The sequence below is a fragment of the Ruegeria sp. BI11 genome (assembly GCF_056538005.1).
Genome location: NZ_JBQFSM010000018.1, coordinates 1 through 52,249, shown reverse-complemented (window position 1 = coordinate 52,249; position 52,249 = coordinate 1). Strand labels below are relative to the sequence as shown.

The following is a 52,249-nucleotide window of genomic DNA, read 5'->3' as shown; positions in this document are numbered from 1 at the left end:
AGCCGAAGCCGAAGCCGAAGCCGAAGCCGAAGCCGAAGCCGAAGCCGAAGCCGAAGCCGAAGCCGAAGCCGAAGCCGAAGCCGAAGCCGAATTGGTGGAGGAACCGACCCCCACGGAGCCCGTGGCGCACAAAGAGGAAAAACGAGGCGGCTTTATCCCCGCTCTAATCGGCGGCGCACTTGCTGCGGCAATTGGCTTTGCAGCGGGCAGTGCGGGGATGTTCAACTCAGGCCAGTCTTACGCATTTACAGCGCTGGAATCGAAGCTAAGCGACCAAGCCAGCCAGATCGAAGCGTTGACGAAATCCATATCCGAATCCCAGTCCGGCAGTTCGGATGTAGATAGCAAAATCGCGGCGCTGACCGATCAGGTCACGCCGCTCAGCACTGACCTGGCCGCGTTGAAAACCAGTTTGGACGGGCTGGCGGGCAAGGTTGATCCTCTGGCCGGACGTCTGAGCGATCTTGAAAGCGGTGCCCTGACGCAAGGTGCATCAGCTGAGGTCTCGGCAGCCTTTGAAGCAGAACTAAAAAAACTGCAGGATTCGCTGGCCGCTCAGCGGGCTGAGGTTGAGAAAATGGTCTCGGACGCGCAGGCGCTCGAGGCGCAGGCCGCGGTCAAGGCACAGGCTGCGACCAACGCCGCTGTTCTGTCTCAGGTGCATGGGCAGTTGGAGGCGGGCCAGCCCTATAATGAGCTTGTAGACAAATTGACGGCAGGAGGCGTGACCGTCCCCGATGCCCTGTCAGCACCGTCCACAGAAGGCGTTGCAACCCTTGCTGCTTTGCGCGACTCCTTTGTGCCGGCAGCCCGTACCGCGCTGGCCGATGCGCGCGATGCCGACAAGTCCACCGGGCTGGTCGCCTTTCTGCAGCGTCAGACCGGCGCGCGCTCGGTGACTCCGCAAGAGGGCGACAGCCCGGATGCGATCCTGTCGCGGGCGCAGGCGGCTTTGTCCCAAGGGGATATCGCTACGGCGCTGAGCGAACTCAAAGCCTTGCCTGACACGGCGCAGGCCGCGTTGGCCGATTGGAAACAGGCGGCCCAAACGCGGGTGGCTGCCGTCGACGCCGCAAATGCGCTGCAATCCAGCGTAAACTCGAACTGAAGGACCTGCCATGCTGTGGTCACTGTTAAAGATCCTTGTTTTTGTAGCGATTATCGGTCTGCTGGCCATGGGCGCCATGTTCCTGATGGAAACCAGCGGCGGAGTTCAGATCACCGTCGCGGGCACCGAATTCACGTTGGGGCCGCTGCAATCGGTTATTGCGCTGGGCGTGTTGGTGGTGGCGATCTGGGTGTTCTTTAAACTGGTGACCCTGTTGATTGCGACGCTTCATTTTCTCAATGGCGACGAAACCGCCTTGTCTCGCTATTTCGACCGTAACCGGGAAAAGCGTGGCTATCAGGCGCTGTCGGACGGGTTGATGGCGTTGGCCTCGGGTGAGGGGCGCGTAGCAATGTCCAAGGCCGCGAAGGCCGAGAAACTGCTGAACAAGCCGGAGCTGACCAACCTGTTGGTGGCACAGGCCGCCGAGATGAATGGCGACACGAAAAAGGCGTCCGAGACCTACAAGAAACTGGTCACGAACAACGCCACCCGCTTTGTTGGCGTGCGCGGTATCATGAAACAGAAGCTGGCCGAGGGGGATGATGACACCGCCCGTAAGCTGGCGGAAAAGGCGCTGGCGATTAAACCGCGCCATGCGGAAACGCAGGATATTCTGTTAGGTCTGCAAACCAAATCGCAGGATTGGGCCGGTGCGCGCTCGACCCTGACGGCCAAGCTGAAAGCCGGTCACCTGCCGCGCGATGTGTTCAAGCGCCGTGATGCGGTGCTGGCCTTGTCCGAGGCCAAGGACATTCTGGATGACAGCGCCACGGTCGAACAGCAGGAACACGCGATCGAGGCCAACAGGCTTTCGCCCGATCTGGTACCTGCCGCCGCGATGGCCGCGCGCGCCTATATCGAAAAGGGCAAGCCGCGTGCTGCAACCAAAATCTTGAAAAAGGCGTGGGAGGTGCAGCCGCATCCTGATCTGGCCCATGCCTTTGCCGAGATCGCGCCGGATGAAACCCCAGCGGCACGTATTACCCGTTTTACGGCCCTAACCCGTATCCACCCGGAGGATCTGGAAACCCGCCTGATACTGGCCGAACTGAACATTGTCGCCGAAGATTTCCCCGAAGCCCGCCGTGCGCTGGGCGATGTGGTAGAAAAGCAAGCCGATGCGCGGGCCTATACCCTGATGGCGGCGATTGAACGGGGCGAGGGTGCTTCGGACGCCGTTGTACAAGGATGGCTGGCCAAGGCGCTGAACGCTCCGCGCGGCCCGCAATGGGTCTGTGACAACTGCCACGACATTCAGCCTGAATGGGCCCCGGTTTGCCAGAATTGCGGCAGCTTTGACACGCTCAGCTGGCAGACCCCGCAAACGCCTGAGATCGCCACGGCCACCGGTGTGCACATGCTGCCTCTGATTGTCGGGGCGCTTGAAGACAAGGCTGAACCTGAGCCCGAACCGGAAGAGGAAGAAGTTCAAGAACCTGAGACCCCCGAGGTTATCGAGATGGAAGCCGAGCCCGTCCGTCCTGACGTTGAGCCGGTGCGGCCGGATGTCGAACCCGTGGTGGAAAAACAAGCCTAGCGGCAGTTTCTGCAGACCGGTGGGTGGATCAACTCAGTCGGAGAGGCTCATCGGTCAACTTCGCCTTGCGCTGTAGTGTTCAAGTATGTCCAACGATACTCAGGTGGCGTTGGGCCTTTGTTTCGCCCCCCTTGCTGAACTTGCTCCCAAGCGTGCGCAAGAATGCCAACTGAACGGGACAGGCAAAACAATCCTCGAGCGAGAGGCGCAGCGAAGCCAAGCTCTGCGTAAATAACCGCAGTGGCGCCATCGATGTTCATCGGGACCGGTTTACCCTTGCGGCGTGCCAGGTCGGATTCAATATCCGTCGCGACGCTCTTGAAGCGCCCGTCACAAGCCTCACTCGCAATCGCTTCGTCAACCAATTCCATCAGACGAGGCGCACGTGGATCCGTTGGTGTGTGAAATCGGTGGCCAAATCCAGGTAAAATTTTTCCGTGTATATTGGTCCAATCATCGACCGCCACATCAACAGTCGCAGTGTGGGAGTCGACAAAATGATAGAGCGTTACGGCTTGCTCTCCTGCCCCGCCATGAATGTCGCCCAGCATATTCACTGCGCTGGCCATGGCATTATTCAAAGGCAACCCACAGGTCACCGCCATGCGGGCCGCCGCAATTGAAGGCGCCTGCGGTCCGTGATCCACAGCGGCAACCAATGCAGCTTCAAACAACCTTAGTTGTGCAGCTGAGGGCCGATCGCCACGCACCATAAACCAGATCATTTCTGAAAAGTTGAGATTGCCAATGAGGTCCTGAATCGGCTCTCCGCGCAGATCAATGCGCCCCGGTTCCATGTCGATGATGGCGGTGCGCCACCAGTCAGCGACGTCGCTCATATGACACCCTCCTTCTCCAATTCATCGATCTCAGCTCTTGAGAGGCCGAGTTCCGACCAAATCGCTGCGTTATCCGCACCAAGCGGTGGTGGTGAAGAACGGGGCATTCTGCGCTGTCCATCCGTCACAATCGGGCTTCCAGCCAGTTTCATCTCTTCGCCTTGCACTGACAAAGATCCAATCAAGCCACGACCTGCGAGTTGTTCGTCCGACAGGGCCTCGGGAACGGTCAGTACCTGCCCCGTTGGAACGCCCAAAGCGTTTAACTCGCGGACCCACTCAACGGCTGAACGTTTGCGCAGCGTTGTTTCCAGTTCTTCCCGAAGCGCGTGACGGTTCAGCTTACGGTCTTCACGGGTTGCATAGATGGGATTTTGCAGCAAATCCTGACGTCCAAGATGCTGTGCTAGTGCCCTCCATTGTTCGTCACGGTTCGCGGCAATGTTGATTGGGTTGTCTGCAGTGGCAAATGTTCCGGACGGAGCGGAAGTGGTATTTTCATTGCCATGCGCGCTTGGAGTAACGCCACCGACCAGATAATTCGAAACTACCCAACCCATTGTCGAAATCACCGCTTCGGACATGGCGATATCCAAAAACGCGCCCCGCGGCTTGGCGTTCAGGGATGCGCTGATCGCAAAGGCGGCCGTCAGGCCACCGACAGTATCTGCCAGTGGATATCCCACACGGTACGGTGCCGTGTCCCTTGCACCAGTGATCGACATGACGCCGCTCAGACCCTGAACGATCTGGTCATACGCGGGGTCGTTTCGGCGGGGCCCGTCCTGACCGAACCCGCTGATCGCGCAGTAGATCAGATTTGCATTCTCGGTGCGCAGGACCTCATACCCGAGTCCCAGACGGTCCATGACGCCAGGACGGAAGTTCTCGACAAGAACATCTGCGTTCTGCACCAACCGTTTCAACAGCGCTTTGCCCTTCGCTGATTTCATGTTCAGCGTGACGGATTTCTTGTCGGCGTTTTGAGCGAGAAAGCTGATGCCCATTCCTGCTTTGTTTCGATTTGGGTCAGCGCCCAGAACGCGGGCAAGGTCGCCACCTTCTGGGCGTTCGACCTTGATCACTTCAGCCCCCATAAGCGCAAGCTGGTAGCAGCAATACGGGCCCGCCAGAACATTCGTCAGATCAAGAACCCGTATGCCCGAAAGGGGTTCAGTCGCCATCTGCGATCCCAGCCGCCCGTGCACGTGCGCGACGTGCACGATAGCTGGGCAGCAACACCAGTAGAGCCGCAATCACCAGTAGACCCAGTGTCATGGGACGTTCCCAAATGAATGCGATCCCGTCATAAAGCTGCATCGACCGGGCGAAATTGTCTTCCATCATGCCGCCAAGGATGAACCCAATCAGCAGTGGGGCCAGCGGATAGTCGGCAAATTTCAACGCTGTCGCACAGATGCCGAAACCGACCAGTATCAGTAGTTCAGTCGCATTATTCTGCCCTATATAGGCCCCCATTAGGGTGAAGAACAAAATGAACGGGATCAGATAGTTGCGCGGAACCGCCAGAACCTTGGCGATATATGGGATCAGCGGCAGGTTCAGGATCAGCAATACCAGGTTGCCGATGAACATCGACATGATGACCGCCCAGAAGATCTGAGGTTCATCCAGCATCAAGCGCGGGCCTGGTGTTACGTTCAAAGCAATCAGGGCACCCAGCAAAATGGCCGTTGTTCCCGACCCGGGAATACCAAGGGTCAGCAGGGGAACAAAAGATCCCGTACATGCTGCGTTGTTCGCTGTTTCGGGGGCCGCCAGACCCTTGATTGACCCTTTTCCGAATTCTTCCTGTTCTTCTTTGGGAGCGATATTGCGTTCGACCGCATAGCCAAGGAAGCTCGCGATAGTGGCCCCGGCACCGGGCAAGACGCCGATAAAGAACCCCTGGACGGATTGTCGTCCGACAACAGGCGCGATGGCCTTGGCTTCTTCTTTCGTGATCCGCAGGTCTTTGATTTCACCATCATCACCCTTCAAATCCTTTGGTTTGAGAACCAGGAACAGGGCCTCGGGTAAGGCAAACATGGCCATGGCCAGCGTGATGAACCCAAATCCGGACTGCAGGTCCATGATACCCATCGTGAACCGAGGCAAATTGAACAGAGCGCCTTCGCCCACGGTTGCCATGATGAGTCCAAGAACTGTCATGATGACAGCCTTGGCAACCTGTCCGCTACCCGCAAATGCTGCAATGGCCGAAAGTCCCACGACCATCAACGCAAAATATTCAGCCGAATGGAACAACAGCGCAACCGAGGACAGCGCTGGGGCAAAAACCATAAGCAGGACAGCACCAAGCGTGCCGCCAGCAAAACTGGCAATTGCGGCAACTGTCAGTGCCTTGCCGGCTTTGCCCTGGCGGGCCATTGGATAGCCGTCGAAACTTGAGGCAACTGTACCTGCGACCCCCGGCGCGTTCAGCAGAATGGAAGAGGTCGATCCACCAAAAATAGCGCCATAATAAACCCCGGCCAGCAAGATCAGCGCGGCCGACGGGTCACCCATGGAGATGGCAACAGGGATCATGATAGCGATGATCGACATTGGGCCGAGACCCGGCAGCATTCCAATGAATGTGCCGATCAGGCATCCCGCGATGACCATCAGTAGGTTTTGTATGGAAAATGCCGTTTGCAGGCCGATCAGAAGTCCTTCAAGCATGTCAGCCTCCGAAAATGCCCGGCAGGGGGCGCATGTAGATGCCAAGAACTTCCTGCACCAAGTACCAGACGGAACCTGTCGCTATGAAAGCGACAGGCAGCATGATGTGCCATTTCCGCTCGCCCAGAATAAAGGATCCGAGGATCAGGAAAGCCGAAGTTGAAATCAGGAAACCCACGGGGCGCAGGCATAGGGCGTAGATGACCATTAAGGCCAGCAACATCAGCGCCTGACCCAAATGATATTCACCCAAACGGCGATAATCGATGTCGGCCTCTTTTACCTCGGACTTTTCAAAGCCCAGCAAAATAATTGTCGTCGTTACGATAGCCAAAATTGACAGCACTTTCGGGAAGGTGCTTGGCCAAATGGGGTTTCGCTGCATGAAAGGAGGAAGACTACCATCCATCGTGAACCAAGCGGCGTAGCCATATGTTAATGATACACCCAGAAGGACGAGCGCGATCCAGCGATCCAGCGCCATGTGATCCCCTCCCTGTTTGTTGTTTGGGATGGCAGAGCGTTAAGCCGCTCTGCCAATTGTTTGATTAGAGGAAGCCCAGCTTTTTCATCAGATCGCCGATCTGCTGTTCTTGCTGCTCCAGGAACGACTGGAAGTCTGCGCCAGAGTTGTGGATGTTCACCCACCCATTGCGTGCGCGCACTTCTTCCCACTCTGGGGTGTCATACATCTTGGCGATCGCGTCCTGATAGGCTGCCAGCTTGTCTTCGGGCAGGCCTGGGGCCGCGAAGAAACCGCGCCAGTTGACGAAGGATGTGTCGATGCCCTGTTCCTTCATGGTCATCGCGTCAGGTGCGGCGTCCACACGTTCCTCGGCGGTTACACCGATGATCTTAACCTCACCCGCGTTTGCCAGATCGACGGCTTCCGAGAAACCAGTCGACAGGGCCGCGATTTCACCCGACAACAGGGCCGCCATGGCTTTGCCGCCTGCGTCATACGGGATGTATTTTACGGCCAGCGCGTCCTTACCGGCTGCTTCCATAACCATGGCGGCAACCAGATGATCCATGCCGCCCGGCACCGAGCCACCGCCAATTGCCGTACCCGAAGGATCGGCGTCAAACGCTGCCAACAGATCATCCATCGAGTTGATCGGGCTGTCCTTGCCGACAACAATCGCGGCGTAATCACCTATAGTGCCCGAAACCAGAGTCAGGTCGCGGAAGTTATGTGGGAACACGCCAGTCAGTGAGCGGATTACGATAGGCGTCGAATTAACCATCAATGTGCCGTGGTTACTGTCGGCGTTTTCGATCAGGAAGCCGATGGCTTTACCGCCGCCACCGCCGGACATGTTTTCGTAGGAAGCCGTCCCCACGAGGCCCGCCTTGGTCAGCGCCTCTCCGGTGCCACGGGCTGTGCCGTCCCAGCCGCCGCCGGCTCCGCCGGGGATCAAAAAGTGAATGCTGTCCACAACCTCATCGGCCAAAGCCGGGCCAGTCAGGCCAATTGCGGCCACAGCTGCGATTAGGGCGCGTCGGCCCAGTTTAAATGTCGTCATGATTTCCTCCCGTTTGACAACCGGCCGCAGGGCGGCTCAAGTTGGAAGAAACAAAAACACACCAACCTGACATCAACCTGTCACGCGGTAAAATACTGTTTGGGCCCGATGAAATTCTTGCTTGTCGAAGACAATCTGGACCTCGCGAATGCGGTAAGTTCACGTATGCGGCTGGATGGTCATGTCATTGATCACGCAGCGAATTTAGAGGATGCGACTGCTTATGTCGAAACCGATGAGTATGACCTTATCCTTTTGGATATCATGCTTCCGGATGGGGACGGTCGCGACTTTCTGAAACGGCACCGGGCAAGCCGTTTGGACACGCCGGTGATCGTTTTGACTGCACGAAGCCAGGTATCGGACCGAATCGGTTCGCTTGATCTGGGGGCAGACGACTACGTGACCAAGCCTTTTGATCATGCTGAGCTTGAAGCGCGCTGTCGTGCTGTACTGCGTCGAAAATCTGGCATCGCAAGAACAACTATTGAGATTGGCGGTGCCGTGTTTGATCCGGTGGCCGGTCATTTGACGATAGCTGGGGAAACCGTCTCTTTGCGCAATCGTGAACTGCGCATGATGGAACTGTTCATGAACGCTCCGGGTCATGTGTTTTCGAAGCAGAAACTGGCGGATAGATTGTTTTCCTACGACGACAATGTGTCGGACAACGCCATCGAAGTCTATGTCGGTCGATTGCGCAGGCATCTGGAAAAATCGGATCTAAAAATAACCACGCTGCGCGGTCTGGGATATAGGTTGGATCATGACCGCTAATCCGACTGTCTCGGGGTCGTTGCGGAACAGACTTGTGCTGACATTGATTGGTGGTGCGGCGGTTCTTGCGATCCTTCTGTTCTTTGCGGTTCGAAACTATGCAGCACAGGTGGCACAGCAAGGTCAGGACAACATCCTGGAAGCTTCAGTGACGTCCATACTCGATGCCGCGGCCCTCAGGGATGGGGTGCTGGAAGTGGATATACCCTACGCGGCATTCTCGATGCTGAGTACTCCTTCAGACGACCGGGTGTTTTATGCCATTTTTCAGGACGGTGAGTTTTTATCCGGCTACGAAGATCTTCGTTTGGCGGACGGGTTTGAAGAAAGTGACTGGTTGTTCAAATCTGGTGAAGTTCGTGGTGAGCGAATTCGCCAAGTCAGTGCAAGTCGAACACTTGTTGGGTTGGGAAAACAGACAGAAGTAGATGTCGTACTCGGACAGACACAGGATGCGCTGTCACAAACTCTCGATCAAATCTCACGCAATGCCGCTTTTCTCGGATTGGGTTTCTTTCTTTTAACAGCGGCGCTTTCCTTTTGGATCACGTCGACAACGATCGGACAGCTCAACAAGCTTACGAATTCTGTAACCAGACGGGGGCCCCAGGACTTAAGCCCGTTCAAGAAACCGGTACCACGCGAAATGGCGCCATTGGTCATGTCGCTGAATTCTTTGATGGGGCGTTTGGACCAGTCGCTCAGCCAGTCCGAGGACTTTATCGCTGAAGCAGCCCACCGTGTGCGAACGCCTCTTGCGACCGTCAGGTCATATGCCGAGGCGACGCTTCACCGGGTTGAACGAAAGGAAAACCGCGAGGCGCTGCGTGCCATGGTGCGGGCGATTGATGAAAGTTCGCGTGCAGCAGGCCAGCTTTTGGACCACGCGATGATTACAGCCCGTGCTGATCGTCTTGAGCGTGAAGATGTAGACCTTGTTGAATTGATCCGCGAGCTTGTTCAGCGACTGACGCCCATTGCGGAAATGAAAGAACTGTCACTTTCGTTGACGGGTGATCCCAGTGTTCCCTATTCCGGCGATCCTATCCTAATTCAAAATGCTGTACGCAACATGATCGACAACGCGCTGAAATACGCACCCGCGGATAGCGCCGTCGAAATTGAGGTCAGCGCGAAGCCTGAGGTCAAGGTGAGTGACTCGGGGCCTGGTTTTCCCCCAGATGAGATTGATCGGCTGACAAGGCGGTTTGAGCGCGGTAAAAATGCCGCCGGAACAATTGGGTCGGGTTTGGGTCTTACCATCGCAGAGGATGTGGCAATGGCGCATGGTGGAACATTGGTTCTTGCAAACCGGACAACGGGGGGCGCATGCGTTACCTTACTGCTCTGATCCTTCTCTTGTTGCCCTGTTTGGGCTGGGCTGAGGACTGGGAAGACCAATTGATTTTTAACGAGGGTGCGGCGGGTGTGCATCTTCGTGTTATATCCAGCACAGACACCGTATTGTTCGCACCCGTGATCGAGGGCTTTGTGGCCCAAAATCCCTCTATTAGTGTCGAATATTTGGTCTCGGGGACAGCCGATATCGACAAGCGAGTCCGGGCCACACCAGAGGCTTTTGATGTCGTTGTGTCCAGCGCTATGGACTTGCAATTGAAGCTGGCAAATGACGGCTTTGCCGTGCCATTCGACGAGATCGAAACACCGCCCTGGGCGCAGTGGCATCAAAGCCTGTTTTCTTTCACAACCGAACCGGCGGCAATTGTGATCAACCGAGCAGCGTTTGAAGGTCAGTCTCTTCCTCTGACTCGCCAAGGTTTGATCGAAGCACTACGGGAACGCCCACAAGAGTTTCACGGTAAGGTTGGGACATATGACGTACGCGAGTCAGGTCTTGGCTATCTATTCGCGACACAGGATGCGCGTGCATCGGAAACATATTGGCGTTTGATGGAGGTTATGGGCGGCCTTGATGTTCGGCTGTATTGCTGCTCGGGTGAAATGATAAACGATCTTGCGGACGGAACAATTCTAGTCGCATACAACGTCCTTGGCAGTTATGCAGCAGTCCGGACCGAAGGTAAGGATGCTCTGGAAGTGATTTTTCCGACGGACTTTCAAACGATCATGATGCGAACAGCGCTGGTTTCGCGGGCGACGCAGGAGCCAGATGCAGCCGAGGCGTTTATACGGTATTTGATTGCTGAAAATTCTGCTGCGCAAAGCGCTCAATCTTCGCTTCCGCCACTTACGTTACAGGATGGTTCAACAGATCACGAGACAATTGGATTGAATCCGGCATTGATGACATTTTTGGACGACTTGAAGCGAAAAAAATTTTTATCAGCTTGGGAAAACGCGGTGATTCAGTAGATCGGAGAATATCCTTTGCCCGCCTCTGAAAATGACCACGGCATTTTCGAATGACGCGCCAGTCCCATTTTGAACCGGATTGAATTTTGCTCTTGTAACTGAATCCGGCTTTGGTTGTGCAAAGAGTGCCAAACTGAATAGCCGCGGTGACATATTCGAGAACAGCAGCCAATTGTCCCAGTCAAATCCGTTTGCTAACGTCGCCCTCGCGTCGGGGAGGGCGTGTAAACCCAAATGCTGGATTATTCGCATAACGCCTGGCTTGTAATGGCCTCATTGGCCGTGGCGCTGATGGCGGGTTTTACCGGCCTGTACCTTACGCATGGCGCGTCCAAGCTTGACCCGCAAAGACGCAAGTTCATCGTTGCCTTGGCTGCAATCATCTTGGGTGGTGGCATCTGGTCGATGCATTTCGTAGCCATGCTGGGCCTGCAGTTGCCGATCTTGTTCTACTATGATGCGCTGATCACGCTTATCTCGGCCTTGGTTGCAATCTTGATGGTAGGTCTCGCGTTGCTGCTGTTGCATTTCCGACCGCGCACGACGCAGACGATTGTATCGGCGGGCGTCATCGTCGGCCTGGGTATCGTGGTGATGCATTATGTCGGTATGGCCGGGATGGAACTGTGCCGCCCTGTCTACAATGCGTGGGACGTTGTGATTGCCACGCTGGCCTCGGTGGTCCTGTCGGTCATGGCGATCTGGGTGGCCTATGACAATCGTACACAACGCAATATCCTCTTGGGGACGGTGTGTTTTGGGTTGGCCGTGTTCACGATGCACTTCGTAGCCACCGGCCTGACCGATTTCATAGCCAGTGACAATGCGGGTGGGGCGGGGCCTGCGCTGAGTAACCAGACATTGGCGATGGGAGTTACCGTTTCGGTCTTTCTGATCTGTGGTGCCTTCCTGTTGACCGGCATCACCTTCATCGAGCTGGAACCCGAACCAGAATATACCCCCGCGCCTCAACCTGCCACGATGCGGGCAGGAGTTCCGTTTGAACGCGAAGGCCAGACCTTTTTTGCCGAACCTTCAAAGATCGCCGCCATCCGGGCCGAGGGGCACTATACCGTCCTCTATATGGGCGCCGAAAAGCTGTTCTGCCCGTGGTCGATTACAGAGGCCGAAGGCCGCCTGAAAACCGACGGTTTCATACGCGCCCATCGAAGTTATCTGGTGAACCCTAGCCATGTTTCGGGTTTTGAACGGCACAAGGATAATGGCACCTGTTATTTCGATGACACCGACGCATTGAACAAGGTCCCCGTCAGCCGATCGCGCCTGACGGCTATTCGCGACGCGTTGGGCCTTTGATCGCAACTCGTGCAGCCTATTCGCAACTCGTGAAACAAGCTGCGCGCCCCGTTTCCGCTTACTGGAACGTCTAATCCCATCGTTTTTTCCTAGCTTCAGGTCCCCCAAGGCACAAAGTCCGGACCCCAGGGAGGAAAATATGATACCAGCCGGTTTTGAGTATCACCGGCCAGGCGACATCGCCTCGGCCATCAGCATTCTGCAGGAACACGGAGATGAAGCGCGCGTGCTCGCGGGGGGGCATAGCCTGATCCCTATGATGAAGCTGCGCATGGCTGAAATGGGCCATCTTGTCGACCTGCAGGCCATCGACGAATTAAAGGGCATCGAGATCGGGCCCGAAACTGTTTCGCTGGGCGCGATGGTTACTCAGCACGAATTGATTGCGCATGAAGGGTTGGCCGCCGCCATTCCCCTAATCCGCGAGGCGGCATTGCAGATCGCCGACCCTCAGGTGCGGTATGTTGGCACTGTTGGTGGAAATGTAGCCAATGGCGATCCGGGCAATGACATGCCTGGGTTGATGCAATGCCTGAATGCTACTTTTGAATTGTCCGGCCCCGACGGCCCCCGCAGCGTCGCCGCACGAGAATTTTACGAGGCCGCCTATTTTACAGCCCGTGAGGATGAGGAAATTCTGACGCGCATCTCGATCCCGGTACCCGGTGCGGGGATTGGTCAGGCTTATGAAAAACAAAAGCGCAAGATTGGCGACTACGCCACAGCGGCAGCAGCTGTGATGGTCGGCAATGGCACGGCATCGGTGGCGATGACCAATCTTGCCGACACGCCAGTTTGGTCCGAAGCGGCCAGCGCCGCCTTGGCCGGGGGTGATCTTGACGGCTGTGTGGCGGCGATGCTCGACGCGATTGAGCCTGTCGAAGACAATCGCGGTCCCGTCGAATTCAAAAAACACGTGGCCGCCGTGATGCTGCGCCGCGCCATCGACCGCGCGCAAAGCCGCGCAGGCTGAGGGGAGGAACCAATGTCAAAAATGCACGTCAAACTCACCGTGAACGGCAAACAGGTCGAAGGTCTGGCAGAGCCGCGCACATTGCTAATTCACTTCCTTCGGGAGGATTTGAAAATCACCGGGCCCCATATTGGTTGCGAGACCAGCCATTGCGGGGCTTGCACCGTGGATATCGACGGCAAGTCGGTCAAGTCCTGTACCACCTTTGTGGCGCAGGTGAACGGGGCTGATATCACCACTGTCGAAGGGCTTACCAACGAAGATGGCAGCTTGGGCGTTTTGCAAGAGATGTTCCGTGAACATCACGGACTGCAATGCGGCTTCTGCACGCCGGGTATGATTACCCGCGCGCATCGGCTGCTGCAGGAAAACCCGAACCCGACCGAAGAAGAAATCCGTTTTGGTATGGCCGGCAATCTCTGTCGCTGCACCGGGTATCAGAATATCGTCAAGGCGATTTCTGCCTCTGCAGACATGCTGAATGCTCAGAAGGAGGCTGCGGAATGAACGACCAGACTCTGACCCCCGAAGAACGCGCTGCCAACCTCAAAGGCATGGGCTGCGCCCGTAAGCGTGTCGAGGATGTGCGCTTTACCCAAGGAAAGGGCAACTATGTCGATGACATCAAGCTGGACGGGATGCTGTTCGGCGACTTTGTGCGCTCCCCCTACGCACATGCCCGTGTTGTCAGCGTGAACAAAGAGGCGGCTTTGGCCGTGCCCGGTGTTGTCGCCGTTCTAACCGCTGAGGACCTCTCACCCCTAGGGTTGCACTGGATGCCGACGTTAGCCGGTGACAAGCAGATGGTTCTGGCTGATGGCAAAGTTCTGTTTCAGGGACAGGAGGTTGCTTATGTCGTGGCCGAAGATCGCTATATTGCGGCGGATGCTGTTGAATTGGTTGAGGTTGAGTATGAAGAGCTGCCCGTCATCACTGACCCGTTTGAGTCGCTAAAATCTGACGTTGTCCTACGCGAAGATCTTGAAGGTCAGACTGAAGGTGCCCACGGACCGCGTAAGCACCACAACCACATCTTTACTTGGGAACAGGGCGACAAGGACGCGACCGAAGCGGTTCTGGCTGAGGCCGATGTCGTCGCCGAGGAGATGATCTATTACCACCGTACGCACCCGTGCCCTTTGGAAACCTGCGGATGCGTGGCCAGCATGGACAAGGTGACTGGCAAGCTGACCTTGTACGGCACGTTTCAGGCCCCGCATGCGATTCGGACCGTTGTGTCGCTGATATCAGGTCTCGCCGAGCACAATATCCGCGTCATCAGCCCCGATATTGGCGGTGGATTTGGCAATAAGGTCGGGGCCTATGCGGGCTATGTCTGCTCGGTCGTGGCCTCGATTGTCACCGGCAAGCCGGTGAAATGGGTCGAGGACCGGATGGAAAATCTGATGTCCACCGCCTTTGCTCGCGACTACTGGATGCAGGGCAAGATTGCAGCCACGAAGGACGGTAAGATCACCGGCCTGTGGTGCCATACCACGGCGGATCACGGTGGCTTTGACGCGTGCGCTGATCCCACCAAATTCCCGGCCGGGTTCATGAACATCTGCACCGGGTCTTATGACATCCCCACCGCCTATCTGGCCGTGGATGGTGTCTATACCAATAAGGCTCCGGGAGGAGTGGCCTATCGCTGTTCCTTCCGTGTGACCGAGGCCGCATATTTCATCGAACGGATGATCGAGGTACTGGCGATCAAGCTGAATATGGATGCGGCCGAGCTACGTCGGATCAACTTCATCAAGGCGGATCAGTTCCCGTATCAGTCTGCGCTGGGTTGGGAGTATGATTCAGGCGATTATCACACCGCTTGGGATAAAGCGCTGAAAGCAGTGGACTATGATGGTCTGCGAGCGGAGCAAGCGCAGCGGATCGAGGATTTCAAGGCCGGTAAGACTCGCAAACTGCTGGGCATTGGCCTGACGCATTTCACTGAAATCGTAGGGGCCGGACCCGTGAAGAATTGCGACATCCTCGGGCTGGGCATGTTCGACAGCTGCGAAATTCGCATACACCCGACCGGGTCAGCCATCGCACGGCTGGGAACGATCAGTCAGGGGCAGGGTCATGCCACGACATTTGCCCAGATCATTGCCAGCGAGATTGGCCTGCCTGCAGATGATATCACGTTGGAGGAGGGTGACACTGACACTGCGCCGTATGGGCTTGGCACTTATGGGTCTCGGTCCACGCCAGTGGCGGGTGCTGCAACGGCCATGGCGGCCCGCAAAATCCGCGCCAAGGCACAGATGATCGCGGCTTATCTGCTGGAAGTGCATGATAACGACGTCGAATGGGATGTGGATCGCTTTGCCGTCAAAGGTGCACCGGAACGGTTCAAGACTATGAAGGAAATCGCCTTTGCCGCCTATAACCAAGCGATTCCGGGGCTGGAACCCGGTCTGGAAGCGGTCAGCTACTATGATCCGCCGAATATGACTTATCCGTTTGGGGCCTATATCTGTGTCATGGAGATCGATGTGGATACCGGCGAATGGGACGTAAGGCAGTTCTACGCGCTTGACGATTGCGGTACTCGGATCAACCCTATGATCATCGACGGCCAGGTCCATGGTGGCGTGACCGAAGCGCTGGCCATCGCGATGGGTCAGGAAATCGCTTATGATGAAATGGGCAATGTGAAGACCGGTACGCTGATGGATTTCTTCCTGCCGACCGCGTGGGAGACGCCGAACTACACCACTGATTATACGGTGACGCCGTCTCCGCACCATCCGATTGGTGCGAAAGGTGTGGGTGAAAGCCCGAATGTGGGCGGCGTGCCGGCATTTTCGAACGCGGTACATGATGCGTTCCGGCCCTTCGGGTTGGTGCAAAATCATATGCCGCACGACCATTGGCGGATTTGGAAGATTGCCAATGGGTTGGGGATGCACGGGTAATCGGTTTCGAACCGGCTGACGCCGGTCCGACCGAACGGAGGGGGTGCCACCCCCTCCGAACCTCCCCCGGGATATTTTTAGCCAGATGAAGATTGGATCCTGGTTGTGACTTTGAGTGAGATGCAGAACGGATTGGCCAAGCAGGGCTATGTTGCCGACGACAGGTTGGCAATGGCGCTGCATCTGGCGCAACAGCTGGGGCGGCCCTTGCTGCTGGAAGGGCCTGCCGGTGTTGGCAAGACCGAAGTCGCCAAGGCGATGGCGGCGCATCGGGACACTCGGCTTATCCGGTTGCAGTGCTATGAAGGTCTGGATGCCAGCCATGCTATCTATGAGTGGAATTACCAGCGTCAGTTGCTGGCCATTCGCGCGAGTGAAGCGCAGGGCGGGACTAGCGAAGCGCATTTGTTTACAGATGAGTACCTTCTGAAACGACCGTTGTTAGAGGCGATACTCGCAAACGAACCTCCGGTCTTGCTCATTGACGAGATTGATCGGGCAGACGAGGAATTCGAGGCCTATCTGCTGGAGATTTTGTCGGACTTCCAAATAACGATCCCCGAGTTGGGGACAATCGCTGCGCGTGTGAGACCTATTGTAATTCTGACCGCAAACGGGACGCGGGATCTGTCGGACGCTTTGCGGCGCAGGTGCTTGTACAGTTTCCTAAACTACCCGTCACGCGATACGGAAATGGCGATCTTACGCGCCCGGATGCCGCAGGTAGAAGAAATGTTAGCTCGTCAAATCATCGGTGTGGTGCAAGCATTGCGAAAAGAGGATCTTGTGAAAACCCCCGGCATTGCAGAGATGCTGGATTGGGCGGCTGCGTTGTCGGGTCTGGGGGTCAACGATCTTTCGCAATCGCGTGAAGAGGTGCAGGCAACGCTCGTGTGTCTGTTGAAAACTGCAGCCGATTACGATGTCGCTCCGGCTGAAGTCATGGATCGGCTGATCGGGAAGGTAGCGTGATGCAAGCCACCCGGTTTCCCTCTCGTGCCAGCGGTTTGGCAGACCGGATGTCCGATTTCATCGCACATCTGCGGATGAATGGGCTGCGGGTTGGTCCCGGGGAAACAGGAGATGCGCTCGCTGCATTGTCGACCGTTGATGCCACAGATGCAGAACAAGCTCGGCAGGCCTTGTGTGTCTTGCTGGCGGGAAGTGCTGAGGACTGGCGCCGGTTTGACGAGTTGTTCGATGCCTATTGGTTCAATGCGGGTAAGCAGCGCCGAGGCAGTGCACAGGCCCAGCATGTCCGGGTGCAATCGGCCAAACCTATGATCTGGCAGCAGAAGAAGCGGGACGCTCGCGAAACAGATGGCGATACGGGTCAGGAGACTGCCCCTGATCCGGGCGATGGGGAGGCCATGGGGAGAGACGGGAAGCTGATTGCGACCCGTACGGCCAACCTGTCGCGCCGCGATTTGCGGGAGTTGATGGATGAGCAGAGTCTAGCTCAGGCCGAAAAGGCTGCTTTGGCTTTGGCCCGAGCAATCCGGGATCGTCGGGCGCGCCGCCAAAAACAGGCGCTGCGCGGCCCGGCCTTGGATATGCGACGGATTCAGCGTGCAAGCATCGCCCGCGGAGGTGAACCGCTTGACCTCTATCGCCGTGCCCGCCCGCTGCGCCCGATGCGGATTGTGGCGCTGTGCGATGTCAGTGGCTCGATGACCGTTTATTCGCGCGTCTTTCTGGCTTTCCTGAAAGGGTTGATCAGCAGCGATGCGCAGGCGGATGCCTACCTGTTCCACACACGTCTGATGCGGGTCACAGATGCTTTGCGTGATCACGACAGCCTGCGCGCGGCCGGGCGATTGTCGCTGATGGCCGAGGGGTTCGGTGGCGGAACTGATATCTCGGGCAGTCTCAACACGTTTCTGAATGGGTATGGTTCCCGGGCGCTGAATGGGCGGACTATCGTATTGATCCTGTCCGATGGTTATTGCAGTTCGGACCCACAGGCGCTGGGCGAGGTGTTGGCACGCATCCGGCGCAAGGCGCGGCGGATTGTGTGGTTAAACCCTTTGAAAGGTTGGCGTGACTATCAACCCATCGCCGCAGCGATCCGGGCGGCGGAACCCCATCTGGACGCGCATTTGCCCGCCAATACGCTGGATGCCTTGGCGGCGTTGGAGCCGCAGTTCCGCAAGCTGTAAAGGAGACTAACATGGGAAATTTCGACATTTTCGATACCATTGAACAGCTGCGCCAGACCGGAGACGCATTCTGCGTAGCCACGGTACTGCGAACAGCGGATGCGACCTCGGCCAAGGCAGGCGGTAAAGCAGCGGTCACACGAGACGGACGCATATTGGGCCACCTGGGAGGAGCCTGCGTGCAACGTGCGGTGCGGGCTTCGGCGCAGGCGGCGCTGACCAGCGGCGCACCGCAGATGATACGGGTAAAACCTTCGGACAAGGTGGTGAACATGACCGACCCTGACGGTGTACAGACGTACAAAAGCGGGTGCCCTTCGGGGGGCACGGTCGATTTACTGGTGGAACCCTATCAGCACGCTCCGCGGCTGGTGATTTTTGGCGAGTCACTGATTGCAACCGCACTGGCTGCTCATGGGGCGTTGGCCGGATTTCGCGTTTGCATCAGCGACAACGCCGACGTTGACAGTGAGATTCAGCGTTTCACGCATGAAACAGTTGGGCAATTGGCGATCGAATCGCGGGATTTCGTTGTTGTTGCCTCGCAGGGGCGTGGCGATGCGGATGCCTTGAAGGTCGCGCTGCAAACCGAAGCAGCCCGTGTTTCCATGGTGGCCAGCCGCCGAAAGGCTGATACGTTGACAGCGAAACTCATTGCTCAGGGGCTGGATCCGGCACGGGCGGGGCAGCTCAAATCGCCGGCGGGGTTGGATATTCATGCGATTGATCCGCACGAAATCGCCTTGTCGATCCTGGCCGAGATCGTGCTTTGGCGAAACACCGACAAGACGAAGGAGGAGTCTGATGATGAGAAACGTGCTTAACCGCCTGCGGGCCCTGTGGCCTGCACGCCCCGAACAAACTCCGGAAGAAGAGGCGGAAACTGCGCTGCTGGTGTATCCAAGATGTTGTTGAGCAAGGGAAATATGAATGGAACTAAGTGACGAAATCCGCATCACCGCACCCAGGGATGTTGTGTATCGGGCCCTGAATAACCCTGAAATTCTGCAGGAGTGTATTCCGGGTTGTGAAGAGCTGACCCAGAACTCGCCCGAGGAGCTTGAGGCAAAGGTGGTCCTGAAGATCGGTCCTGTAAAAGCGAAGTTCGCCGGTGAAGTCACGCTGGACAATTCCAATGCGCCTGATGGGTTTTCTCTGACCGGAGAGGGCAAGGGCGGGGCTGCTGGTTTTGCCAAGGGCGGGGCCGAGGTGACGCTGACCGAAGACGGGGATGAAACCGTTTTGACATATACCGCCAAGGTCGACGTCGGCGGCAAGATCGCCCAACTTGGCAGCCGTCTGATTGCTGGTACAGCCAAGAAGCTATCGGGTAAATTCTTCACCCGCTTTGGTGAGATAGTGTCGGAACAGTCCGTATCCTGATCTTAGAAATTGCAGGCCGGGTAAACTGTCCCAACAGTTGAGCTAGGCGAAATTTTGTTGACGACGGTTCCAATCAGCGCAATCACCCTGGCAACCCACAACAGGAGGCCAGGGTGCAAAACCAAGCGCAATTGGAGAAGCTGGAAGCGTGGCTGACAAGTAATCCCGACGATTTGTCGGCTATCCGGCGCCTCGTTACATTGCTTAACGCTTCGGGGACGGCAAACCCGCCCTCGGGCAGCTTTGGAAAGGCTCAAGCTCGGATTGGTCAAAGCCTGAGCCCAGATTGGCATTCCACTTTATTGAACTCTGCTCACAGCGCGGAGACATACGCGCATTGGCTGAGCATTCTGAAATCCGAACGAATCAGGCGAGCTGTTCCTATCGGGCAGGTTTTTTCTGGACGGGTTCTGACGATCAAAGGCCAACACACGAATTGTGATGCCAGATTGAAGTTCTTCAAGGAGACCAGTGTGATACCCGGGCTGTGTTTTGATTGCTACAAAGTACAGATTCTGCCGGAAAACCTTGTGGCAATGTTCCAGACCTATTTCCTGCTGCTCAACCTCGATCTGCCGAATGACAATGCTAGAAAATGCATGATCGAGCTGCGTGACGGCATAAGATACCCCTACAAGGCCTATATCTATTGTGAAACCATAGCCGACGTCAGATCCTGTCTGGCAGCTTTTCAAACCTTACAGGCCCAGTATGGCATCACTTGCATACAGTCAAAGATTTCGCATGGCTGTTCGGAATACGGGTCGGTGTATCCAAAGTTCAAATTTTCAGAACACGAAAATCGGACGTACTTTACTCCTCCGACTGAATGGCAAGAAGTTGAGGAAAAGTACTTTGCGCGCCTAAAGCTTAACCAGCCACAAACACAAAGCTATTCGAAGCCGTTGATCAGCCTGCGCGATGTATTCGGTTTTCGCACGTGGATCAAATACGCTGAACTGATCGGCGACAAAACCTGCCGAATTTTTCACCCTGCAAAGGGTCCCGAACTACCCGCGCCCTTTGTAGCACGTGTAAAGGCGCAGGCCGCGCTCAGACGACGTGAATTGACCGAGCTTGCAGCTCAACCTTGACGCACTGGGACATCTGAAGGAAGCGTCGTGCTGCACACCCCTTCAGTGACCTTATCAATCGCCCGAATCTACCAAAATTCGGGCTGCCTATTCCGGCACTTCTCAGGAGATGTGCGGGCAAAATGATGGTCTGTTCTAGGTCGAACGACACCAATTGATGTACGATCCGCTGTCAGATTCCACCTTGTCAATTGTCGAGGAGGCCGGGAGCCTCAAACTTCTGGAACAATCCAACGATATATCAACGGTCATGATCTGTTGGCCGCAGATTACATCCCAGCAATTTCTGATGATCAAGCGCGTTGAGCGTGAGGTCTGCGCGGTCGGCCTATGATATCAATACGTTACAATCGGCTCGGGAAAAGTTAGGAAAATCCAAAGTTTGGCAGTACTTCCTGCCCGTCCAAACTTACGTGTCTGATCGATCTCAGACGCTATGCTTTCACCGGCGTCGCGACTTCAGGTCAGCTCGTTTTTCTTCCAACACGGTTTGAAACAGTGCTTTGAGTTCAGATTTTTTGACCTGAGGAAGCCTGTCCCTGAAATGTGAAGACAAGTCATCCTTTGGTGCATGCGCTTGACGTGTTTTCATCAGTTTGAAGCGACTAAGAAACGAATTAGTCTTCATTGCCATGTTCCTTTAAATTTAGAGCCTAAAAATTTGCCGCTGCGGACCTGACCCGAACCCTTTGGTCGAGCGCTCTAGGGTCATTCATCCGTGAGTGATGATCCGCAGCGACAGGGCGCATTTAGGAAAGTCGTTTGCGATCGTAAGGGGGAAGAATCTTGGTTATTGCATCATTTATTAACTGGCCAGTCAAAAAATGATTGAAAAGCTTACCTTTACGTAAAGATGCTCATCTTTTGGATCATTTGCCGTGACGTGGCGTCACGAATTGCTTTGCGCTGGCCAAGATCCGGGTCGGACATTCAGACAACTTGGGCTCGATTAAATCTGGACCAAAATTGCTTTGGATAAGTGCTGGCCAATGGGTCAGGGGATCAGGAATACAGAGGACTAAACCAAACAAAGACATAAGTGGCCGGCGTCGGCAAATTGGTCTTCTTTGTCTGTCGGGGATATGGTGCCCAGGAGAGGACTCGAACCTCCACGTCCATACGGACACTAGCACCTGAAGCTAGCGCGTCTACCAATTCCGCCACCTGGGCAGGTGTCGTGGAGCGGCGTTTAAGCCTACTGGCGGAGGGCGTCAACCGGATTCGGAATGTTTTTCGAAAGTTTTTTGACCCACATCCAAAACGCTCTGGAATTTGTCAGGTTTTTCCCGGACGCGCGGCGTTATTGCGCCTTGTTTGCCGGGGCTATGGGCGGTAGATCGGATCAAGACCCATCAGCAGGAGCCCTCGTATGTCCAAACTGGTCACGATTTATGGCGGATCGGGATTTGTCGGTCGGTACATCGCCCGACGCATGGCGAATGAAGGATGGCGTGTGCGGGTTGCGGTGCGCCGCCCGAACGAAGCGATGTTCGTCAAACCTTATGGCGTGGTCGGTCAGGTTGAACCCATTCTGTGCAACATACGCGATGATGCTTCGGTTGCGGCCGTGATGCATGGAGCCGACGCGGTGGTGAATTGCGTGGGCGTGCTAAACGAACTGGGCAAAAACGAATTTGACAGCGTTCAGGCCGAAGGGGCAGAGCGGATCGCACGTATTGCGGCCGAACAGGGCGTAGCGCGGATAGTGCATATCTCGGCCATCGGCGCAGATGCCACGTCGAAAAGCGAGTATTCCCGCACCAAGGCGCATGGCGAGGCCGGTGTGCTGGCACATATGCCAAACGCAGTGATCTTGCGCCCATCGGTTATTTTCGGGACCGAGGACCAGTTCTTTAACCGCTTTGCCGGTATGACTAGGATGGGGCCGTTGCTGCCTCTGGTCGGGGCGGAAACCAAGTTCCAACCGGTCTACGTGGATGATGTCGCAAAGGCCGCCGTGCAGGGTGTTCTGGGGCAAGCCGAGGCTGGCACATATGAACTGGGCGGACCCGAGGTGAAATCCTTCCGGGAACTGATGCAGCAGATGCTTGGGGTGATTCACCGACGCCGGGTGATCGTTGGGGTTCCATTTTGGATTGCCCGGATAATGGCGGGTGTGCTGGATATCGCAAAATTTGTCAGCTTCCAGCTGTTCCCCAACCATATCCTGACGCGCGATCAATTGAAGAACTTGCGTCAGGATAATGTGGTGTCCAATGAAGCCAAGGGATTTGGTGATCTGGGGATCGAACCGGCGACTTTGGAATCCATCTTGCCGGACTACCTGTGGAAATTCCGCCCCTCGGGTCAGTATGATGAGATTCAGAAGTCGGCCGACAATCTGCGCACCTGATCAGCTATAAGCAATCACCAGTAGGATCGCTCCCAGAATCACGCGGTATATGACGTAGGGTGTAAAGCTGACACTGCGCAGCAAGCGCATCATCAGGGACAGGGCCAATAGGGCCGAGATAAAGGCGAAAAAGGCGGCTATGGCGCCATCTTTGGCCAATTGGGCGTCAGCCTCATGGATCACTTGTGCTGACAGTAACACGCCCGAGGCCAGAATTGTCGGGATCGACATCAGCATAGCGATCCGCGCGCCGTCCTCGCGGCTATAACCCAGCTGCCGCGCGCCGGTGATGGTGATGCCCGAGCGAGAGGTGCCGGGGATCAGTGCCAGAACCTGCCACAGCCCCATGATGACCGCATCACGCATGCCCCAATCGCTGGCCTGCTTGGTCTGGGGGCCTTTCTGGTCCATCCAATACAACAGCAGTCCGAAGCCCAACATGGTCCAGCCGATCACGGCTATAGAGCGCAAGGATTGATTAAACCCGGTTGCGAACAGAATGGCACCGACGATGACGGTGGGAATCGTCGCGATTATCAGGCTCATCGCCAGTCGCGCTTGCGGAGTGTCGATCTGTCCGGTCAGCGCGAGCGGCAGGCCGGCGGCGGCCTGTTTCACGTCGGACCAGAAATACAGGATAACGGCACCCAGCGTGCCGACATGCACGGCGACATCGATGGCCAGACCCTGGTCGTCCATGCCGGTCAGGCTGGGCAGCAGGATTAGGTGGCCGGAGGAGGAGATTGGCAAAAATTCGGTAATGCCCTGAATTATCGCCGCGAGAATCAACTGAAAAAGACTCATTTAACCTGCCAAACTGCCGTCACGTATTGTTTGCGAACAATGGGTATAAGTGCAGTGCCGAAAAGGAAAGTGTGCAAATAGGTCCGAATCGGAACTAAAAAGGTCGATATTTTCCAAATGTTTTTCTAGCGCCTTTGAGTTTTTTTAATTTAGGTCAGCATAATTGACTTTTAATCCTGCAACGTATCTCTTAAACAAGCTCGACCAAGCCAATTCATGGAGTCTGACCCGTGGCCAAGCAACCGATGCTGAAATTTGTGCAGATCGACCGTGTCATGCCTGAAAAGCGTGCCGCAGACGTGCGCAAAGAAGACTTTGACGAAATCTATGCTGAGTATGCATCGGCGAAGGCAGAAGAACAGGCCAGCCGTTGCAGCCAATGTGGTGTGCCTTATTGTCAGTCGCATTGTCCGCTGCACAACAACATCCCCGACTGGCTGCGCCTGACCGCGACGGGACGTTTGGAAGAAGCCTATCAAACCAGTCAGGCCACAAACACCTTTCCCGAGATCTGTGGTCGTATCTGCCCGCAGGACCGCCTGTGCGAAGGCAATTGCGTGATCGAGCAGTCGGGCCACGGCACAGTCACCATTGGCACGATAGAAAAATACATCACCGACACTGCCTGGGACAAAGGCTGGGTCAAACCTGCCGTCCCTGGTGTCGAGCGCAGTGAAAGCGTTGGCATCATCGGTGGCGGCCCCGGTGGTTTGGCTGCAGCGGATATGCTGCGCCGTGCAGGTATTCAGGTCACCGTATATGACCGCTATGACCGTGCCGGTGGGCTTCTGATGTACGGTATTCCGGGTTTCAAGCTGGAAAAAGATATCGTGCAGCGCCGCAATGACTTGCTGGCCGATGGTGGTGTCGAGTTCGTGCTGAACTGTGACGTGGACGCCGCCAAATTTGATGAAATCCGCGCCAAGCATGACGCCGTGATTATCGCGACTGGCGTATATAAGTCCCGAGATCTGGCCATGCCGGGCAGCGGGTTGAACGGCATCGAAAAAGCCATCGACTTCCTGACCGCCTCGAACCGCAAGAGCTTTGGTGATGAGGTCGAAGATTTCGACAATGGCCGCCTGAATGCGGACGGCAAGAAGGTTGTCGTGATCGGCGGTGGTGACACTGCGATGGATTGCGTGCGCACCTCGATCCGTCAGGGCGCGACCTCGGTCAAATGTCTGTACCGCCGCGACCGGGCCAACATGCCAGGTTCGCAGCGTGAAACTCAGAACGCCGAGGAAGAAGGCGTGATCTTCGAATGGCTTAGCGCGCCCAAAGGGTTTACCGGCGACGACAACGTGTCCGGTGTGATGGTTCAAAAGATGCGTCTGGGTCAACCCGATGCGTCGGGTCGTCAAGCCCCCGAGGTCATCGAAGGCGCGGATTATGTCGAAGAGGCCGATCTTGTCATCAAGGCATTGGGTTTTGAGCCCGAAGATCTGCCCACCCTGTTCGGTCAACCCGACCTGCCCGTGACCCGCTGGGGCACGGTCAAGGCGGCATTCCAGACCGGTGAAACCGAGATGGATGGCGTCTATGCCATCGGTGACATCGTGCGCGGTGCCTCGCTGGTGGTCTGGGCAATCCGTGACGGCCGCGACTGTGCCGACGCGATCATCGAACGTTTCAACAGCAAGGCTGCCGTTGCAGCCGAGTAACCCACAGCCCAGCGACAGGAGGGTCAGCATGCCCGAATTGCAAGGCCAATGCATGTGCGGCGCGGTCACAGTCACCGCCACTCCGGCGAAGGATGCGCTGGGTGCCTGCCATTGCGACCAGTGCCGCCGTTGGACCAGTTCGATGTTGGTGACCTTTCAGGCCGAAGAAGGCTATGCCGCACTGGGTCCGGTCAAGACTTTCACCTCGTCTGATTGGGCCGAGCGTGCCTTTTGCGCCGAATGCGGGTCGGCTCTGTGGTACCGGGTCACCGCACCGGGCGACATGCACGGACACACAGAAATGGCAGCGGGCCTGTTCGAAGACACAGGCCACGACCTGCAATTGGAATTATTTATCGACAAAAAACCCGACGGGTATGCGTTCGCAGGTGAACGCAAGCAAATGACCAAAGCCGAGGTCGAAGCGATGTTTGCACCCTCGGAAGAAGGAGACAGCCAATGACCAAATTTGATGCCGATTGGGTGCAGGCCGAGGAAGCCAAGCGCAAATGGATGGCGGAAAACGGTCTCTATTCCGAAGAAGAAGAGCATTCGTCCTGTGGTGTGGGTCTTGTTGTATCCGTTGACGGTAAGCCGTCGCGCAAGGTTGTGGACGCTGGCATCGACGCGCTCAAGGCGATCTGGCACCGCGGCGCTGTGGACGCCGATGGCAAGACCGGCGACGGCGCGGGTATCCACGTGCAAATCCCGGTTTCGTTTTTTTACGATCAGATTCGTCGTACTGGCCACGAGCCCAACCTGGATGAGCTGATCGCAGTTGGTCAGGTGTTTCTACCCCGCACCGATTTCGGCGCACAGGAAAGCTGCCGGACCATCGTGGAAACCGAAGTTTTGCGCATGGGATATTACATCTATGGCTGGCGTCACGTGCCGGTGGATGTCACCTGCCTGGGCGAAAAGGCGAACGCGACCCGCCCCGAAATTGAACAGATCCTCATCTCGAATTCCAAGGGCGTAGATGAAGAGACGTTTGAGCGAGAGCTATATGTCATCCGTCGTCGTATCGAAAAAGCTGCGGCTGAGGCTGGTATTTCGGGCTTGTATCTGGCGTCACTGTCGTGCCGTTCTATCATCTACAAAGGCATGATGCTGGCCGAACAGGTAGCGGTTTTCTACCCCGATCTGATGGATGAGCGGTTTGAATCCGCCTTCGCCATCTATCACCAGCGATATTCCACCAACACTTTCCCGCAGTGGTGGCTGGCCCAGCCTTTCCGTATGTTGGCGCATAATGGTGAGATCAACACGTTGCGCGGCAACGTCAACTGGATGAAAAGCCATGAGATTCGCATGGCGTCTTCGACCTTTGGTGACTATGCCGAAGACATCAAACCAATCATCGCCGGTGGATCGTCGGATTCGGCCGCATTAGACTCGGTTTTTGAAGTTCTGGTTCGTGCAGGCCGCTCGGCCCCAATGGCGAAAACCATGCTGGTGCCGGAAAGCTGGTCCAAGCAGGCAGTGGAATTGCCGCAGGCCTGGCGTGACATGTATTCTTATTGCAACTCGGTGATGGAGCCGTGGGACGGCCCCGCTGCATTGGCGATGACCGATGGCCGCTGGGTCTGTGCCGGTTTGGATCGGAACGGTTTGCGCCCAATGCGCTATGTGGTGACTGGCGATGGGCTGGTCATCGCAGGGTCCGAGGCCGGCATGGTGCCTATTGACGAAGCGAGCGTGACCGAGAAGGGCGCGTTGGGGCCCGGTCAGATGCTGGCCGTGGATATGAAAAAAGGCAAACTGTTCCGCGATAAACAGATCAAGGACAAACTGGCGCGCGCCCTGCCTTTTGGTGACTGGGTCGGCAAGATCAACGATCTGGATGCAACGCTGGGCAGTGTGACAGAACAGCCGTTGTTCTCGGGTGAAGAACTGCGCAAGCGCCAGATCGCGGCCGGATATTCGGTCGAAGAACTTGAGCAAATCCTTGCGCCGATGGCCGAGGATGGCAAAGAGGCGCTGGCGTCCATGGGTGATGACACGCCTTCAGCCGTGCTGTCGAAACAGTATCGCCCTCTCAGCCATTTCTTCCGCCAGAACTTTAGCCAGGTGACCAACCCGCCGATCGATAGTTTGCGCGAATATCGCGTGATGTCGCTGAAAACGCGGTTTGGTAACCTCAAGAACGTGCTGGACGAAGACAGCAGCCAGACTGAGATTATCGTTCTGGAAAGCCCCTTTGTCGGCAACGCGCAGTGGGAAATTCTGGCCAAAAACTTTAACGCGCCGATGGCCGAGATCGACTGTAGCTTTGAACCTGGTGCGGGCCAGCTGGATGTTGCACTGACTCGTATTCGGGCCGAGGCTGAAGAGGCTGTGCGTTCGGGTGCCGGACATCTTGTTCTGACCGATCAGTATTCTGGTGCGGACAAAGTGGCGATGCCGATGATCCTGGCCACCAGTGCGGTTCATAGCCACCTAACGCGAAAAGGCCTGCGGACCTTCAGCTCGCTCAACGTACGCTCGGCGGAATGTATTGACCCGCATTACTTTGCTGTGTTGATCGGCTGCGGTGCGACAGTAGTGAACGCCTATCTGGCCGAGGATTCGCTGGCCGACCGTATTGATCGCGGCTTGCTGGACGGTACGCTGACCGAGAATGTGGCTCGCTATCGCGAGGCTATCGACCAGGGCCTGCTGAAAATCATGGCCAAGATGGGCATCTCGGTGATCTCGTCCTATCGCGGTGGCCTGAATTTTGAGGCCGTCGGTCTGAGCCGCGCCATGGTGGCCGAATATTTCCCCGGTATGACCAGCCGTATCTCGGGCATCGGTATTCACGGTATCCGGGTCAAGGCCGAGGAAATCCATGCAAAGGGCTGGGACAGCGGTTTGGACGTGCTGCCTATTGGTGGCTTTTACAAGGCGCGTAAATCGGGTGAGACGCACGCGTGGGAAGCGACCTCGATGCACATGATGCAGATGGCCTGCAACCGTGCCTCGTATGAACTGTGGAAGCAGTATTCGGCCAAGATGCAGTCGAATCCGCCGATCCATTTGCGCGACCTGATGGACTTCAAGCCGCTGGGCAAGCCGATCCCGCTGGAAGAGGTCGAGTCGATCACGTCGATCCGCAAGCGGTTCGTGACGCCGGGCATGTCGCTGGGCGCGCTATCGCCTGAGGCGCACAAGACACTGAACGTGGCGATGAACCGGATTGGTGCCAAGTCAGACTCTGGCGAGGGTGGTGAAGATCCTGCACACTTCGTGCCAGAGCCCAATGGTGACAACCCGTCGGCCAAGATTAAGCAGGTGGCTTCAGGCCGGTTCGGTGTAACCGCTGAATACCTGAACCAGTGTGAAGAGTTGGAAATCAAGGTCGCGCAAGGAGCGAAACCCGGTGAGGGAGGCCAGCTGCCGGGCATGAAGGTCACTGACCTGATCGCGCGTCTGCGGCACTCGACCAAAGGCGTCACGTTGATCTCGCCGCCGCCGCACCACGACATCTACTCGATCGAGGACCTGGCGCAGCTGATCTACGATCTCAAGCAGATCAATCCGCGGTGCAAAGTGACGGTGAAACTGGTGGCGTCGTCCGGTGTTGGCACAATTGCTGCCGGTGTGGCCAAAGCAAAAGCTGATATTATCCTTATTTCGGGTCACAATGGCGGTACGGGTGCATCGCCTGCAACCAGCATCAAATATGCCGGTCTGCCGTGGGAGATGGGCCTGACCGAGGCGCATCAGGTTCTCGCTATGAATAACCTGCGCGACCGCGTGACCTTGCGGACCGATGGTGGCCTGCGCACAGGCCGTGACATTGTCATGGCCGCGATGATGGGGGCCGAGGAATACGGGATCGGTACTGCCGCCCTGATTGCGATGGGCTGTATCATGGTGCGTCAGTGCCAGTCGAACACCTGCCCGGTCGGTGTTTGTACGCAGGACGAGGATCTGCGCGCCAAATTCACCGGCAATGCGGATAAGGTGGTGAACCTGATCACCTTCTACGCGCAGGAAGTGCGTGAGCTTCTGGCCAGTCTCGGTGCGCGCTCAATTGACGAGATCATCGGTCGGGCTGATCTGCTGGCACAGGTCAGCCGTGGGTCTGCGCACCTGGATGATCTGGATTTGAACCCGCTGCTGATCACCGTCGATGGCGCGCATGACATCGTGTACAACCGCGACAAGGATCGCAACGCTGTGCCCGATACGCTGGACGCTGAGATCGTGCGAGATGCGGCACGGTTCCTGAAAGACGGTGAAAAGATGCAGCTGTCTTACGCGATCCAGAACACACATCGGACCGTTGGTACACGGGTTTCCAGCCATATCGTGCAGAACTTCGGTATGCGGAATACGTTCCAATCCGATCACCTGCACGTCAAACTGCAGGGCTCGGCCGGTCAGTCACTGGGGGCTTTTGCAGCGCCTGGTCTGAAACTGGAAGTATCAGGCGATGCCAATGACTATGTCGGCAAAGGTCTGTCGGGCGGTACAATTGTTGTGCGTCCACCGCAGGTCAGCCCTCTGAAAGCGGATGACAACACCATCATCGGCAACACCGTGCTTTACGGTGCTACCGATGGCCTCTTATTCGCCGCTGGTCGCGCGGGTGAGCGTTTCGCGGTCCGGAACTCGGGCGCAACCGTCGTCATCGAAGGATGCGGTTCGAACGGTTGTGAGTATATGACCGGCGGTGTCGCGGTGATCCTAGGCGATATCGGTGCCAACTTCGGTGCGGGTATGACAGGCGGTATGGCTTATCTGTACGACCCCGAAGGCAAGGCCGAAGCGTTGATGAACATGGAAACGCTGGTGATCTGTCCGGTGACCGTCGACCATTGGGAAGATCAGCTGAAATCGCTGATCGAAACCCACCAGGTCGAAACCTTCAGCCGCAAGGCCGCAGACATCCTGCAGCATTGGGATGTTGAGAAAGCCAACTTCCTGCAGGTCTGCCCGAAAGAGATGCTGAACAAACTCAGCCACCCTTTGAGCAACGAAGCAACTGCTGTTCCGGCTGAATAACCGATACGACAGACCAGTTCCAAACCCGCGCGCCCATCAGCCGCGCGGGTTTTTCCTATGGCAGTTTCCCGATATCACCCGTTTCAAACGCGCGCCGTACGTCGTATAGCTGTGACATGGCAAAAGCAGCAGTCCGCAAAAAAAGCGGTAAGAAAAAAAAGGCATCCAAAGCCAAAACGCCACTGATGCAACGGTTTCGCCGATGGGTCAGCCGCGCCTTGTTGGCGGCCGTTGTCTTCGTCGTTGCATTGATCGCTTTGTATTCGGTAGTGAACCCGCCCGTGACCCACACGATCTGGTCGGAATGGCGCAGGCTGGGCAAGGTCGAGCGTGACTGGGTCCCGATCGAAGAGATCTCTCCCATTATGGCCCGTTCGGTTGTTGCGGCTGAAGACGCGAATTTCTGCCAGCATTGGGGCTTTGATGTCGAAGCCATCCGCGATGCGCTGGAGGATGGTGGTTCGCGCGGGGCGTCGACCATAACCCAGCAGGTGGTGAAGAACGTGTTCCTGTGGCAGGGTCGCAGCTGGGTGCGCAAGGCACTGGAAACCTCGATCACGCCAGTTGTCGAGATTTTCTGGAGCAAGCAGCGCATTCTCGAGGTTTATCTGAACGTCGCTGAAACCGGGCAGGGTGTGTTTGGGGTTGAGGCCGCTGCCCAACGCAATTTCAATGTACCCGCTGCCCGGCTGAGCCCGGCTCAGGCGGCCCGGATCGCGGCGATTTTGCCCTCGCCCCGCAATCGGTCGGTTACTGATCCGTCAGTGCGGACACGCAGGCGGGCCGCGTCGATACTGGACGGGGCGGCCACCATCCGCGCAGATGGTCGCGCGGATTGTTTCGAGGATTGAAACTCAACACCCCTCAAGGCTAAAGCTGGGGGGTATACACTGGTTCGATTGGAAGCTCATGGCGCGTTTGTTTCACGTTCCCCTGTCCCCGTATTGTCGCAAGGTCCGTCTGTCTTTAGCGGAAAAGAAGATCGAGGTTGAGCTGGTCGAAGAGAAATACTGGGAGAAAGACCCTGATTTCCTGCGCCGCAACCCCGCCGGAAAAGTGCCGGTGCTGCGTCTGGACGGGCAGATCATGTCGGAAAGTGCTGCCATCTGTGAATATATCGAGGAAACCCGCCCTGAGCCGCCGCTGATGCCCAAGACGCCCGATGCGCGGTACGAGGTGCGGCGTCTGGTGGGGTGGTTCGATGACAAGTTCCACCACGAGGTAACCTCGAAACTGCTGTACGAGCGGGTGAACAAGAAGGTCACCGGTGAGGGCTATCCGGACAGTAAGAACGTGAAGGAAGGCGCGAAGGCGATCAAATATCACCTGGACTATATGGCCTGGTTGCTGGATCACCGCCGCTGGTTGGCGGGGGATCAGATGACCTTGGCTGATTTTGCCGCTGCTGCGCATTTGTCGGCGCTGGATTATATCTCAGATGTGGACTGGAACCGCAGTTCGGCAGTCAAGGACTGGTATGCCAAGATCAAATCTCGCCCGGCGTTCCGGTCTATATTGGCGGACCAGGTGCCGGGGTTCCGACCCCCTGCGCATTACGCCGATCTGGATTTCTGATAAGGTGGTGCAGGGGGCCGTCTGCCCCCTTTTGGGCCTTTGGGCCAATTCACCCCCGAAGGTATTTTTGGCCAGATGAAGAGCGGATCATCTTTGAAAGACAAACTGGTGTCTCAGGCGCTGAGCGAAGGCTTTGTGTCCTGCCGCATTTGCAGACCATGGGATGTACCACAGGTTCCACCACGGCTAGAGGCATTCCTGCAGGCTGGATATCATGGACAGATGGGTTGGATGGCCGAGCGCACCCATTGGCGCGGCGATCCGGCTGCTCTGTGGCCCGAAGCGCAGTCGGTGATCATGCTGGCCGAGAGCTATACGCCCGAGCATGATCCGACCGAAGTGTTGGATCACCCGGACAAGGCGGCGATTTCTGTTTATGCGCAAAACAAGGACTATCACGATCTGGTCAAGAAACGACTGAAGCGACTGGCGCGCTGGTTGATTGCTGAAGCCGGGGGTGAGGTTAAAGTCTTTGTCGATACCGCTCCGGTGCCAGAAAAGGCGTTGGGCTATGCGGCTGGGTTGGGCTGGCAGGGGAAGCATACCAATCTGGTAAGCCGGGATTGGGGAAATTGGGCCTTTATAGGATCTGTTTTTACTACGCTTGATCTGCCCGCAGATATTGCCGAAGTGGATCATTGCGGCTCGTGCCGAGCCTGTTTGGAATCATGTCCGACGGATGCTTTCCCGGCCCCGTATCAGTTGGATGCACGCCGCTGCATTTCCTACCTGACCATCGAGCACAAAGGTCCAGTGGACGAAGAATTGCGGGCAAAGTTCGGCAACCGGATATATGGTTGTGATGATTGTTTGGCGGCCTGCCCGTGGAACAAGTTCGCAGTTGCAGCGAGTGATATTCGTTATGCGGCCCGGGACGAATTGAAAGCGCCGCCCTTAGCGGAACTGGCCGAGTTGGACGACACTGAATTTCGGGCAAAGTTTTCCGGATCCCCCATAAAGCGCATCGGGCGTGATCGGTTCGTGCGCAATGTCCTTTATGCCATTGGTAACTCGGGAATGGCATCGTTACAGCCAGTTGCGCAGGGTTTGGTGGAAGATTCGGACCCAACAGTGGCGGATGCCGCGCGCTGGGCGGTGAAACAACTGGCATAAGTGCCGCAAACAGGCTGGACGTGTCGGTCCAAACCGCTACACCCATCTGCAGCGAATAGGAAGGAGAACCCGATGGCGCTGGCTTTGGGGGTGGATACCGGTGGAACTTACACCGATGCGGTGCTGATCAGGGATGAGCGTGAGGTGATCGCCTCGGCCAAGTCCCTGACCACACGGGCAGATCTGGCGATTGGTGTGGGTAAGGCGATTCAGGCGGTTCTGGATTCGGCGCAGGTGACGCCGGGGCAGATTTCGATGGCGTCCTTGTCGACTACACTGGCCACAAATGCGCTGGTCGAAGGGCAGGGCGGTCGTGTTGCCTTGATCTATATCGGGTTCAAGGATGGTGATCTGGATAAGCACGGATTGCACGATGCGCTGAAGGGTGATCCGGCGCTGGTAATCTCGGGTGGTCACACGCATGCCGGAGGCGAGGCTATGCCGTTGGATGTGGCAGCGTTGGAAGGCTTTTTAGACTGTCATAAAGGCATATCGGGCTTTGCGGTGGCGTCTCAGTTCGCCACGCGCAATCCGGCACATGAACTTGAGGCGGCGCGGATCATCACCGCCGGAACCGGCGCACCGGTGACATGTTCGCATCATTTGTCAGCCAAGCTGAATGGCCCGAAGCGGGCGGTGACGGCAGTGCTGAACGCCCGGCTGATCGGGATGATCGATCGGTTGATCGGACGCGCGCAGGATCAGTTGCTGGAACTGGGCATCAACGCGCCGATGATGGTGGTGCGTGGCGACGGTGCGCTGATGAGCGCCGAACAGGCGCGGGAACGGCCGATTGAGACAATCCTAAGCGGGCCAGCCGCATCAATCGTCGGTGCCAGCTGGTTGACCGGGGTTGAGAATGCTCTGGTGTCGGATATCGGCGGGACGACCACGGATGTGGCGCTGATCCGCGATGGAAAGCCTGCCATTGATCCGGCAGGCGCGCAGGTTGGCGGTTTCCGCACCATGGTCGAGGCTGTTGCGATGCGCACACATGGTCTGGGTGGTGACAGTCAGGTGCATGTGGTGACCGAAGGGTTGGGCGGCGGCGTGTTTCTGGGGCCACGGCGGGTTTTGCCCGTGTCCCTAATCGCCTATGAGGCTCCAGACGTCGTCCACACGGTTCTGGATGCACAGCTGCGGTCCACAACTGTGGGCGAGCATGACACCCGGTTTGCGCGACGGGTCCCGGGCATCCACGCCGAAGGTCTAAGCGCGCGCGAAGAAACATTGATCGAGCGATTGGGCGATCAGGTCATGCCGCTGAGTGACTTGTTGCGCACCCGTATGGAGAACGGTGCCCTGACACGTCTGGTGGATCGCGGGATCGTTCAGGTCTCGGGTGTGACACCGTCAGATGCCAGCCATGTGTTGGGCCGATTGGACGCGTGGGATGCGGAAGCGGCCCGCAAGGCGTTGGAAATTGTGGCGCGCAAACGTGTGGGAACCGGCGATATGTTGGCTGGATCACCGGAACAACTGGCGCAAATGATCGTAAATCAGTTGACAGAACAGACTGCTTTGACCTTGTTAGAGACTGCTTTTGCAGAAGAGGTTGAAGATTTTGGAGTACCGTGTGCCGATCTTGCCCGCCACGTTCTGACGCAAAAAGGGTTGTCCCGTCACCGCGGACTTTTGGCGCTGGATACTGCGTTGAATGTCGATGTGGTGGGGCTTGGCGCCTCGGCCCCCAGCTATTACCCGGCGGTTGGGGAACGGTTGCATGCCCGTATGATCCTGCCGGAACACGCGGGTGTAGCCAATGCCATCGGTGCGGTAGTTGGGCGGCTGACCCTGCGTCGGTCAGGAACGGTGACATCCCCGTCCGAGGGGCGGTTCAGAGTGCATCTTGAAGACGGGCCGCAGGATTTCACCGAATCCGACAAGGCGCTGGACCTACTTGAATCGGTGCTGCGGGACGAAGCCGAGGGCGCTGTGCGTCAGGCCGGGGCCGCGGACATCCGGGTCGTGGTTGACCGGGACATCCGCACCGCCCGTATCGAGGCGCAAGACGTTTTCGTCGAAGCGATGGTCACCGTCGAGGCCAGTGGCCGGCCCCGCGTGGCGTCAGGATAGCCCCTCACGGGGCTACCCGTGCTATTCCGCGGCGTCGCGCTTGGGCAGAACCCATCCAGCGCGCGGGAAGTGGCAGGTATAGCCATTTGGAATACGCTCAAGGTAGTCCTGATGCTCGGGTTCAGCTTCCCAGAAATCGCTTACGGGTTCGACCTCGGTCACCACTTTTCCGGGCCACAGGCCGCTGGCATTCACATCGGCGATTGTGTCCAGAGCCACTTGTTTCTGGTCATCACCTACATAGTAAATGGCCGAGCGATAGCTCATCCCACGGTCATTGCCCTGACGATTCGGCGTGGTCGGATCGTGGATTTGGAAGAAGAACTCCAGCAATTCGCGGTAGGTTATTTTGGCGGGATCAAAAAAGATCTCGATCCCTTCGGCATGGGTTCCGTGATTGCGATACGTGGCATTGGGTACGTCACCGCCGGTATAGCCGACGCGCGTGCGCGACACGCCCGGCAGCTTGCGGATCAGGTCCTGCATGCCCCAGAAACAACCCCCGGCAAGAACGGCACGATGTTCTGTCATTCGATTTCCTCCACGTGGATCAGGTATTCGCCATAGCCTTCGGCCTCCATCTCATCGCGATGTATGAACCGCAGGGCGGCGGAGTTGATACAATAGCGCAGTCCGCCATGTTCCCGCGGGCCATCCGGGAACACATGCCCCAGATGACTATCGCCGTGTTTCGAGCGGACTTCTGTGCGGATCATACCATGGGTGGCATCATGGAATTCTTCCACATGCTCATGGATGATGGGTTTGGTAAAACTGGGCCAGCCACAGCCGGATTCGTACTTGTGGGTCGAGGCGAACAGCGGTTCGCCCGAGACAATGTCCACATAGATACCTGGATCCTTGTTGCTCAGGTACTTGCCGGTGCCCGGACGTTCGGTCCCGCTGCGCTGCGTTACGTGAAACTCTTCGGGCGACAGGGCGGCGATGGCCTCGGGGTCTTTGGTATATCGGGTCATGGCTCCTCCGGTCATTATTCTTGGGGCATAATCTGGGGGCACGGGCACGGAAATCAAAGCCCTATTTCAATAGCCTCGCGCAGTCGTGCGAGTGATCTGCGATGGGATTGGATGCGTATTTATAACAAAGAGAGGTCAAGTTATGCTCAGAATTGTACTCTTGACGGTATTGATCCTGGTCGGCCGCGTGGTGCAGGCGGCACCACTGGTAGGCGAATTCGAGTCAATAGACGGGGGAACCTTGTCAGTTGAAGACTGGAGAGGCCAACCTGTTCTAGTGGTGAATACTGCTTCGAATTGTGGGTTTACTGGGCAATATTCGGCTCTTCAAAAGGTATATGAAACTTATTCAGATCAGGGCCTTGTAATTTTGGCGGTGCCGTCGGACTCGTTCAACCAAGAACTGGATTCGGCTGAGGATGTCCGGGAATTCTGCGAGTTGAACTATGATCTGACCTTGCCAATGACAGATATCACCCCTGTCAACGGCGCAGACGCGCATCCCTTTTATAAAGCTGTCGCAGCGCAGACCGGGTTCGTCCCCAGATGGAACTTCAATAAAATCCTGCTCGATCCCAAAGGGGTGGTCGTCGCGACCTATGGTGCGAACGTGAAACCGGATTCGCCCAAGCTTTTGCGTCAAGTCGAAGCCTTATTGCCCTGAGCAGGTTGCCGCGACAGTTGAACGGCCAAGATGCCCAGTGTGGTAATTCCAACTCCTAATGCATCCAGCGGGCCCAGTTTTTCACCCAAAAGAAGGGCCGCAATGGTGACACCGAAGACAGGGTTGAGGAAATGGAAGGTTGCCGCCCGGGTGGCACCGATCCGGTCCAGCAGCAGTACCCAGATCAGCGTCGCCAGCAGGCCGGGGAACAAGGTGGTATAGGTAAATGCCAGCGCTAGGGGCGCGGTCGGGTGGATAAAGATCGTCTCGAACATCGGAGCGGCGACGAACAGCACAGCAGAGCCCACCAGCATCTGCAGCCCAACTACCATCATGAAATTGCCGCCCGATGTGGCACCGCGGATGGTTAGCGTGGCAAAGGTCAGCGCCAAGGCCCCGATGCAGCACAAAGCCACGCCAAACAAGTCGACGCCGCCGCCGATGCGGGTGCTCATGATCAGGGCGACGCCAGCAAACCCGGCAATCAAGCCCAATACTGCAACCGGGCGCAGCCTTTCACCAAGAAACAGCCACCCGGCCAAAGCCACCAACAGCGGCATGGTCGATGCGATGATGGCCGCAAGCGAAGCCTCGACCGTCTGCATTGCATAGAAGTTCAGACCCAAATAAAGGGCATTTTGGCAAATTCCGAACAGGATCGTCGCGCGCCACTGAGGGCGAGTCAGGTGCCAGTTTTGCCCCATCGCCCGCGCTATGGCGACGCCCAGCAGGCCCGATATCAAGAATCGTAGTGCCAGTGAAAACAAAGGCGACGCGTCGGTGACAATGATCCGCGCCGAGGTAAAGGCCGATGACCAGATGAAGGCAAAAACCAGCCCCATGGTGATGGCGCGCAGATCCATTGGGCATCCCCTTGTCAGAACGCTGGGACTGTTTCTGAATTTCCAACAGGCCGCAAGCGCCTCTTGTCAAAAAGCCACACATGTGGGGCAACGGCACATATTGCGACGTTTTTGTTGATTGACTAGCCAATTAAAGATATTTCCCCGAAATCTGACCAAACAAGGGAGGTTTGTCAGTGCTTCTGGAGTACATTCTGTCTTTTGGCGTCCTACTGGCTTTGGGCCTGGTCGCTTTCTTTGTAGTGAAATGGTGGAACCTGCGCTGCGTCGGCGTGACGCCAGTCCATCTGTTCACCTTCATCGCGATCCTGTTCACATCCGGACTGGATGTTGGCCTGATCATGTTCCCGCTGACTGAGTTCGGCGGCTATGCCGAAGACCCGGCCTATGCCTTTGCCAACCCGCTGGCGATCGAGTTCGGGTTCTGGGGTTTTCTGATCTGGGCCTTCTACTTCCTGACCGCGTTCTATTTCTGCGTGATCGAACCGCGTGTAAAGTTCTTTGAGATCCCGCTGGTCAAGTTGATCAACAACGTGGTCATCATCGGAACCTGCGCCTTTACCGCCAGCTTGTTCCTGATCTACCTGCCCGGCTACCTGCCCGAGGTCGGAGACGGCGAATCCGTAGTCACCACTTTCTATGTCATCGTGTTTGTGGTCATTCTGGCGGCGGCCTATTCGTCGACAGACCTGAAATACGTGCGCATTCTGTCCGTTGGCTCGACCTTCCTGTTCTTGGCGCTGATCCTCGGCATGTGGGTTGCGGCTGGCATGGGCTTTAGTGGCTTCGCGGAAACCGGCAGCAATATCGGTGCTTACTTCGCCAATCTGCACAAGTTCGTCCTGCCGCTGACCGACTATCACGCCTTCTACCTGTTCTGGTGGTTTGCGTGGTCGATCATGATTGGCCAGTTCACCTCGCGCTTTGTGGGTGGGTTGAAGACCTGGCAATTGCTGGCGGCGCTGCTGATCTTTCCGTCGATCCCATTGGCGATCTGGTTCACCGTTCTCTACTACTACCACCTGAACGGTATCAGCACTGCAGGCATCACCAACATCGCGATGGTGATTGTGGGCGTGACCTTTGTGATCAACTCGCTGGACTCGCTGATCCGTCTGTACACCGACAACCTGAACATGACAGTCGAGCGGTTTGGAAAGGCGATCTATGTGGGCGGCAACGTCGCATTGCTGTTCGTCCTGACCCTCCTGTTCCAGAGCCAGTGGCTGCAGATCCAGTGGATCGGCGCCGTGGTTGTCGGCCTCTACCTGGCCTGCGTGGTCTATATTCTTATCACCAAGCGCAAAGAGGTGCTGAGCATCGACTCGATGCCGGAAGACCGCGATCTGGATTTCCACAAAGTTGAGACGGTTCACTGATCCGTTTCGAAACCGCAATCTGAAGACGGGCGCCCATCGTGGCGCCCGTTTTTCGTTTCGACACAGAGTTGGAATTGGTCCCTGTTGAGCTACGTTTTACACGAAGATGATGAGGCCATTCATGCTGGAAGAAAAACGCAAAGACCTGGATTCGGAAAAGCAGAAGAAACTGCTGTTTCGGCTTGTTGACGAACTCAGCCGGTCTTCGCCGGATCTGTACTATCGCTCGACCAGTGAAATTGCCGCGTATCTCGAGGCATACATTCGCAGAGGGGCAAAACTGTCTGCTGATGACAGGGCTTTGATGACCCGCCTCAACCGCCGCGATTTGGAAGTGCTGCTAAGCCTGCACTGAGGCAAAGAAAAAGGGCCCCCAATCGGCGGCCCTCAATCGCTTGTCCGTATAGACTGGGATCAGCCGTTCACGCTGTCTTTCAGAGCCTTCGCGATGGTCATCTTGACCACCTTGTCGGCCTCTTTCTTGAACTGCTCGCCGGTGGCGGGGTTGCGCACCATGCGCTCGGGGCGCTCGCGGCAGTAGATTTTGCCAACGCCGGGCAGGGTTACCGCACCACCAGCAGACACTTCGCGGGTGATCAGGCCGGTCACGGCCTCCAGCGCCGCGTTTGCAGCTTTCTTGTCGGTTCCCATTTCCTCAGCGAGAGCAGCAACCAGCTGAGTCTTTGTCATAGGCTTTGCCATTTCTTGGTCTCCTTAACGTGCCCGATAAATAGGGCCTCACCGCGTAACTGTAACGGGATATTGTGGGCGAACACAACGAATAGTAGCGCCGAAAACCCTAAAAATAGGGGGATTTCGTTGCTTTTTTGCTTCAGAGGAAGGCCGTTTCGTCAAATGAACGCAATTTCCGGCTGTGCAGGCGCTCTAACGGCATGCCGCGCAGGTGTTCCATCGCGCGGATTCCGATCGCCAGATGACGGCTGACCTGAGTGGTATAGAACGCAGAAGCCATGCCGGGAAGCTTTAATTCACCGTGCAGCGGTTTGTCGGACACGCATAACAATGTGCCATAGGGAACCCGGAACCGATAGCCGTTGGCGGCGATGGTCGCGCTTTCCATATCGAGCGCGATCGCGCGGGATTGGCTGAGGCGTTGGACCGGCCCGGATTGATCCCGCAATTCCCAGTTGCGGTTGTCGACCGAGGCAACGGTGCCGGTCCGCATGATCCGCTTGAGCTCGTACCCTTCCAGTTCGGTAACCTCGGCCACGGCGCGCTCCAACGCGACCTGAACCTCGGCCAGGGGCGGGATCGGAACCCAGACGGGCAGGTCATCGTCCAGCACCTTATCTTCGCGCAGATAGGCGTGGGCCAGCACGAAATCTCCCAGTGCCTGCGTGTTCCGCAACCCGGCGCAATGGCCGAGCATCAGCCAGGCGTGCGGACGCAGGACGGCGATATGGTCGGTCGCAGTTTTGGCGTTCGACGGCCCCACTCCGATATTGACCAATGTAATCCCGGACCCATCCGCGCGTTTGAGGTGATAGGTCGGCATCTGAGGCAGCTTCAGCGGTCGTTCCAATGTACCATCCGGTGCCGTGATCTCGACATTTCCGGTTGAGACAAAGCTGGTATAGCCGCTTTCCGGATCGGCCAGTTGCACCCGGGCGTAGTTTTCGAACTCGGACACATAGAACTGGTAGTTGGTGAACAGCACGTGGTTCTGGAAATGGCTGGGATCGGTTGCCGTGTAATGCGCCAACCTCGCCAGCGAGTAATCCACCCGTTGAGCGGTAAACAGGGCAAGCGGGCCGTGATCCCCTTCGTGGTCATGAACGCCGTTGACGATGTCATCATTGGTGGTGGTCAGGTCCGGGACGTCGAACACATCGCGCAGCGTAAATCCAGCCGCCCCTTGATGTGGGACCACTAGGTCAGGATTATTGGCAACGGCAAAATGCACAGGGATTGGCGTGTCCGACGCGCCAATGGACACAGGTTGGCCATGGTTGCGGATCAAAAGTGCGATCTGCTGTGTCAGGTAAGAGCGGAACAAATCAGGCCGCGTCACCGTGGTCGCATGAGTGCCGGGTTCTGAGACATGACCAAAGCTAAGCCGACTGTCAACCTGCGCATAGGTTGCGGTTTTAATGCGAATTTCCGGGTAATAGGCTCTGAATCGTTCGGTTGGTGCGTCTCCGTCTATTGCCTTGGCAAAACTGTCACAGAGGAACTGGGTCGCCTGATCGTAAATCTGTTCCAGACGGGCCACTGCCGCCGCGGGATCGGTGAACTTCTCGGGCGTTGGGACGTCGGGTGTTCTGATTATTGTCATGCAAGGGGTTCCAGAAGGTCGATCTTTTCAAAGGTTCGTACGTCCACCAGCCCTAGATCTGAAATCCGCAACTCGGGTATCACGACCAAAGCCAGCAGCGTGTGCTGCATATACGCGTTGTTCAACTGGCAGCCGCAGGCCTGCATCGCAGCGACCATCTGATCCGCTTTTGCCGCCACTTCGGTTGCCGGACTGTCCGACATCAGGCCCGCAATGGGTAGTTCCACCAACGCCAGTTCCTCACCATCGCGGAAAATGGTGATGCCGCCACCTACCTCGGCCAGGCGGTTCGCGGCCAAAGCCATCTGTTCGCGATCGGTGCCAACAACAATCATATGGTGACTGTCATGAGCTACGGTCGAAGCCATCGCCATTTTGCCCTGATAGCCGAAGCCTGAGACAAAGGCGTTCGTAACCCCTCCGGTGGCGCGGTGGCGTTCGACCAGCGCGATCTGGCAAACCTCGCCTTCGCCTTCAACCAACCCGCCAATGATCGGCAGTTCGGATTTCAGCGCTTTAGTCGGGGCCTGGTTTTCCACAACGCCGATTACATTGGCCTGCACGCGATTGGCGCCAGCGGGCGCTTGGATTTCGAAATCCACACTGGTCAGCGTGTGGCCCAGATGTACAGTGTTGCGCGCAGCCTCTGGCCAGTTCAAATGCGGGCAATTCACGCTAATTTTACCCTCTTCTGCAACAACTTGACCGCGGGCGATAACCATCTCAATGGGCAGATTCGTCAGGTCTGAACTGAGGATAACGTCCGCCCGACGCCCCGGCGTGATCGAACCGATCTCTCGCTCCAGCCCAAAGTGAGTGGCGGTGTTGATCGTTGCCATCTGTAGGGCCACCAGCGGATCGCAGCCACAGGCAATCGCGTGGCGCACGACACGGTTCATGTGCCCTTCATTGACCAGGGTGCCGGAATGGCAGTCATCGGTACAAAGAATGAAATTGCGCGGATCCAATCCTTTTTCGGTGACGGCGGTGATCTGGCTTTCGACATCATACCAGGCCGAGCCCAGCCGCATCATCGACCGCATCCCCTGCCGCACGCGGGAAATGGCGTCGGCCTCGCAGGTGCCTTCGTGATCATCCGCTGGCCCGCCGGCCACATATGCCGCGAAATTAGACCCTAAATCAGGCGAGGCGTAATGCCCGCCAACCGTTTTGCCAGCCCGCTGGGTCGCCGCGATTTCAGCCAGCATCTTGGGATCGCCGTGAATTACACCCGGGAAATTCATCATCTCACCCAGTCCGATAATGCCCGGCCAGCTCATTGCCTCGGCCACGTCCTCGGCCGTGATTTCATACCCGGTGGTCTCAAGCCCCGGTGCCGATGGCGCGCAGGAGGGCATTTGGGTGAAGATGTTCACCGGCTGCATCAGCGCCTCGTCATGCATCATTCGCACGCCGTCCAAACCCAGTACATTCGCGATTTCATGCGGGTCGGTGAACATCGAAGTGGTGCCATGCGGTATCACCGCGCGGGCGAACTCGGCCGGAGTCAGCATGCCCGATTCGATATGCATATGGGCGTCGCAGAGGCCCGGCAGCATGTATCGGCCACGTGCTTCGATGATCTTGGTGTCCGTGCCAACGCAATGCGACGCGTCGGGTCCTACAAATGCGATGCGCCCGGCTGCGATGGCGATGTCATGATCGGGCAGGATTTCGCGGCTGTGCACATTTACCCAGATGCCACCGCGAATGACCAAATCCGCAGCCTCTCGCCCAGCGGCTACGGCAATCAAACGAGGGGCGACATCGGGCCAGCTTGGGAAGGGTGTGTACTCCATGGCTCAACTTTCCCGAATGCTGAGAAAGGTTCAACCCCCACCGAACAGATGTCATGAAACCATCACGCAGTGCGATAGCGCTGCTGGGCCCAACCAGAGGAAGTGTCGCGTAGCGGCAATGACGATGGGCGGGAGCCCCTCAGTCAGTGCTGTTCGTCCGCCTCCATCTCGCGGCGCAGCCAGTCTGCAAAGACCAGCGCCCCCGGGGTTTCTTCAGCCTGCGGTGACAGCAATAGATAATAAGCTTCGGGCATTGGCGCGCGATGGGCAAAGGGTGCAACCAGTCGCCCCTGTTCAATCAGACCTTGAGCTATTGTGTCATGGGTTAGGCACAAGCCTCCACCCGCCATCGCGACCGACAGACTGACCAGATAAGTTGTTGAGTAGGTGATCGGTGGATTTTGCCAGGTTAGAGCCTGCTCTTCTGCCCAATTGGCCCAGTTGGACAGCAAATTCGAACAATCGAAAAGTGGTTGATTTTGCAGCGTGTCCAGAGTCACTTCATATCCCGGCGTGCAAACTGGGTAATAGTGATCGGTCCGCAGCAATTCCGTTCGCACCGTATCTGAGGGGCGCAGGGAATAGCGGATTTCCACGGCGGCCCCTTCGGCCATTTCCCGTGGCTCCCACAATTCGGTAAAAATGTTCAGCTGGATCTCAGGGTGTTCTGACCGAAATCGCGGCAGACGCGGGGCCAGCCAGTTGACGGCAAAAGTGATGTTGCTTTGCACCTGAACCGCGTTTTGCTGCGCGCCTGTGACGGCTTGCGTGCCGCGCACTAGAGTTCGAAACGCCTCGCGCACCACCGGCAGATAGGTAATCCCGGCCTCGGTCAGTTCCAACGCCCGTGGGCGGCGTAGAAACAGAGGCTGACCCAGATAACCCTCCAGCGATTTGATCTGCTGGCTGACCGCGCTTTGGGTCATGTTCAGGTCGCGGGCCGCACCGGTAAAGGACAGATGTCGGGCTGCGGCCTCGAACGTGCGTAACCACCCCAGTGGAGGAAGTTGTTTCTGCATTTGCATAACTCTACCATTAGTTCAGCTTATGGATTAGGTCAGAATTTTTCGTTGGTCAAATTTGTGCATCAAAGGCAGGCTTTTCCGCAGTTCTAGCCACCCTATCGGAGCCTGCTATGACCGTCACAAACCTGCGCCCCAATATCGACCATTGGGCGGACCGCGTGGACCTTGCCGCCACCTTCCGCTGGGCCGAACGTTTGAACATGCACGAAGGTGTCGCCAATCATTTCAGCCTGGCGGTGAATGAAGATGGCACGCAGTTTCTGATGAACCCCAACCAGATGCACTTTGCGCGCATCAAAGCCTCGAATCTGTTGCTGCTGGATGCCAATGACCCGAATGTCATGTCCCAACCCGGTGCGCCCGATCCAACAGCCTGGGGGTTGCATGGGTCGATCCATCGCCATTGCCGGCATGCACGCTGCGTGATGCACGTGCATTCGATTTTTGCCACTGTGCTGGCCTCGCTGGCCGATAGCTCCCTGCCGCCGATTGATCAAAATACGGCCACTTTTTATAACCGCTATGTGGTGGATAACGAATTTGGCGGGCTGGCCTTTGAAAGCGAAGGTGAGCGCTGTGCGTCGATGCTGTCGGATCCGAAGAAGAAGGTCATGATCATGGGCAACCATGGCGTGTTGGTGATCGGAAGCGATCCGGCGGATGCTTTCAACAGGCTGTATTATTTCGAACGCGCAGCCGAGACCTATATTCGCGCGCTGCAAACCGGTCAGCCTTTGCGCGTGCTGTCGGATGAGGTCGCCGAGAAGACGGCGCAAGAATTGGACGATTATCCCGATCAGGCCGAGGCGCATCTGCGTGAAATCAAATCCCTGCTGGATGCCGATGGCTCTGACTACGCCACATAAAGGGTGACGCAATGACTGATATCACTCAGGACCCCGAAGCCGCCCGCTGGAATTACCATCCGGAAGGGCCAGTGGGATTGAACCCGCTGTTCAGCTGGCCACCTCGCCCCGGTGCCGTGTTGAAATGGTATAGCGGCGCCTGGTTGCAGATAACGTCGCTGACGTTGTGCCTGCTCTTGGCGGTCACAGCTTATGTCTTTTTCTTTCCATCGCTGGAAACGATGAAGAGTTTTGCGCCCGGCTGGATGTTTCGCATCTGGTTGCTGAACATGGTGCCTCAGATCCTTGTTGCGGGCAGCCTGCATTGGTGGCTTTACATGCGCAAAGGGCAGGGCATGTACAAGAAATTCGACCGCCGCGACCTGACCCGCAGCAACGGCACGTTCACCTTTCGCAATCAAGTCTGGGACAATATCTGGTGGACCCTTGGCAGCGCGATGAGTGTGGCGACCGTCTATCAGTGGATCATCTACTGGGCGATGGCGAATGGCAATGTGCCCACCGTGACCTGGGCCAGCGCGCCGGTCTGGTGTGTGGTTTGGCTGGCATTCATTCCGATGTGGTCGGGCCTGCATTTCTATTGGGTGCATCGTTTGGAGCATCACCCCAAGCTGTACAAGCACGTGCATGCTGTGCATCACCGCAACGTCAATACAGGGCCGTGGTCAGGGATTTCCAACCATTGGTTCGAAAATTTCCTGTACTTCACCACTTACTTCATCCATCTGATCGTGCCCTCGCACCCGCTGCACCTGTTGTTCCACGCCTATTTCCAGCAGATCAGCCCGGTCCTGTCGCATTCCGGGTTCGAAAAGCTGCGAGCCCGTGAGACTGACGCCGCCCGCGCCGGGGATTTCTTTCACCAGCTGCACCACCGGTATTTCGAGTGCAACTACGGCACGTCTGAGATTCCGTTCGATAAGTGGTTTGGCACCTATCACGACGGTTCGGCCGAGGCGACAACGCGGACGCGGGCCTTCAAGAAGCAAATGTATACTTGAGAGGTCAGGCCCGCTCGAACAACGCGATCAACGCGGTGTCATCCTTGTTGGGGCCCGCAGCGAGATCGCCATAAATGCGCACCTCTGGCAGGGTCAGATTCAGGATCTGGCCCTGCGCCAGTTTGTGCAGGGTTTCGGCAAAGCCTAGTTTCTCATAGTGTTTCGCGTTGATCGACAGGGCAAACTGTGCGCCGGGGCGAGCGATGCGCAGCAGGGCGGGCAGAGCTTCTGGGCCCAGATGGCCATGGGTGAAGGTGCCCGAGGACACGATGCCCGCGTAGCTGTCGCGCGGGACTGGGATACCCTGATTCAAGTCGGCCTCGATCGCGTCGCGGTAGATATCCTTGCGCATGGCTTGATCCAGCATTTCAGCGCTGATGTCGGTGGCGTCGATCGGCCCGACGCCCAGGCCAGCCAGCACTGCACCGCATAGCCCGGTGCCCGCACCCACATCCAAAACCGGGCCTTGCCCGCCCGCTGCCACAAAGGCGCGAGCTGTATGGATGTGCAACTGGTAATCTTCCAACGCGGCAAAAGACTCATCATAATCCCCGGCCCATTCAGCATAAAGCTGTTTATGTTCTTCGGGTGTTTCCAGGGCGTAGGCGGCATGCAGGTTGGGGGTTTTTTCACTCATAATTAAAAGAAAGGCGCATTGAGGGATTCGAATCAAGTATTCCGGCGCAATTGCTTGCATCCGCCGGGATTGAGGATCATCAAAGGCACCATGACAGGATCTCTTTTTTCGTTCGGCCACGGATATTCGGCGCAAGCCTTGTCCCAGCTACTGAACCCACAAGGGTGGCGCATCGTCGGCACCACGCGCGACCCCGCCCAAGCCCCTACCATTCGCGCATCCGGTGCTGATCCGCTTGTTTGGCCAGGACAAGTGCCGAATCTGGATGGCGTGACGCATCTGCTGATCTCAACCGCTCCAAATGTGGATGGCGATCCGGTGCTGGCTGCCCTGCAGGATGAAATCACCGCGAGGGCTGCGCAGTTTAAATGGGTTGGGTACCTGTCAACCACCGCAGTCTATGGCGATCACCAAGGAGCATGGGTGGACGAAACCACGCCGCCTGCCCCCACAGCCGAACGCGGCAGATGGCGGGTGAAGGCCGAACAGCAGTGGATGAGCATCCCTGAGCTGCCGATCCATATCTTCCGGTTGGCGGGCATCTACGGTCCTGGCCGCGGCCCGTTTTCCAAGCTCAAGCGCGCGGGGATGCGGCGCATCATCAAGCCCGGTCAGGTGTTTTCGCGTATTCATGTTGCGGACATCGCGCAGGTTCTGGCCGCCTCGATGGCCGCGCCCAACTCCGGCGCCATTTATAACGTCTGTGACGATGAACCGGTGCCGCCGCAGGATGTGATCGCCTATGCAGCCGAGTTGCAGGGCCTGCCCCTGCCGCCGGCGGTTCCGTTTGACGAGGCCGATCTGACCCCCATGGCTCGCAGTTTTTATAACGAGAACAAGCGGGTCAGAAATGACCGGATTAAGGGCGAACTCGGTGTGAACCTGCTCTATCCCGACTACCGCAAGGGGTTGGAGGCCCTGACGAAAGACGCTTGACGCTCAGCTTGCGGCTTTGATCAGGTCGGCGGCCTTTTCGGCAATCATGATGGTGGGCGCATTGGTATTGCCCGACACCAGCGTCGGCATGACCGAGGCGTCGACCACACGCAGCGCTTTAATCCCGTGCACGCGCAATTCCGGGTCGACCACGGCCATGTCATCCACTCCCATTTTGCAGGTTCCGACCGGGTGATAGATCGTGTCGGCTCGGTTGCGGATGTGATGTTCCCAATCGGCGTCGGTTTGGGCTGTTTCGGTTCCAAACATTTCTTTGTGCCGGTATTTCTCCAGCGCCGGGGCCTGAACGATGTCGCGTGTCATCCGCGCGCCCTTGATCAGTGTTTCCAGATCGCGGTCGTCAGACAGGAAAGCCGGATCAATGGCAGGCGCAGCGAATGGGTCGGCGGAGTGCAGCCCCACTGTGCCCCGGCTTTCGGGGCGCAGTTTGCATACATGGCAGGTAAAGCCATGCCCGTAATGCAGCTTGCGGGCGTGGTCGTCGACCAAGGCGATGGTGAAATGCAGCTGAATATCGGGCCGGTCCAAATCGGGTGAGGTTTTCAGAAAGGCTGCCCCTTCAGCAAACGGTGTGGCCGCCATGGATACACCGGTCTTGCGCCAACGATGCAGATGCCGCAGCAGGTTGACTGATGCGGTCGCCCCGATCCCGAAATTGTCGGTGTCTTTTGTCTTATAGGACAGGATGAAATCCAGATGGTCCTGCAGGTTCCGGCCAACTCCGGGCAGGTTGTGACGCACTGCAATCCCGTGCCGGGCAAGGTCTGCGCCAGCCCCGATCCCCGACACTTGTAGCAGTTGTGGAGATTTGAGCGCTCCGGCGCAGATCAGCACTTCGCGTCGGGCCGTGACCGCGATGTCCGGTCCTTTGCCCTTTTTTTTATAAATTACGCCTGTTACGCGGTTGCCGTCGAATGTCAGTCCTTTTGCCAATGCATGGGTGATGATCTTCAGGTTCGGGCGGTCCATCACTGGAAAGACATAGGCTGCGGCTGCTGAACAGCGCTCGCCATTTCGGGCCGAATCGTGAAACTGGGTTACTTGATACAGGCCGACCCCTTCATTGTCGCCTCGGTTGAAGTCATCGGTGCGGCGGTGCTGCATCTGTTCAGCGGCCCGAATAAAGGCATGCGTGATCGGGCGCGGCTCTTTTTGGTGTGAGACCTGAAGGGGGCCACTGTCACCATGCAGGTCGTCAGCACCATCCTCATTATTCTCGGACCGTTTGAAATAGGGCAGGACGCTGTCCCAATCCCAGCCGGTACAGCCCAGATCGGACCAGCCATCATAATCCTGACGTTGCCCGCGTATATAAAGCATTGCGTTGATCGCACTGGACCCACCCAGCGCCTTACCGCGCGGTTGATACCCTCGACGCCCGTTCAACCCCGGCTGCGGCACGGTCTCTAGCGCCCAATTGTTGATCCTGGGTCGCCCGGGCAGTGCAGCCACCACCGCCGAGGGCATCCGGACGAATATGCTGTCTCCCCGCCCTCCGGCCTCAAGCAGGCAAACGCGCGTGTCAGGGTCCGCGCTAAGACGATTGGCCAGGACTGATCCCGCAGACCCGCCGCCAACGATGACATAGTCGAATTCCATTCCCGAATCTCTCTGTCCTGGATCGGGTATGGCTATCCCCGCATCCTTCCTTGGGTCTGACTGTGGCTGAGCGATAGAAAAAAACAATTGGCGCGACCAGGATGTGACCCGAGGTTATCTCTCAATTCAAATATCGAATGGGCAGGCGGTAGAGAGAAATGAACTAATAATAATTTTCCCCTATCATAATCATCACTAAACAAAACTTTTATGAATTGCTTTGATTTGCTACTCCTGGCGGCGACAAGACGAAAGAGTCGCCAATACCCATTGATCATGAAAACGTATCCTTGAGGGCGCGTTAAAGGTGGATAAAGGTGTCATCTGCAACAGCTCTTGATCGACCAAGTTTGACCCGCGCGAACCTGCCGGAAATTAGCCAGGAATGGAGATCGATATGGACGGAAGTGATAACCCCAAAACGGGCGGATGCCCGGTTATGCATGGCGCCGGAACCCGGTCAAATCGGGATTGGTGGCCCAACCAACTGAAACTGTCGATCCTGCATCAGAACGCGCCGGCTTCGAATCCTTTGGGTGAGCAATTCAACTATGCTGAAGAGTTCAAGAAGCTGGACCTGCAGGCGGTTAAAGAAGACCTCTATGCCTTGATGACGGATTCTCAGGATTGGTGGCCGGCGGACTATGGCCATTACGGCGGCTTTTTTATCCGTATGACATGGCACGCTGCAGGAACCTATCGGACTGCGGACGGGCGCGGCGGCGGCGGCACCGGGAACCAGCGTTTCGCGCCGCTCAATAGCTGGCCGGACAACGGCAACCTGGACAAAGCGCGCCGTCTGCTCTGGCCGATAAAACAGAAATACGGCAACCAAATCTCTTGGGCTGACCTTATCATCTTGGCGGGGAACTGCGCCATTGAGTCGATGGGAGGCAAAACCTTTGGTTTCGCCGGTGGTCGCGAAGATATCTGGGCACCGGAAGAAGACATCTACTGGGGTTCCGAGACCGAATGGCTGGCACCGACTGAGAACCCGCACAGCCGCTATTCTGGTGAACGCGATCTGGAAAACCCGCTGGCGGCTGTTCAGATGGGCCTGATCTATGTAAATCCGGAAGGCCCCGATGGCCAACCCGACGTTCTAGCCTCGGGCCGTGATATCCGTGACACATTTGCCCGGATGGCGATGAATGATGAAGAAACCGTTGCCCTAGTTGCCGGTGGCCACACCTTCGGCAAAGCGCACGGTGCCGGTGATCCAGATTTGGTTGGTCCCGAACCTGAATCGGCCCCGATCGAAGAGATGGGTTTTGGTTGGATCAACAAGTTCGGTAGCGGCAAGGGCGACGATACCACCACCAGTGGCATCGAGGGCGCGTGGACAGCAAATCCGATCAAATGGGACAACGGCTATTTCGACCTGCTGTTCGGCTACGACTGGAACCTGACGAAAAGCCCCGCAGGCGCATGGATCTGGGAGCCGGTGAACGTCAAAGAAGAAGACATGGCCCCGGCAGCGCATGATCCATCGAAAAAGGTCAAGACCATGATGACCACCGCTGACATGGCGATGCGCATGGATCCGATCTATGGCCCGATCTCGAAACGTTTCCACGAAAACCCTGAAGAATTCGCCGATGCCTTTGCCCGCGCCTGGTTCAAACTGACCCACCGCGACATGGGCCCGCGCTCGCGCTATCTGGGATCGGAAGTGCCCAGCGAGGAACTGCTGTGGCAGGACAACGTTCCGGCTGTGGATCATGATCTGGTCGAAGACGCGGATGTCGCCGCGCTGAAAGCACAGATCCTTGCAACCGGCCTGTCGGTGTCCGAATTGGTCTCAACCGCATGGGCATCGGCCTCGACCTTCCGTGGTTCGGACATGCGTGGCGGTGCCAATGGTGCCCGCATCCGTCTTGCTCCGCAAAAGAACTGGGCTGTCAACGAACCGTTGAAGCTGTCTAAGGCGCTGGATGCTCTGGAAGGTGTGCAAAAGGCCTTTAACGATGCGCAGTCGGGCAACAAGAAGGTATCGCTGGCCGATATCATCGTTCTGGCAGGTGCCGCGGCGATTGAACAAGCGGCCAAAGCTGGCGGTCAGGATGTCGAGGTTCCCTTTGCGCCGGGCCGCACGGATGCGTCGCAAGAGCAGACGGATATCGAGTCAGTTGGAATGCTTGAGCCTGCGGCGGACGGGTTCCGCAACTATCAGAAGACGGAATATACTGTTTCGCCCGAAGAGCTGCTGATCGACAGAGCTCAGTTGCTGACCCTTTCCGCGCCCGAAATGACCGCACTGGTCGGCGGCTTTCGTGTCCTGGGCGCAAACTTCGACGACAGCAAGCATGGTGTGTTCACCGACCGTGTGGGGACGCTCAGCAATGACTTTTTCACCAACCTCTTGGACATGGGCACCGAATGGAAGCCCGCCGGCAAGGGCGTATATGAAGGCCGCGACCGTGCCAGTGGAGACGTCAAGTGGACCGGAACGCGTGTTGATCTGGTCTTTGGTTCGAACTCGCAGCTGCGGGCACTTGCCGAGGTCTATGGTCAGGCCGACGCCGAAGGAAAATTCGTCTGCGACTTTGTTTCCGCCTGGAATAAGGTGATGAACGCGGATCGCTTCGATCTGAAGTAAACACATGAACATCTCAATTGATCGCCGTCCGAGGAGACTCGGGCGGCGTTTTCTCTGACCCGAGTCACAGGCGTATACCAAGCTTTGGGTACGATTTCGCCCAAAGCGTTTTCCTTCTGCCGATTTCTCCGACTTGCCAGCGGGAAGCCGACGCGAATTATTAGGTTAACCTGTTGTTTTCATTAAGACGAACAAGTTTCTGCCGAGAAAAGTAAAGTTTTTTCAAAATGGGGGTTGCAGGTCCCAGACCTAATCCGTAAATACCCCTTCACCGGCGCTGCTGAGGCGCTGGGACGCGGCGGAAGCGGCGGAGACGCATCGGAGAGACGGTGGGCATCTTGAGTGAGGATTTAG

44 protein-coding genes and 1 tRNA gene are annotated in these 52,249 nt (G+C 57.0%); 29 read left to right on the top strand and 16 right to left on the bottom strand.

Going from position 1 to position 52,249, the window contains the following annotated elements; genetic code table 11:
• Together ACR0DT_RS23480 and ACR0DT_RS23475 are read left to right on the top strand one after the other, a co-directional pair.
• A partial coding sequence (locus tag ACR0DT_RS23480; protein WP_480713087.1) for a COG4223 family protein occupies positions 1–1,108 on the top strand: 1,108 nt, incomplete at its 5' end.
• Between the two features lie 10 nt (positions 1,109–1,118).
• Complete coding sequence (locus ACR0DT_RS23475; protein WP_480713086.1) at positions 1,119–2,648, top strand: heme biosynthesis HemY N-terminal domain-containing protein; 1,530 nt, start codon at positions 1,119–1,121, stop codon at positions 2,646–2,648.
• 47 nt (positions 2,649–2,695) lie between these two features.
• Here the strand turns inward: ACR0DT_RS23475 and ACR0DT_RS23470 are convergent, their stop codons facing one another.
• From ACR0DT_RS23470 to ACR0DT_RS23450, 5 genes are all read right to left on the bottom strand, one after another.
• Complete coding sequence (locus ACR0DT_RS23470; protein ID WP_480713085.1) at positions 2,696–3,487, bottom strand: citryl-CoA lyase; 792 nt, start codon at positions 3,485–3,487, stop codon at positions 2,696–2,698.
• Positions 3,484–4,671: a CaiB/BaiF CoA transferase family protein gene (locus ACR0DT_RS23465; protein WP_480713084.1), complete on the bottom strand. Its 1,188-nt coding sequence runs from the start codon at positions 4,669–4,671 to the stop codon at positions 3,484–3,486. The genes ACR0DT_RS23470 and ACR0DT_RS23465 overlap by 4 nt, the downstream gene beginning before the upstream one ends.
• On the bottom strand, positions 4,661–6,172 hold the full coding sequence (locus tag ACR0DT_RS23460) for a tripartite tricarboxylate transporter permease (RefSeq protein ID WP_480713083.1): 1,512 nt from the start codon (positions 6,170–6,172) through the stop codon (positions 4,661–4,663). Before ACR0DT_RS23460 ends, ACR0DT_RS23465 begins: the two co-directional genes overlap by 11 nt.
• A gap of 1 nt (position 6,173) precedes the next feature.
• Entirely contained in the window at positions 6,174–6,656 is a 483-nt protein-coding gene (locus ACR0DT_RS23455) for a tripartite tricarboxylate transporter TctB family protein (RefSeq protein WP_480713082.1), read from the bottom strand.
• A gap of 64 nt (positions 6,657–6,720) precedes the next feature.
• On the bottom strand, positions 6,721–7,698 hold the full coding sequence (locus ACR0DT_RS23450) for a Bug family tripartite tricarboxylate transporter substrate binding protein (protein WP_480713081.1): 978 nt from the start codon (positions 7,696–7,698) through the stop codon (positions 6,721–6,723).
• Between the two features lie 108 nt (positions 7,699–7,806).
• Between ACR0DT_RS23450 and ACR0DT_RS23445 the strand changes: the two genes are divergently transcribed.
• The 12 genes from ACR0DT_RS23445 to ACR0DT_RS23390 all read left to right on the top strand — a co-directional run bounded on the left by ACR0DT_RS23445 (position 7,807) and on the right by ACR0DT_RS23390 (position 20,656).
• A complete protein-coding gene (locus tag ACR0DT_RS23445; protein ID WP_480713080.1) occupies positions 7,807–8,475 on the top strand; it encodes a response regulator transcription factor in 669 nt (222 codons plus the stop codon).
• Positions 8,465–9,826: a sensor histidine kinase gene (locus ACR0DT_RS23440; RefSeq protein ID WP_480713079.1), complete on the top strand. Its 1,362-nt coding sequence runs from the start codon at positions 8,465–8,467 to the stop codon at positions 9,824–9,826. Before ACR0DT_RS23445 ends, ACR0DT_RS23440 begins: the two co-directional genes overlap by 11 nt.
• 20 nt (positions 9,827–9,846) lie before the next feature.
• Positions 9,847–10,809 (top strand): ABC transporter substrate-binding protein, encoded by a 963-nt coding sequence (locus ACR0DT_RS23435; RefSeq protein WP_480713078.1) that lies wholly within the window; start codon positions 9,847–9,849, stop codon positions 10,807–10,809.
• Between the two features lie 234 nt (positions 10,810–11,043).
• A complete protein-coding gene (locus ACR0DT_RS23430) occupies positions 11,044–12,126 on the top strand; it encodes an MHYT domain-containing protein (protein WP_480713077.1) in 1,083 nt (360 codons plus the stop codon).
• A gap of 139 nt (positions 12,127–12,265) precedes the next feature.
• On the top strand, positions 12,266–13,099 hold the full coding sequence (locus tag ACR0DT_RS23425; RefSeq protein ID WP_480713076.1) for an FAD binding domain-containing protein: 834 nt from the start codon (positions 12,266–12,268) through the stop codon (positions 13,097–13,099).
• 12 nt (positions 13,100–13,111) lie between these two features.
• Positions 13,112–13,606 (top strand): (2Fe-2S)-binding protein, encoded by a 495-nt coding sequence (locus tag ACR0DT_RS23420; protein ID WP_480713075.1) that lies wholly within the window; start codon positions 13,112–13,114, stop codon positions 13,604–13,606.
• Positions 13,603–16,020 carry an aerobic carbon-monoxide dehydrogenase large subunit gene (locus ACR0DT_RS23415; protein WP_480713074.1) on the top strand — a complete coding sequence of 806 codons (2,418 nt, stop codon included), beginning with the start codon at positions 13,603–13,605 and terminating at the stop codon, positions 16,018–16,020. The genes ACR0DT_RS23420 and ACR0DT_RS23415 overlap by 4 nt, the downstream gene beginning before the upstream one ends.
• 120 nt (positions 16,021–16,140) lie before the next feature.
• The gene (locus ACR0DT_RS23410; RefSeq protein WP_480713090.1) at positions 16,141–16,992 is read left to right on the top strand and encodes an AAA family ATPase; all 852 of its coding nucleotides are present in this window, start codon (positions 16,141–16,143) and stop codon (positions 16,990–16,992) included.
• Positions 16,992–18,179 (top strand): vWA domain-containing protein, encoded by a 1,188-nt coding sequence (locus ACR0DT_RS23405; RefSeq protein ID WP_480713089.1) that lies wholly within the window; start codon positions 16,992–16,994, stop codon positions 18,177–18,179. The genes ACR0DT_RS23410 and ACR0DT_RS23405 overlap by 1 nt, the downstream gene beginning before the upstream one ends.
• Before the next feature lie 11 nt (positions 18,180–18,190).
• Complete coding sequence (locus ACR0DT_RS23400; RefSeq protein ID WP_480713073.1) at positions 18,191–19,003, top strand: XdhC family protein; 813 nt, start codon at positions 18,191–18,193, stop codon at positions 19,001–19,003.
• Between the two features lie 106 nt (positions 19,004–19,109).
• Positions 19,110–19,562: an SRPBCC family protein gene (locus tag ACR0DT_RS23395; RefSeq protein WP_480713072.1), complete on the top strand. Its 453-nt coding sequence runs from the start codon at positions 19,110–19,112 to the stop codon at positions 19,560–19,562.
• 473 nt (positions 19,563–20,035) lie between these two features.
• The gene (locus ACR0DT_RS23390; protein ID WP_480713071.1) at positions 20,036–20,656 is read left to right on the top strand and encodes a hypothetical protein; all 621 of its coding nucleotides are present in this window, start codon (positions 20,036–20,038) and stop codon (positions 20,654–20,656) included.
• A gap of 1,083 nt (positions 20,657–21,739) precedes the next feature.
• Here ACR0DT_RS23390 and ACR0DT_RS23385 read toward each other — a convergent pair.
• A tRNA-Leu gene (locus ACR0DT_RS23385) sits at positions 21,740–21,826 on the bottom strand.
• Positions 21,827–22,025: 199 nt separating this feature from the next.
• Between ACR0DT_RS23385 and ACR0DT_RS23380 the strand changes: the two genes are divergently transcribed.
• Positions 22,026–23,009, top strand: coding sequence for a complex I NDUFA9 subunit family protein (locus ACR0DT_RS23380; RefSeq protein WP_480713070.1), 984 nt, complete (start codon positions 22,026–22,028; stop codon positions 23,007–23,009).
• Here ACR0DT_RS23380 and ACR0DT_RS23375 read toward each other — a convergent pair whose 3' ends face one another.
• Positions 23,010–23,813 (bottom strand): undecaprenyl-diphosphate phosphatase, encoded by an 804-nt coding sequence (locus ACR0DT_RS23375; protein ID WP_480713069.1) that lies wholly within the window; start codon positions 23,811–23,813, stop codon positions 23,010–23,012.
• 230 nt (positions 23,814–24,043) lie between these two features.
• On the opposite strand from ACR0DT_RS23375, the gene ACR0DT_RS23370 reads away from it, so the two are divergent.
• The 7 genes from ACR0DT_RS23370 (at position 24,044) to ACR0DT_RS23340 (ending at position 35,233) form a co-directional block, all read left to right on the top strand.
• Positions 24,044–25,477, top strand: a complete 1,434-nt coding sequence (locus ACR0DT_RS23370) for an NAD(P)-dependent oxidoreductase (RefSeq protein WP_480713068.1) — start codon at positions 24,044–24,046, stop codon at positions 25,475–25,477.
• 28 nt (positions 25,478–25,505) lie between these two features.
• On the top strand, positions 25,506–25,940 hold the full coding sequence (locus tag ACR0DT_RS23365; protein WP_480713067.1) for a GFA family protein: 435 nt from the start codon (positions 25,506–25,508) through the stop codon (positions 25,938–25,940).
• A complete protein-coding gene (gene gltB, locus ACR0DT_RS23360) occupies positions 25,937–30,469 on the top strand; it encodes a glutamate synthase large subunit (RefSeq protein ID WP_480713066.1) in 4,533 nt (1,510 codons plus the stop codon). Before ACR0DT_RS23365 ends, gltB begins: the two co-directional genes overlap by 4 nt.
• Positions 30,470–30,585: 116 nt before the next feature.
• Positions 30,586–31,320: a monofunctional biosynthetic peptidoglycan transglycosylase gene (mtgA, locus tag ACR0DT_RS23355; RefSeq protein WP_480713065.1), complete on the top strand. Its 735-nt coding sequence runs from the start codon at positions 30,586–30,588 to the stop codon at positions 31,318–31,320.
• 58 nt (positions 31,321–31,378) lie between these two features.
• A complete protein-coding gene (gene fzlA / locus ACR0DT_RS23350; protein WP_480713064.1) occupies positions 31,379–32,044 on the top strand; it encodes an FtsZ-binding protein FzlA in 666 nt (221 codons plus the stop codon).
• A 75-nt stretch (positions 32,045–32,119) separates the two neighbouring features.
• Entirely contained in the window at positions 32,120–33,157 is a 1,038-nt protein-coding gene (gene queG / locus ACR0DT_RS23345; protein ID WP_480713063.1) for a tRNA epoxyqueuosine(34) reductase QueG, read from the top strand.
• Between the two features lie 72 nt (positions 33,158–33,229).
• Positions 33,230–35,233, top strand: a complete 2,004-nt coding sequence (locus ACR0DT_RS23340) for a hydantoinase/oxoprolinase family protein (RefSeq protein ID WP_480713062.1) — start codon at positions 33,230–33,232, stop codon at positions 35,231–35,233.
• A gap of 21 nt (positions 35,234–35,254) precedes the next feature.
• Here ACR0DT_RS23340 and msrA read toward each other — a convergent pair whose 3' ends face one another.
• Complete coding sequence (msrA, locus tag ACR0DT_RS23335; protein WP_480713061.1) at positions 35,255–35,764, bottom strand: peptide-methionine (S)-S-oxide reductase MsrA; 510 nt, start codon at positions 35,762–35,764, stop codon at positions 35,255–35,257.
• Entirely contained in the window at positions 35,761–36,210 is a 450-nt protein-coding gene (msrB, locus tag ACR0DT_RS23330; protein ID WP_480713060.1) for a peptide-methionine (R)-S-oxide reductase MsrB, read from the bottom strand. Before msrB ends, msrA begins: the two co-directional genes overlap by 4 nt.
• A gap of 142 nt (positions 36,211–36,352) precedes the next feature.
• Between msrB and ACR0DT_RS23325 the strand changes: the two genes are divergently transcribed.
• Complete coding sequence (locus ACR0DT_RS23325; protein WP_480713059.1) at positions 36,353–36,874, top strand: glutathione peroxidase; 522 nt, start codon at positions 36,353–36,355, stop codon at positions 36,872–36,874.
• On the opposite strand, the gene ACR0DT_RS23320 is transcribed toward ACR0DT_RS23325, so the two are convergent.
• Positions 36,850–37,737: a DMT family transporter gene (locus tag ACR0DT_RS23320; RefSeq protein ID WP_480713058.1), complete on the bottom strand. Its 888-nt coding sequence runs from the start codon at positions 37,735–37,737 to the stop codon at positions 36,850–36,852. The genes ACR0DT_RS23325 and ACR0DT_RS23320 overlap by 25 nt on opposite strands.
• A 182-nt stretch (positions 37,738–37,919) precedes the next feature.
• Here ACR0DT_RS23320 and ACR0DT_RS23315 point away from each other — a divergent pair, with 182 nt between their 5' ends.
• A complete protein-coding gene (locus tag ACR0DT_RS23315; RefSeq protein ID WP_480713088.1) occupies positions 37,920–39,116 on the top strand; it encodes a BCCT family transporter in 1,197 nt (398 codons plus the stop codon).
• A 121-nt stretch (positions 39,117–39,237) separates the two neighbouring features.
• The gene (locus ACR0DT_RS23310) at positions 39,238–39,471 is read left to right on the top strand and encodes a hypothetical protein (protein WP_480713057.1); all 234 of its coding nucleotides are present in this window, start codon (positions 39,238–39,240) and stop codon (positions 39,469–39,471) included.
• Between the two features lie 59 nt (positions 39,472–39,530).
• Here ACR0DT_RS23310 and ACR0DT_RS23305 read toward each other — a convergent pair whose 3' ends face one another.
• The 4 genes from ACR0DT_RS23305 to ACR0DT_RS23290 all read right to left on the bottom strand — a co-directional run bounded on the left by ACR0DT_RS23305 (position 39,531) and on the right by ACR0DT_RS23290 (position 44,230).
• Entirely contained in the window at positions 39,531–39,818 is a 288-nt protein-coding gene (locus ACR0DT_RS23305) for an HU family DNA-binding protein (protein WP_170349467.1), read from the bottom strand.
• Positions 39,819–39,948: 130 nt separating this feature from the next.
• Complete coding sequence (locus ACR0DT_RS23300) at positions 39,949–41,412, bottom strand: AMP nucleosidase (RefSeq protein WP_480713056.1); 1,464 nt, start codon at positions 41,410–41,412, stop codon at positions 39,949–39,951.
• Positions 41,409–43,211, bottom strand: coding sequence for an adenine deaminase (gene ade / locus ACR0DT_RS23295; RefSeq protein WP_480713055.1), 1,803 nt, complete (start codon positions 43,209–43,211; stop codon positions 41,409–41,411). The genes ACR0DT_RS23300 and ade overlap by 4 nt, the downstream gene beginning before the upstream one ends.
• 143 nt (positions 43,212–43,354) lie before the next feature.
• Positions 43,355–44,230 (bottom strand): LysR family transcriptional regulator, encoded by an 876-nt coding sequence (locus ACR0DT_RS23290; RefSeq protein WP_480713054.1) that lies wholly within the window; start codon positions 44,228–44,230, stop codon positions 43,355–43,357.
• 116 nt (positions 44,231–44,346) lie between these two features.
• Between ACR0DT_RS23290 and ACR0DT_RS23285 the strand changes: the two genes are divergently transcribed.
• Positions 44,347–45,102 carry a class II aldolase and adducin N-terminal domain-containing protein gene (locus tag ACR0DT_RS23285; protein ID WP_480713053.1) on the top strand — a complete coding sequence of 252 codons (756 nt, stop codon included), beginning with the start codon at positions 44,347–44,349 and terminating at the stop codon, positions 45,100–45,102.
• A gap of 11 nt (positions 45,103–45,113) precedes the next feature.
• Positions 45,114–46,103, top strand: coding sequence for a sterol desaturase family protein (locus tag ACR0DT_RS23280; RefSeq protein ID WP_480713052.1), 990 nt, complete (start codon positions 45,114–45,116; stop codon positions 46,101–46,103).
• 4 nt (positions 46,104–46,107) lie between these two features.
• Here the strand turns inward: ACR0DT_RS23280 and ACR0DT_RS23275 are convergent, their stop codons facing one another.
• Complete coding sequence (locus tag ACR0DT_RS23275) at positions 46,108–46,740, bottom strand: class I SAM-dependent DNA methyltransferase (RefSeq protein ID WP_480713051.1); 633 nt, start codon at positions 46,738–46,740, stop codon at positions 46,108–46,110.
• 90 nt (positions 46,741–46,830) lie between these two features.
• Between ACR0DT_RS23275 and ACR0DT_RS23270 the strand changes: the two genes are divergently transcribed.
• Complete coding sequence (locus ACR0DT_RS23270; RefSeq protein ID WP_480713050.1) at positions 46,831–47,676, top strand: SDR family oxidoreductase; 846 nt, start codon at positions 46,831–46,833, stop codon at positions 47,674–47,676.
• Positions 47,677–47,679: 3 nt separating this feature from the next.
• Here ACR0DT_RS23270 and ACR0DT_RS23265 read toward each other — a convergent pair whose 3' ends face one another.
• Positions 47,680–49,296: a GMC family oxidoreductase gene (locus ACR0DT_RS23265; RefSeq protein ID WP_480713049.1), complete on the bottom strand. Its 1,617-nt coding sequence runs from the start codon at positions 49,294–49,296 to the stop codon at positions 47,680–47,682.
• 397 nt (positions 49,297–49,693) lie between these two features.
• On the opposite strand from ACR0DT_RS23265, the gene katG reads away from it, so the two are divergent.
• Positions 49,694–51,895 (top strand): catalase/peroxidase HPI, encoded by a 2,202-nt coding sequence (gene katG / locus ACR0DT_RS23260; RefSeq protein ID WP_480713048.1) that lies wholly within the window; start codon positions 49,694–49,696, stop codon positions 51,893–51,895.
• Positions 51,896–52,249 lie beyond the last annotated feature (354 nt).

Bases quoted from the DNA above. Each gene is read 5' to 3' on its own strand.
- ACR0DT_RS23475 (WP_480713086.1), top strand. From the start codon at position 1,119: ATGCTGTGGTCACTGTTAAAGATCCTTGTTTTTGTAGCGATTATCGGT.
- ACR0DT_RS23470 (WP_480713085.1), bottom strand. From the start codon at position 3,487: ATGAGCGACGTCGCTGACTGGTGGCGCACCGCCATCATCGACATGGAA.
- ACR0DT_RS23465 (WP_480713084.1), bottom strand. From the start codon at position 4,671: ATGGCGACTGAACCCCTTTCGGGCATACGGGTTCTTGATCTGACGAAT.
- ACR0DT_RS23460 (WP_480713083.1), bottom strand. From the start codon at position 6,172: ATGCTTGAAGGACTTCTGATCGGCCTGCAAACGGCATTTTCCATACAA.
- ACR0DT_RS23455 (WP_480713082.1), bottom strand. From the start codon at position 6,656: ATGGCGCTGGATCGCTGGATCGCGCTCGTCCTTCTGGGTGTATCATTA.
- ACR0DT_RS23450 (WP_480713081.1), bottom strand. From the start codon at position 7,698: ATGACGACATTTAAACTGGGCCGACGCGCCCTAATCGCAGCTGTGGCC.
- ACR0DT_RS23445 (WP_480713080.1), top strand. From the start codon at position 7,807: ATGAAATTCTTGCTTGTCGAAGACAATCTGGACCTCGCGAATGCGGTA.
- ACR0DT_RS23440 (WP_480713079.1), top strand. From the start codon at position 8,465: ATGACCGCTAATCCGACTGTCTCGGGGTCGTTGCGGAACAGACTTGTG.
- ACR0DT_RS23430 (WP_480713077.1), top strand. From the start codon at position 11,044: ATGCTGGATTATTCGCATAACGCCTGGCTTGTAATGGCCTCATTGGCC.
- ACR0DT_RS23425 (WP_480713076.1), top strand. From the start codon at position 12,266: ATGATACCAGCCGGTTTTGAGTATCACCGGCCAGGCGACATCGCCTCG.
- ACR0DT_RS23420 (WP_480713075.1), top strand. From the start codon at position 13,112: ATGTCAAAAATGCACGTCAAACTCACCGTGAACGGCAAACAGGTCGAA.
- ACR0DT_RS23415 (WP_480713074.1), top strand. From the start codon at position 13,603: ATGAACGACCAGACTCTGACCCCCGAAGAACGCGCTGCCAACCTCAAA.
- ACR0DT_RS23410 (WP_480713090.1), top strand. From the start codon at position 16,141: ATGCAGAACGGATTGGCCAAGCAGGGCTATGTTGCCGACGACAGGTTG.
- ACR0DT_RS23405 (WP_480713089.1), top strand. From the start codon at position 16,992: ATGCAAGCCACCCGGTTTCCCTCTCGTGCCAGCGGTTTGGCAGACCGG.
- ACR0DT_RS23400 (WP_480713073.1), top strand. From the start codon at position 18,191: ATGGGAAATTTCGACATTTTCGATACCATTGAACAGCTGCGCCAGACC.
- ACR0DT_RS23395 (WP_480713072.1), top strand. From the start codon at position 19,110: ATGGAACTAAGTGACGAAATCCGCATCACCGCACCCAGGGATGTTGTG.
- ACR0DT_RS23380 (WP_480713070.1), top strand. From the start codon at position 22,026: ATGTCCAAACTGGTCACGATTTATGGCGGATCGGGATTTGTCGGTCGG.
- ACR0DT_RS23375 (WP_480713069.1), bottom strand. From the start codon at position 23,813: ATGAGTCTTTTTCAGTTGATTCTCGCGGCGATAATTCAGGGCATTACC.
- ACR0DT_RS23365 (WP_480713067.1), top strand. From the start codon at position 25,506: ATGCCCGAATTGCAAGGCCAATGCATGTGCGGCGCGGTCACAGTCACC.
- gltB (WP_480713066.1), top strand. From the start codon at position 25,937: ATGACCAAATTTGATGCCGATTGGGTGCAGGCCGAGGAAGCCAAGCGC.
- mtgA (WP_480713065.1), top strand. From the start codon at position 30,586: ATGGCAAAAGCAGCAGTCCGCAAAAAAAGCGGTAAGAAAAAAAAGGCA.
- fzlA (WP_480713064.1), top strand. From the start codon at position 31,379: ATGGCGCGTTTGTTTCACGTTCCCCTGTCCCCGTATTGTCGCAAGGTC.
- queG (WP_480713063.1), top strand. From the start codon at position 32,120: ATGAAGAGCGGATCATCTTTGAAAGACAAACTGGTGTCTCAGGCGCTG.
- ACR0DT_RS23340 (WP_480713062.1), top strand. From the start codon at position 33,230: ATGGCGCTGGCTTTGGGGGTGGATACCGGTGGAACTTACACCGATGCG.
- msrA (WP_480713061.1), bottom strand. From the start codon at position 35,764: ATGACAGAACATCGTGCCGTTCTTGCCGGGGGTTGTTTCTGGGGCATG.
- msrB (WP_480713060.1), bottom strand. From the start codon at position 36,210: ATGACCCGATATACCAAAGACCCCGAGGCCATCGCCGCCCTGTCGCCC.
- ACR0DT_RS23325 (WP_480713059.1), top strand. From the start codon at position 36,353: ATGCTCAGAATTGTACTCTTGACGGTATTGATCCTGGTCGGCCGCGTG.
- ACR0DT_RS23320 (WP_480713058.1), bottom strand. From the start codon at position 37,737: ATGGATCTGCGCGCCATCACCATGGGGCTGGTTTTTGCCTTCATCTGG.
- ACR0DT_RS23310 (WP_480713057.1), top strand. From the start codon at position 39,238: ATGCTGGAAGAAAAACGCAAAGACCTGGATTCGGAAAAGCAGAAGAAA.
- ACR0DT_RS23305 (WP_170349467.1), bottom strand. From the start codon at position 39,818: ATGGCAAAGCCTATGACAAAGACTCAGCTGGTTGCTGCTCTCGCTGAG.
- ACR0DT_RS23300 (WP_480713056.1), bottom strand. From the start codon at position 41,412: ATGACAATAATCAGAACACCCGACGTCCCAACGCCCGAGAAGTTCACC.
- ade (WP_480713055.1), bottom strand. From the start codon at position 43,211: ATGGAGTACACACCCTTCCCAAGCTGGCCCGATGTCGCCCCTCGTTTG.
- ACR0DT_RS23290 (WP_480713054.1), bottom strand. From the start codon at position 44,230: ATGCAGAAACAACTTCCTCCACTGGGGTGGTTACGCACGTTCGAGGCC.
- ACR0DT_RS23285 (WP_480713053.1), top strand. From the start codon at position 44,347: ATGACCGTCACAAACCTGCGCCCCAATATCGACCATTGGGCGGACCGC.
- ACR0DT_RS23280 (WP_480713052.1), top strand. From the start codon at position 45,114: ATGACTGATATCACTCAGGACCCCGAAGCCGCCCGCTGGAATTACCAT.
- ACR0DT_RS23275 (WP_480713051.1), bottom strand. From the start codon at position 46,740: ATGAGTGAAAAAACCCCCAACCTGCATGCCGCCTACGCCCTGGAAACA.
- ACR0DT_RS23270 (WP_480713050.1), top strand. From the start codon at position 46,831: ATGACAGGATCTCTTTTTTCGTTCGGCCACGGATATTCGGCGCAAGCC.
- ACR0DT_RS23265 (WP_480713049.1), bottom strand. From the start codon at position 49,296: ATGGAATTCGACTATGTCATCGTTGGCGGCGGGTCTGCGGGATCAGTC.
- katG (WP_480713048.1), top strand. From the start codon at position 49,694: ATGGACGGAAGTGATAACCCCAAAACGGGCGGATGCCCGGTTATGCAT.